Origin of the sequence: Stutzerimonas stutzeri (assembly GCF_018138085.1) — a bacterium.
Classification (GTDB): domain Bacteria; phylum Pseudomonadota; class Gammaproteobacteria; order Pseudomonadales; family Pseudomonadaceae; genus Stutzerimonas; species Stutzerimonas stutzeri_AI.
On sequence record NZ_CP073105.1, the window covers coordinates 113,704 to 169,776 of the forward strand.

The 56,073-nt window shown below is 64.5% G+C and carries 55 protein-coding genes (2 of these 55 cut by a window edge); 29 read left to right on the plus strand and 26 right to left on the minus strand.

Going from position 1 to position 56,073, the window contains the following annotated elements; translation table 11 throughout:
* Positions 1-653: the 5' portion of an acyltransferase family protein gene (locus tag KCX70_RS00540; RefSeq protein ID WP_212618962.1), read on the minus strand. 421 nt of this gene lie to the left of the window's left edge; the window shows 653 of its 1,074 coding nt (coding positions 1-653); it begins with the start codon at positions 651-653; its stop codon lies beyond the left edge, outside the window.
* 164 nt (positions 654-817) lie between these two features.
* Between KCX70_RS00540 and KCX70_RS00545 the strand changes: the two genes are divergently transcribed.
* The 6 genes from KCX70_RS00545 (at position 818) to KCX70_RS00570 (ending at position 7,490) form a co-directional block, all read left to right on the plus strand.
* Complete coding sequence (locus tag KCX70_RS00545) at positions 818-1,882, plus strand: PA0069 family radical SAM protein (RefSeq protein WP_212618963.1); 1,065 nt, start codon at positions 818-820, stop codon at positions 1,880-1,882.
* Between the two features lie 549 nt (positions 1,883-2,431).
* Positions 2,432-2,686, plus strand: a complete 255-nt coding sequence (locus tag KCX70_RS00550) for a hypothetical protein (protein WP_031311155.1) — start codon at positions 2,432-2,434, stop codon at positions 2,684-2,686.
* A 211-nt stretch (positions 2,687-2,897) separates the two neighbouring features.
* A complete protein-coding gene (coxB, locus tag KCX70_RS00555) occupies positions 2,898-4,031 on the plus strand; it encodes a cytochrome c oxidase subunit II (RefSeq protein WP_021209121.1) in 1,134 nt (377 codons plus the stop codon).
* A gap of 13 nt (positions 4,032-4,044) precedes the next feature.
* The gene (gene ctaD, locus KCX70_RS00560) at positions 4,045-5,673 is read left to right on the plus strand and encodes a cytochrome c oxidase subunit I (protein ID WP_021209120.1); all 1,629 of its coding nucleotides are present in this window, start codon (positions 4,045-4,047) and stop codon (positions 5,671-5,673) included.
* Positions 5,674-6,015: 342 nt separating this feature from the next.
* On the plus strand, positions 6,016-6,594 hold the full coding sequence (locus KCX70_RS00565; protein WP_212618964.1) for a cytochrome c oxidase assembly protein: 579 nt from the start codon (positions 6,016-6,018) through the stop codon (positions 6,592-6,594).
* Positions 6,591-7,490, plus strand: a complete 900-nt coding sequence (locus KCX70_RS00570) for a cytochrome c oxidase subunit 3 (protein WP_021209118.1) — start codon at positions 6,591-6,593, stop codon at positions 7,488-7,490. The genes KCX70_RS00565 and KCX70_RS00570 overlap by 4 nt, the downstream gene beginning before the upstream one ends.
* A gap of 52 nt (positions 7,491-7,542) precedes the next feature.
* On the opposite strand, the gene KCX70_RS00575 is transcribed toward KCX70_RS00570, so the two are convergent.
* Positions 7,543-7,743 carry a twin transmembrane helix small protein gene (locus KCX70_RS00575; protein WP_021209117.1) on the minus strand — a complete coding sequence of 67 codons (201 nt, stop codon included), beginning with the start codon at positions 7,741-7,743 and terminating at the stop codon, positions 7,543-7,545.
* A gap of 81 nt (positions 7,744-7,824) precedes the next feature.
* Between KCX70_RS00575 and KCX70_RS00580 the strand changes: the two genes are divergently transcribed.
* From KCX70_RS00580 to KCX70_RS00600, 5 genes are all read left to right on the plus strand, one after another.
* Entirely contained in the window at positions 7,825-8,532 is a 708-nt protein-coding gene (locus tag KCX70_RS00580) for an SURF1 family protein (RefSeq protein WP_212618965.1), read from the plus strand.
* Between the two features lie 5 nt (positions 8,533-8,537).
* Positions 8,538-9,119 carry a hypothetical protein gene (locus KCX70_RS00585; protein ID WP_212620260.1) on the plus strand — a complete coding sequence of 194 codons (582 nt, stop codon included), beginning with the start codon at positions 8,538-8,540 and terminating at the stop codon, positions 9,117-9,119.
* Between the two features lie 56 nt (positions 9,120-9,175).
* A complete protein-coding gene (locus KCX70_RS00590) occupies positions 9,176-10,237 on the plus strand; it encodes a COX15/CtaA family protein (protein ID WP_212618966.1) in 1,062 nt (353 codons plus the stop codon).
* Positions 10,238-10,253: 16 nt separating this feature from the next.
* On the plus strand, positions 10,254-11,153 hold the full coding sequence (gene cyoE, locus KCX70_RS00595) for a heme o synthase (protein WP_021209113.1): 900 nt from the start codon (positions 10,254-10,256) through the stop codon (positions 11,151-11,153).
* A gap of 68 nt (positions 11,154-11,221) precedes the next feature.
* Entirely contained in the window at positions 11,222-11,854 is a 633-nt protein-coding gene (locus KCX70_RS00600; protein WP_212618967.1) for an SCO family protein, read from the plus strand.
* Between the two features lie 108 nt (positions 11,855-11,962).
* On the opposite strand, the gene KCX70_RS00605 is transcribed toward KCX70_RS00600, so the two are convergent.
* The 7 genes from KCX70_RS00605 to zur all read right to left on the minus strand — a co-directional run bounded on the left by KCX70_RS00605 (position 11,963) and on the right by zur (position 17,466).
* A complete protein-coding gene (locus KCX70_RS00605) occupies positions 11,963-12,736 on the minus strand; it encodes a MetQ/NlpA family ABC transporter substrate-binding protein (RefSeq protein WP_212618968.1) in 774 nt (257 codons plus the stop codon).
* Positions 12,737-12,813: 77 nt separating this feature from the next.
* Entirely contained in the window at positions 12,814-13,479 is a 666-nt protein-coding gene (locus KCX70_RS00610) for a methionine ABC transporter permease (RefSeq protein WP_102851848.1), read from the minus strand.
* Positions 13,479-14,501, minus strand: coding sequence for a methionine ABC transporter ATP-binding protein (locus KCX70_RS00615; protein WP_212618969.1), 1,023 nt, complete (start codon positions 14,499-14,501; stop codon positions 13,479-13,481). Before KCX70_RS00615 ends, KCX70_RS00610 begins: the two co-directional genes overlap by 1 nt.
* A gap of 422 nt (positions 14,502-14,923) precedes the next feature.
* Positions 14,924-15,421, minus strand: coding sequence for a M48 family metallopeptidase (locus KCX70_RS00620; RefSeq protein ID WP_212618970.1), 498 nt, complete (start codon positions 15,419-15,421; stop codon positions 14,924-14,926).
* A gap of 3 nt (positions 15,422-15,424) precedes the next feature.
* Entirely contained in the window at positions 15,425-16,210 is a 786-nt protein-coding gene (gene znuB, locus KCX70_RS00625) for a zinc ABC transporter permease subunit ZnuB (protein ID WP_212618971.1), read from the minus strand.
* A 3-nt stretch (positions 16,211-16,213) separates the two neighbouring features.
* On the minus strand, positions 16,214-16,984 hold the full coding sequence (znuC, locus tag KCX70_RS00630; protein ID WP_102851845.1) for a zinc ABC transporter ATP-binding protein ZnuC: 771 nt from the start codon (positions 16,982-16,984) through the stop codon (positions 16,214-16,216).
* Positions 16,981-17,466: a zinc uptake transcriptional repressor Zur gene (zur, locus tag KCX70_RS00635; RefSeq protein WP_021209105.1), complete on the minus strand. Its 486-nt coding sequence runs from the start codon at positions 17,464-17,466 to the stop codon at positions 16,981-16,983. Before zur ends, znuC begins: the two co-directional genes overlap by 4 nt.
* Positions 17,467-17,531: 65 nt before the next feature.
* On the opposite strand from zur, the gene KCX70_RS00640 reads away from it, so the two are divergent.
* The 3 genes from KCX70_RS00640 (at position 17,532) to KCX70_RS00650 (ending at position 21,563) form a co-directional block, all read left to right on the plus strand.
* Positions 17,532-18,521: a zinc ABC transporter substrate-binding protein gene (locus tag KCX70_RS00640; RefSeq protein WP_212618972.1), complete on the plus strand. Its 990-nt coding sequence runs from the start codon at positions 17,532-17,534 to the stop codon at positions 18,519-18,521.
* A 145-nt stretch (positions 18,522-18,666) separates the two neighbouring features.
* Positions 18,667-20,817 carry an adenosylcobalamin-dependent ribonucleoside-diphosphate reductase gene (locus KCX70_RS00645; protein WP_212618973.1) on the plus strand — a complete coding sequence of 717 codons (2,151 nt, stop codon included), beginning with the start codon at positions 18,667-18,669 and terminating at the stop codon, positions 20,815-20,817.
* A gap of 50 nt (positions 20,818-20,867) precedes the next feature.
* Positions 20,868-21,563 carry an NrdJb gene (locus KCX70_RS00650; RefSeq protein ID WP_021209102.1) on the plus strand — a complete coding sequence of 232 codons (696 nt, stop codon included), beginning with the start codon at positions 20,868-20,870 and terminating at the stop codon, positions 21,561-21,563.
* 297 nt (positions 21,564-21,860) lie between these two features.
* On the opposite strand, the gene ppnN is transcribed toward KCX70_RS00650, so the two are convergent.
* From ppnN to KCX70_RS00665, 3 genes are all read right to left on the minus strand, one after another.
* On the minus strand, positions 21,861-23,234 hold the full coding sequence (gene ppnN, locus KCX70_RS00655) for a nucleotide 5'-monophosphate nucleosidase PpnN (RefSeq protein WP_102851842.1): 1,374 nt from the start codon (positions 23,232-23,234) through the stop codon (positions 21,861-21,863).
* Positions 23,235-23,645: 411 nt separating this feature from the next.
* Positions 23,646-24,596, minus strand: a complete 951-nt coding sequence (locus tag KCX70_RS00660) for a homoserine kinase (protein WP_212618974.1) — start codon at positions 24,594-24,596, stop codon at positions 23,646-23,648.
* Positions 24,597-24,625: 29 nt separating this feature from the next.
* On the minus strand, positions 24,626-24,907 hold the full coding sequence (locus tag KCX70_RS00665; RefSeq protein ID WP_021209099.1) for a DUF2782 domain-containing protein: 282 nt from the start codon (positions 24,905-24,907) through the stop codon (positions 24,626-24,628).
* A gap of 76 nt (positions 24,908-24,983) precedes the next feature.
* Between KCX70_RS00665 and polA the strand changes: the two genes are divergently transcribed.
* Complete coding sequence (gene polA, locus KCX70_RS00670; protein ID WP_212618975.1) at positions 24,984-27,728, plus strand: DNA polymerase I; 2,745 nt, start codon at positions 24,984-24,986, stop codon at positions 27,726-27,728.
* A 554-nt stretch (positions 27,729-28,282) separates the two neighbouring features.
* Here polA and KCX70_RS00675 read toward each other — a convergent pair.
* The 6 genes from KCX70_RS00675 to KCX70_RS00700 form a co-directional block, all read right to left on the minus strand.
* The gene (locus tag KCX70_RS00675) at positions 28,283-30,199 is read right to left on the minus strand and encodes a DUF4105 domain-containing protein (RefSeq protein ID WP_212620261.1); all 1,917 of its coding nucleotides are present in this window, start codon (positions 30,197-30,199) and stop codon (positions 28,283-28,285) included.
* A 38-nt stretch (positions 30,200-30,237) separates the two neighbouring features.
* Positions 30,238-30,558 (minus strand): DUF2388 domain-containing protein, encoded by a 321-nt coding sequence (locus KCX70_RS00680; RefSeq protein WP_102851838.1) that lies wholly within the window; start codon positions 30,556-30,558, stop codon positions 30,238-30,240.
* Positions 30,559-30,583: 25 nt separating this feature from the next.
* A complete protein-coding gene (locus KCX70_RS00685) occupies positions 30,584-30,877 on the minus strand; it encodes a DUF2388 domain-containing protein (protein WP_021209095.1) in 294 nt (97 codons plus the stop codon).
* An 86-nt stretch (positions 30,878-30,963) separates the two neighbouring features.
* On the minus strand, positions 30,964-31,281 hold the full coding sequence (locus KCX70_RS00690) for a DUF2388 domain-containing protein (RefSeq protein WP_102851836.1): 318 nt from the start codon (positions 31,279-31,281) through the stop codon (positions 30,964-30,966).
* Positions 31,282-31,385: 104 nt separating this feature from the next.
* Positions 31,386-31,586, minus strand: coding sequence for a DUF1127 domain-containing protein (locus KCX70_RS00695; RefSeq protein WP_212618976.1), 201 nt, complete (start codon positions 31,584-31,586; stop codon positions 31,386-31,388).
* 162 nt (positions 31,587-31,748) lie between these two features.
* Positions 31,749-32,063 (minus strand): putative quinol monooxygenase, encoded by a 315-nt coding sequence (locus KCX70_RS00700; RefSeq protein ID WP_212618977.1) that lies wholly within the window; start codon positions 32,061-32,063, stop codon positions 31,749-31,751.
* A 152-nt stretch (positions 32,064-32,215) separates the two neighbouring features.
* On the opposite strand from KCX70_RS00700, the gene KCX70_RS00705 reads away from it, so the two are divergent.
* The gene (locus KCX70_RS00705) at positions 32,216-32,800 is read left to right on the plus strand and encodes an NAD(P)H-dependent oxidoreductase (RefSeq protein ID WP_212618978.1); all 585 of its coding nucleotides are present in this window, start codon (positions 32,216-32,218) and stop codon (positions 32,798-32,800) included.
* 58 nt (positions 32,801-32,858) lie between these two features.
* Here the strand turns inward: KCX70_RS00705 and KCX70_RS00710 are convergent, their stop codons facing one another.
* Genes KCX70_RS00710 through KCX70_RS00720 form a run of 3 tightly spaced genes read right to left on the minus strand, consistent with a single transcriptional unit; the run spans position 32,859 to position 35,761 of the window.
* Positions 32,859-34,310 (minus strand): NAD(P)(+) transhydrogenase (Re/Si-specific) subunit beta, encoded by a 1,452-nt coding sequence (locus KCX70_RS00710; RefSeq protein ID WP_102851833.1) that lies wholly within the window; start codon positions 34,308-34,310, stop codon positions 32,859-32,861.
* Positions 34,307-34,627 (minus strand): NAD(P) transhydrogenase subunit alpha, encoded by a 321-nt coding sequence (locus KCX70_RS00715; RefSeq protein WP_021209089.1) that lies wholly within the window; start codon positions 34,625-34,627, stop codon positions 34,307-34,309. The genes KCX70_RS00710 and KCX70_RS00715 overlap by 4 nt, the downstream gene beginning before the upstream one ends.
* Before the next feature lie 12 nt (positions 34,628-34,639).
* Positions 34,640-35,761 (minus strand): Re/Si-specific NAD(P)(+) transhydrogenase subunit alpha, encoded by a 1,122-nt coding sequence (locus KCX70_RS00720; RefSeq protein WP_212618979.1) that lies wholly within the window; start codon positions 35,759-35,761, stop codon positions 34,640-34,642.
* Between the two features lie 699 nt (positions 35,762-36,460).
* Between KCX70_RS00720 and gspE the strand changes: the two genes are divergently transcribed.
* From gspE to KCX70_RS00765, 9 genes are all read left to right on the plus strand, one after another.
* Complete coding sequence (gspE, locus tag KCX70_RS00725; protein ID WP_021209087.1) at positions 36,461-37,975, plus strand: type II secretion system ATPase GspE; 1,515 nt, start codon at positions 36,461-36,463, stop codon at positions 37,973-37,975.
* A gap of 474 nt (positions 37,976-38,449) precedes the next feature.
* Positions 38,450-39,664, plus strand: coding sequence for a GspF family T2SS innner membrane protein variant XcpS (gene xcpS / locus KCX70_RS00730; protein ID WP_031311151.1), 1,215 nt, complete (start codon positions 38,450-38,452; stop codon positions 39,662-39,664).
* 5 nt (positions 39,665-39,669) lie between these two features.
* A complete protein-coding gene (gspG, locus tag KCX70_RS00735; protein WP_031311150.1) occupies positions 39,670-40,107 on the plus strand; it encodes a type II secretion system major pseudopilin GspG in 438 nt (145 codons plus the stop codon).
* A gap of 3 nt (positions 40,108-40,110) precedes the next feature.
* Complete coding sequence (gene gspH, locus KCX70_RS00740) at positions 40,111-40,686, plus strand: type II secretion system minor pseudopilin GspH (RefSeq protein ID WP_212618980.1); 576 nt, start codon at positions 40,111-40,113, stop codon at positions 40,684-40,686.
* Positions 40,683-41,087 carry a type II secretion system minor pseudopilin GspI gene (gene gspI, locus KCX70_RS00745; protein WP_102851830.1) on the plus strand — a complete coding sequence of 135 codons (405 nt, stop codon included), beginning with the start codon at positions 40,683-40,685 and terminating at the stop codon, positions 41,085-41,087. The genes gspH and gspI overlap by 4 nt, the downstream gene beginning before the upstream one ends.
* Positions 41,084-41,791 (plus strand): type II secretion system minor pseudopilin GspJ, encoded by a 708-nt coding sequence (gene gspJ, locus KCX70_RS00750; RefSeq protein WP_021209082.1) that lies wholly within the window; start codon positions 41,084-41,086, stop codon positions 41,789-41,791. Before gspI ends, gspJ begins: the two co-directional genes overlap by 4 nt.
* Complete coding sequence (gene gspK / locus KCX70_RS00755) at positions 41,788-42,771, plus strand: type II secretion system minor pseudopilin GspK (protein WP_212618981.1); 984 nt, start codon at positions 41,788-41,790, stop codon at positions 42,769-42,771. The genes gspJ and gspK overlap by 4 nt, the downstream gene beginning before the upstream one ends.
* A 3-nt stretch (positions 42,772-42,774) precedes the next feature.
* Positions 42,775-43,917, plus strand: coding sequence for a type II secretion system protein GspL (gspL, locus tag KCX70_RS00760; RefSeq protein ID WP_212618982.1), 1,143 nt, complete (start codon positions 42,775-42,777; stop codon positions 43,915-43,917).
* Positions 43,914-44,426, plus strand: a complete 513-nt coding sequence (locus KCX70_RS00765; RefSeq protein ID WP_212618983.1) for a type II secretion system protein M — start codon at positions 43,914-43,916, stop codon at positions 44,424-44,426. Before gspL ends, KCX70_RS00765 begins: the two co-directional genes overlap by 4 nt.
* Before the next feature lie 159 nt (positions 44,427-44,585).
* Here KCX70_RS00765 and KCX70_RS00770 read toward each other — a convergent pair whose 3' ends face one another.
* From KCX70_RS00770 to KCX70_RS00780, 3 genes are all read right to left on the minus strand, one after another.
* A complete protein-coding gene (locus tag KCX70_RS00770; RefSeq protein ID WP_102846298.1) occupies positions 44,586-45,989 on the minus strand; it encodes an aminoacyl-tRNA deacylase and HDOD domain-containing protein in 1,404 nt (467 codons plus the stop codon).
* A 75-nt stretch (positions 45,990-46,064) separates the two neighbouring features.
* The gene (gene recG, locus KCX70_RS00775; protein ID WP_021209077.1) at positions 46,065-48,140 is read right to left on the minus strand and encodes an ATP-dependent DNA helicase RecG; all 2,076 of its coding nucleotides are present in this window, start codon (positions 48,138-48,140) and stop codon (positions 46,065-46,067) included.
* Between the two features lie 4 nt (positions 48,141-48,144).
* On the minus strand, positions 48,145-49,065 hold the full coding sequence (locus KCX70_RS00780) for a hydrogen peroxide-inducible genes activator (RefSeq protein ID WP_021209076.1): 921 nt from the start codon (positions 49,063-49,065) through the stop codon (positions 48,145-48,147).
* A gap of 164 nt (positions 49,066-49,229) precedes the next feature.
* Here KCX70_RS00780 and KCX70_RS00785 point away from each other — a divergent pair, with 164 nt between their 5' ends.
* From KCX70_RS00785 to KCX70_RS00800, 4 genes are all read left to right on the plus strand, one after another.
* Entirely contained in the window at positions 49,230-50,090 is an 861-nt protein-coding gene (locus tag KCX70_RS00785; RefSeq protein ID WP_212618984.1) for an NAD(P)H-binding protein, read from the plus strand.
* A 554-nt stretch (positions 50,091-50,644) separates the two neighbouring features.
* Positions 50,645-51,817 (plus strand): zinc-dependent alcohol dehydrogenase, encoded by a 1,173-nt coding sequence (locus KCX70_RS00790; RefSeq protein WP_021209074.1) that lies wholly within the window; start codon positions 50,645-50,647, stop codon positions 51,815-51,817.
* A 123-nt stretch (positions 51,818-51,940) separates the two neighbouring features.
* Positions 51,941-52,465: a hypothetical protein gene (locus KCX70_RS00795; protein ID WP_021209073.1), complete on the plus strand. Its 525-nt coding sequence runs from the start codon at positions 51,941-51,943 to the stop codon at positions 52,463-52,465.
* A 798-nt stretch (positions 52,466-53,263) separates the two neighbouring features.
* Positions 53,264-54,196, plus strand: a complete 933-nt coding sequence (locus tag KCX70_RS00800; protein WP_212618985.1) for an AEC family transporter — start codon at positions 53,264-53,266, stop codon at positions 54,194-54,196.
* Between the two features lie 137 nt (positions 54,197-54,333).
* Here the strand turns inward: KCX70_RS00800 and KCX70_RS00805 are convergent, their stop codons facing one another.
* Positions 54,334-55,281 (minus strand): methyltransferase, encoded by a 948-nt coding sequence (locus tag KCX70_RS00805; RefSeq protein WP_212618986.1) that lies wholly within the window; start codon positions 55,279-55,281, stop codon positions 54,334-54,336.
* Between the two features lie 30 nt (positions 55,282-55,311).
* Positions 55,312-56,073, minus strand: partial view of an iron-containing redox enzyme family protein gene (locus tag KCX70_RS00810; protein WP_212618987.1) — the 3' portion only. Its footprint extends 669 nt past the window's final position; only the last 762 of its 1,431 coding nucleotides appear in the window; the start codon falls outside the window, past its right edge; the stop codon is at positions 55,312-55,314.

Sequence of the window (56,073 nt, forward strand, 5' to 3'; positions counted from 1 at the left end):
GTGTAGTACAGCAAGCCCAGCTTGACGATGTTGTTGATGAAGAACGACTCGATCCCGAGCATCCTCAGTATCCAGAAATGTCCCAGGGCGAGGCCGGCGATCGGCAGGAAGATCAGCCGGCGATTCAGCAGGCCGATCAGCCCCATCATCATCACGCCGAGGTACATCAGCACTTCCAGCGGCAGCGTCCACAATGAGCCGTTCACCACGTTCGGATAGATGTTCTGGGTGAACACGCCCGGCAGTTCGAAGCGCGTGACGAGCAGGATGTTCTGCAGATAGGTCCAGGTGACTGAGGACGAGAGATAGCTGATCATGCTCCGGTCGGTCACCAGCGGTCCGATGACGAAGGCAGAAAGCAGCACCGCCAAAATCAAGGCCGGGAACACGCGCAACGCACGCTTGATGAGAAAGCTCTTCGCGCTGCTGCTATTGATCCAGGAGGAGGTGATCAGGTAACCGCTGATCACGAAGAAGATCGCGACGGCCATCTCGCCGCCATTCTCGTAGCCGGTCAGCAGCTCGATGGGTTCATCGGGTCGGCGCCCGGTCAGCGGATAGCTGTGAACGAGGAGGACCATCGTTGCTGCGAAGAATCGCAGAAAATCGAAGTTGTTTTCGTGAGCGAGCGGTGCGCCTGGCTGGGCGGGCATCTTCACCTCCTTGTCGATACCGGGACGGATTACAGCCGTGAGCCAGCTTGGGCACAAACGGGTGGCGATAATTCCCTGGCCGTTGGTTTTTTTCCGACCATCGGCGTGGAGATGTTCGGCCGGTTACTTGATACTGTATGCATGAACAGTACTCGGAGGCTTCAATGCGCGCTCCCATCACCACGCCGCGGGGCCGCGGCACCGCGATCAATCCGGACAACCGCTTCGCCCCGACGCGCAGTGAAGCCTATGACGATGGCTGGGAGCAGGATGTGCCGCAGACCCGGGCAACCGAGGTGCGGATCGAGACGGCGAAAACCGTGCTTACGCGCAACCAGTCGCCGGATGTCGGCTTCGATCGTTCGGTCAATCCCTATCGTGGTTGCGAACACGGCTGCATCTACTGCTTTGCACGGCCCAGCCACGCCTACTGGGATCTGTCGCCAGGGATCGATTTCGAAACGCGGCTGATCGCCAAGACCAACCTCGCCGAGCGCCTCGAGCAGGAGGTGAGCAAACCCGGCTACGTGCCGCAGCCCATCGCCCTGGGCGTCAACACCGATGCGTATCAGCCACTGGAGCGCGAGCAACGGTTGACGCGCCAGGCGCTGGAGATCCTGCTGCGCTTCAAGCATCCGGTGCACATCATCACCAAGGGATCGCTGGTGTTGCGCGATCTCGACCTGCTGGTGCCGCTGGCCGAGCAGAAGCTGGTCAGCGTCTCGGTCAGCCTGACGACGCTGGACGACGAGCTCAAACGCATCATGGAGCCGCGGGCAGCATCGCCCTCGGCGCGGCTGCGGGTTTTGCGCAGCCTGCACGACGCGGGTGTACCAGTCAGCGTGATGTGCGCGCCGATGATCCCGATGATCAACGACATGGAGCTCGAGCGGATGCTGGAGGCCGCCCGTGAAGCCGGAGCGCGGTCTGCCGGCTACGTGCTGTTGCGGCTGCCACATGAGGTGGCCACGCTGTTCGACGAGTGGCTGCAGGAGCATTTTCCGCAGCGCGCCGCCCACGTCATGAGCCTGGTGCGCCAGTCGCGGGGCGGCAAGGACTACGACAGCCGCTTCGGCAGCCGCATGCGCGGTGAGGGCCAGTTTGCCCAACTGCTCGCGCAACGCTTCCAGCTGGCCTGCAAGCGCCTCGGTTACAACCGGCGAGACCAGAATTATGGCCTCGATTGCACCCGCTTCGCGCCACCCGGCCAGCAGATGACGCTGCTGTAGTAGCTGAGCGCGGCTTCGCTGGAAAAGCTCGCGGTCAAGACCGCTCCTACAAAAGCGGTGCCGCGCGTGGCCTAAGTACAAGCACCAGCCCCGTGGGAGCGGTGCCGCGCACGGCCTTAAGTGCCAGCACCGAGCCTCCGTGGGAGCGGTCTCGACCGCGAAGGCGTCTGTTGTGGTGACTGAATTTCTGAGCGGCTTCGCTGAAAAGCTCGCGGTCAAGACCGCTCCTACAAAAGCGGTGCCGCGCTAAGCCTAAGTACAAGCACCAAGCCCCGTGGGAGCGGTATTGACCGCGAATGGCTCGGCTGCGTCGTTGATCGCAGACCTGGCGGGTGCTCGGGGTCGGTTCGCTTCTAACACGATGGGGATCGTTTGCTAGGGCAGAGCCGCCGAAACCAGTCGGGCGTGTCCAGGCTTGGGGTGGTTCAAGAAAGGCACAAGGGCGACGCCACAGGGCGGCTCGCCGGAACTCTACGCCGCGCTTCGCGCACCAACCCAGGTATCGCTGAGGCGTCGGATGGCCGGCGCCCTGTGCAAGGTGGAGGCCTTTTGGACTGGATCGATCTGCTGCAGTGGCCGGCGATGGTGGTCACGGTACTGGCTGCCTGGTTGATCGGCTCGTTGAAGCCGCGTCGGCGTACGGTGGGATTCTGCTGTTTTCTGCTGAGCAATCTGCTCTGGGTGATCTGGGGTTGGCATGCCGAAGCATGGGCGTTGATCGCGCTGCAGGTGTGTCTGGCGCTGATGAACATCCGCGGTGTGAAGAAGAACGACCAGCCAGCACAGGCTCAAGCCAGCGCCTGAGCCGTGAAATTGCCAGGTTTGGATCGCTGTCTATACTCCGTTCGTAAGCGTACCGATTGAATCCGACTGCGCGTGCAAAGCGAGGCCTGGCAACCAGTAGTTGGGGGGAGCCGGACCGGAGCGTGGTCAGGCCGTGGGCGCGAGCGCTTGCTCGACGCTGCGACCAGACGAGCGGTCGGCGGGATAACAAGAACCATAAGGGGAACCCGCAATGTCGCGACATCCACGAGTCTGGATGGGGATTGGGCTGTGGTCGCTGTTTGCGCAGGCCCAGGCGGCCTGGGATGTGAACATGCGATCCGGTGTGACCGATGTCAGTCGCTCCGTATTCGATCTGCACATGACCATTTTCTGGATCTGCGTGATCATCGGCGTGCTGGTGTTCGCGGTCATGTTCTGGTCGATGTTCGCGCACCGCCGCTCCAAGCGGCTCGAGTCTGCGCATTTCCATGAGAACACCAAGGTCGAAGTGCTCTGGACCATCATCCCGTTGCTGATCCTGGTCGGCATGGCGATACCAGCCACCCGCACGCTGATCCACATCTACGATGCCTCCGAATCGGATGTGGATATCCAGGTCACCGGCTACCAATGGAAGTGGCACTACAAGTACCTGGGCGAGGATGTCGAGTTCTTCAGCAACCTGACCACGCCGCGCGACGAAATCAACAACCTTGCGCCCAAGGGCGAGCACTACCTCCTCGAAGTGGACCAGCCGCTGGTTATTCCGGCAGGCGCCAAGGTGCGCTTTCTGGTCACCGCGGCGGACGTCATCCATTCCTGGTGGGTGCCGGATCTGGCGGTGAAGAAGGATGCCATCCCCGGATTCATCAATGAATCCTGGACCCGCGTCGAGCGGCCCGGCATCTACCGCGGGCAGTGCACCGAGCTGTGCGGCAAGGATCATGGCTTCATGCCGATCGTGGTGGAGGTCAAGTCCGCCGAAGACTATGCCGCCTGGCTGGGCGAGAAAAAGGCCGAAGCCGCCAAGCTGGCAGAGCTGACCAGCAAGGAATGGACAGTGGACGAGCTCGTTGCCCGCGGCGAGAAGGTCTACCTGACCAACTGCGCCTCCTGTCACCAGCCCACCGGCATGGGGCTGCCGCCGATGTTCCCGGCGCTCAAGGGCTCGCCGATCGCCACCGGCGATGCCGAAAATCACCTCAGCGTGGTCGTCCATGGCCGGCCGGGCACAGCGATGCCGGCCTTCGGCCCGCAGTTGTCGGAAGTCGACCTGGCCGCTGTGGTGACCTACGAGCGCAACGCGTGGGGCAACGACAAGGGCGACATGGTTACGCCGAAAGACGTGCTCGATTTCAAACAGGCCGAAGAAGCCAGTCAATAAGGGGTAGGCAGCGATGAGTGCAGTGATCGACGATCATGGGCATGCCGGGCATGACCATCACCACGGCCCGGCCAAGGGACTCTCGCGCTGGCTGCTGACCACCAACCATAAGGACATCGGTTCGATGTACCTATGGTTCAGCTTCTGCGCCTTCCTGCTGGGCGGTTCGATGGCCATGGTCATCCGCGCCGAGCTGTTCCAGCCGGGCCTGCAGATCGTGCAGCCGGAATTCTTCAACCAGATGACCACCATGCATGGCCTGATCATGGTCTTCGGCGCGGTGATGCCAGCCTTCGTCGGCCTGGCCAACTGGATGATTCCGCTGATGATCGGCGCGCCGGACATGGCCCTGCCGCGGATGAACAACTTCAGCTTCTGGCTGTTGCCCGCCGCGTTCGGGCTGCTGGTCTCGACCCTGTTCATGGAGGGCGGTGGACCCAACTTCGGCTGGACCTTCTATGCGCCGCTGTCGACCACCTATGCGCCGGAGAGCGTGACCTACTTCATTTTCGCGATCCACCTGATGGGCATCAGCTCGATCATGGGCGCCATCAACGTCATCGCCACCGTACTCAACCTGCGAGCGCCGGGCATGACCCTGATGAAAATGCCGCTGTTCGTCTGGACCTGGCTGATCACCGCGTTCCTGCTCATCGCGGTGATGCCGGTGCTGGCGGGCGTGGTGACCATGATGCTGATGGACATCCACTTCGGCACGAGCTTCTTCAGCGCGGCGGGCGGCGGCGATCCGGTGCTGTTCCAGCACGTGTTCTGGTTCTTCGGCCACCCCGAGGTCTACATCATGATCCTGCCGGCGTTCGGCGCGGTCAGCTCGATCATCCCGGCCTTCAGCCGCAAGCCGCTGTTCGGCTACACCTCGATGGTCTACGCCACCGGGGCCATCGCCTTTCTCTCGTTCATCGTCTGGTCGCACCACATGTTTACCGTCGGCATACCGGTGACCGGCGAGCTGTTCTTCATGTACGCGACCATGCTCATCGCCGTGCCGACCGGGGTGAAGGTGTTCAACTGGGTCTCCACCATGTGGCGTGGCTCGCTGACCTTCGAGGCGCCGATGCTGTTCGCGGTCGCCTTTGTCATTCTGTTCTCCATCGGCGGCTTTTCAGGGTTGATGCTGGCCATTGCCCCGGCTGACTTCCAGTACCACGACACCTACTTCGTGGTGGCGCATTTCCACTACGTGCTGGTGCCCGGCGCGATCTTCGGCATCTTTGCCTCGGCCTACTTCTGGCTGCCCAAGTGGACCGGGCACATGTATGACGAGACGCTGGCCAAGCTGCATTTCTGGATGAGCTTCATCGGCATGAACATGGCGTTCTTCCCCATGCACTTCGTGGGGCTGGCCGGCATGCCGCGGCGTATCCCCGACTACAACCTGATGTTCGCCAACTTCAACATGGTCTCGAGCATCGGCGCCTTCATGTTCGGTGCGACTCAGCTGTTGTTCCTCTTCATCGTCATCAAATGCATCCGCGGCGGTCCGGCGGCTCCCGCCAAACCGTGGGACGGCGCCGAGGGCCTGGAATGGAGCGTGCCGTCACCAGCCCCCTATCACACCTTCAGCGTGCCGCCGACTATGGATGAGCTGCACGAACACCGCACCGGCCCGAAAGATGATTAGGCGAACGGCGGCTGGAAGCGGGAGGTTGGACGAAGTGTGGCTTCGATCGCCCACGCCTGGGTCACCAGCGGAGCAACCGGTTATTCGCGGTCAAGACCGCTCCCGCGAGAGCGGGGCACCGGTGGGAGCGGTCTCGACCGCGAGCTTTTCGACGGCAGGTCAGCCGACACACCGAGGGCTGCTGAATGAACACTGAGCTGCCTCTCATAAAGCAAGCCCGCCGCCCGCTGTTTGTGGCTATTCGCGGTCAAGACCGCTCCCACGAGAGCGGGGCACTGGTGGGAGCGGTCTCGACCGCGAGCTTTTCGACGGCAGGTCAGCCGACACACCGAGGGCTGCTGAATGAATACTGAGTTGCCTCTGGCCAAGCTGATTCGCCGACTGTTGCTGCTGGTGGTGGTGATGTTCGCCTTCGGCTTCGCCCTGGTGCCGCTCTACGATGTGATGTGCAAGGCCTTTGGCATCAACGGCAAGACCGCCGGCGCCTACGAGGGCACACAGGTGACGGATGACGCCCGTGAAGTGCGGGTGCAGTTTCTGGCCACCAACGCCTCGGGTATGACCTGGGAATTCCATCCGCTGGCCGATCAGCTCAGCGTGAACCCGGGCGCCATTCAGGAGATGCGCTTCGTCGCCTTCAACCCCACCGACCGTCCGATGACCGCGCAGGCGGTGCCGAGCATTTCGCCATCCAAGGCGGCCGCCTATTTCCACAAGACCGAGTGCTTCTGCTTTACCCAGCAGGTGCTGCAACCCGGCGAGCGCATCGAAATGCCGGTGCGCTTCATTGTCGATCGTGATTTGCCCGCAGATGTGCGTCACCTGACGCTCGCTTACACCCTGTTCGACATCACGTCTCGTCAGCCTCCGGTCGCCGTTGTCCAGGCGCCCGGGGCGGCGGGCAAGGAGAGTCTGCAATGAGCCAACCGACCCCCGCGTACGAGAAGTACTATGTTCCCGCTCAAAGCAAGTGGCCGATCGTCGCGACCGTGGCGCTGCTGACCACCGTCTACGGGCTGGGTACCTGGTTCAACGATCTCAAGGCCGACCGCGCCGAGTCCCACGGACCGCTGATCTTCTTCCTCGGCGCCTTGCTGATCGCCTACATGATGTTCGGCTGGTTCGGTGCGGTGGTGCGTGAAGGCCGTGCGGGACTCTACAGCCACCAGATGGATCGCTCGTTCCGCTGGGGTATGAGCTGGTTCATCTTTTCCGAAGTGATGTTCTTTATGGCCTTCTTCGGCGTGCTGTTCTATGTCCGCTACTGGGTCGGGCCCTGGCTAGACGGCGAAGGCGACAAGGGTGTCAGTGCGATGCTTTGGCCGAACTTCGAGTTCAGCTGGCCGCTGCTGAACAACCCGGACCCCAAGCTCTACCCTGCGCCGGAAGGCACCATCAGCCCATGGGGCCTGCCGCTGATCAACACCATCCTGCTGGTCAGTTCCAGTTTCGTCCTGACCTGGGCGCACCATGCGCTGCGCAAGGGCCACCGCAAGCAGCTCAAGCTGGGGCTGGGGATCACCGTGCTGCTGGGTGCCACGTTCCTCAGCTTGCAGATCGAAGAGTACATCCACGCCTACACCGAGCTGGGGTTGACGCTCGGTTCGGGAATCTACGGTGCGACCTTCTTCATGCTCACCGGGTTTCACGGGGCGCATGTGACCATCGGCGCAATTATTCTGACGGTCATGCTGGTGCGCAGCTTCCGCGGCCATTTCACGCCTGACCAGCACTTCGGTTTCGAGGCGGCGGCCTGGTACTGGCACTTTGTCGATGTGGTCTGGATCGGCCTGTTCATTTTCGTCTACGTGCTCTAGGGCGGGTGCAAGCCGGCGATGCGGCCGGCGTCTGGTTCGATGTGCCTGTGGTTCAACCGAACCCCGGTCGCAGTTGGCCGGAATAGAAACCCCAGGCGATCAGGGCGACCGTCAAGGCGGTGAGGGAGACGCGAATGAAAAGGGCGGTGAGCACGCGAGATCTGCGGCCCTCGTCCTTGACCAGGAAGAACAGACCACTGAACAGACTGACCAGCGTGGCCACTAACAATAGAACAATCGCCGCCTTGAGCATGAGCGGGTCCGCCTTAACAGGTGAACTGGGGGAAGTGGGGTGCAGTATAGCCAGCCGTATCGATACGCCGCGGGACGTGACATGAGCGGCTTCAAGCCAGGCCTGTTGCCCACCCTGGTGGTGCTGTGCCTGCTGCCGTTGCTGGTCTGGCTGGGGTGCTGGCAGCTGGAGCGCGCCGAGCAGAAGCGCGACATGCTGGCCCGGCAGGCAGCCCGTGAAGTCGCCGCGCCAGTGGCACCGGAGCAGGTCGAGCAGCTTGACGACCCGGCTTATGCGCGTGTCTATCTGCAAGGCAGCTTCGACGCCGCGCACAGTTTTCTGCTCGATAGCCGCACCCGTGATGGCCGGGTCGGCGTGGAGCTGTTGCAGCCATTCCGGGATGAACCCAGCGGCCGCTGGGTGCTGATCAATCGCGGTTGGTTGCCCTGGCCGGATCGACGAGTCCCGCCGAAATTCGATACGCCCGATAGACCGCTGAAACTGGCTGCATGGATTTACGCGCCTTCCGGCAAGCCGTTCTTGCTCAACGAGCGCATGGCAGAGGGCTGGCCAAGATTGCTCAATCACGTCGATGTCGAAGCGCTCTGGCAATTGCTCGGACGCGATGGCGTCGCATACGAGCTGCGACTGGAGCCCGGCCCGGCGGCGTACCGGGCGGACTGGCCGATCACCACCATGCAGCCGCAGCAGCATCTGGGCTACGCGGTGCAGTGGTTTGCGCTGGCAGCGGCGCTGCTGGCGTTGTTCATCTACTTCGGCGTGCATCAGGCACGAGGGAGCAAGCAGTGACCGCGATGAATCCGACCTTTACTCCCGCGCAACCCCAACGTCGCCGCGGCCGGCTGCAATTGCTGCTGATCCTGGCCGTGGTGATCGGCCCCATGTTACTGGCGACGGCGATGTATCGGTTCGGCTTCTGGATACCTGAAAGCCGAACCTACCACGGCGCTCTGGTGGCCACCGGCCAGGACCGCACGACGCTCGGCATAACCGTGCCGGCCGCCGCCGAACCGCGCTGGGAACTGCTGGTTACGGCACCGCAAGCGTGCGCCGAAGACTGCCAGCAGCTGGTCTACCTGGCGCGACAGATCAATATCGGCCTGGCGCGCGAAGCCGGCCGTGCCGGCCATGCGCTGGCGACCGGACAGGCGCTGAGCACCGACTACGATCAGCGCCTGCAGCGCGAATACCCGCAGCTACAGCGCTATGCGCTGGACCCGGCCGCTTATGGGAGCAACCCGGAGGCACCCGGCGGCGCGCAACTGTGGATCATCGATCCGCACGGCAATCTGGTGCTGCGTTACGACGCCAAGGCCAATGGCAAGGCGATCCTCGATGACCTCAAGCACCTGTTGAAAATCTCCCAGATCGGCTGACTAAGGCACTCGGCCGCCTCGCTGAAGTCTCAACGAGGTCGCCCAAGGAGAACCAGATGGCAAAACCCGGATATCGTCTTGCCCTCATTGCCACGCTGTTGGCCGTCGTGGTGGTACTGCTCGGTGCCTATACACGGCTGACCCACGCCGGCCTCGGCTGCCCGGACTGGCCCGGTTGCTATGGCTTTCTAGCGGTACCCATGAGCGAACAGGCACAGAGCCTGGCGGCGCTGCGCTTCCCGGATGCGCCGGTCGAGGTGAACAAAGGCTGGAACGAGATGGTGCATCGCTACTTCGCCGGCGCGCTGGGGCTGGTGATTCTCGCGCTCGCCGTGCAGGCGCTGCGGCGGCATGCGCAGCCGGGCCAGCCGGTCAAGCTGCCGTTGCTGCTGCTGGCCGTGGTCATTACCCAGGCGGCGTTCGGCATGTGGACGGTGACCCTGCAACTCTGGCCCCAGGTGGTGACCGCGCACCTGCTGGGCGGCTTCACGACCTTGAGCCTGCTGTTTCTGCTAACCCTGCGCCTGTCAGGGCGCCGCCCGGCCGTCCGGCCCCTACCGGCCCGGATCAGATCGCTGGCGATGCTCGGTCTGCTGGCGGTAATCGCCCAGGTCGCGCTGGGCGGTTGGGTCAGCAGCAACTATGCGGCGGTGGCCTGTACCGACTTCCCTACCTGCCACGGCGAGTGGTGGCCCGAGATGGATTTCGCCAATGCATTCAACCTGACTCACCACGACATCGGGCCCAACTACCTCGGCGGCCTGCTCTACGGCGAGGCACGTACCGCCATCCATCTCACCCATCGTCTCGGCGCGCTTACCGTGGCGCTGCTGTTATCGACCCTGAGCTGGCAGCTCTGGCGCAACGGCCTGCCTCGTCTTGCCGGGCTGTTGCTGGCGGCGCTGGCGCTGCAGGTCGGGCTGGGCATCAGCAATGTGCTGCTCAACCTGCCGTTGGCTGTCGCCGTTGCCCACAATGGCGGCGGCGCCTTGCTGCTGCTGGTCACGGTGCTGATCAACTACCACCTGCATCCGAGCCGCGAGACCGCCGTCGCGCCGGCGGCTCGGGCACAGCAGACTCCAGACACGCTAGGCGGGCTCGACCTGCCTCGCGCTTGACCACAAGGAGAACCCCATGGCGACTCTTCTCAGCGAACGCGGTACGCAGGCCAGCTGGCGCGACTATCTCGAGCTGACCAAGCCGAAGGTGGTGCTGCTGATGCTCATCACATCCCTGGTCGGCATGTTTCTCGCCACGCGTGCGGGTGTGCCCTGGACCGTGCTGGTGTTCGGCAACCTCGGCATCGCCCTATGTGCTGGCGGTGCTGCGGCGGTCAATCACGTCGTCGACCGGCGCATCGACTCGGTGATGGCACGCACCCACAAGCGGCCGCTGGCCGAAGGGCGGGTGTCGCCGGCCGCCGCCTTGTTCTTCGCGTTGCTTCTGGCGCTTGCCGGAATGGGCCTGCTGCTGACGTTCACCAACGCACTGGCCGCCTGGCTGACGCTGGCGTCATTGATCGGTTACGCAGTGATCTACACCGGCTTTCTCAAGCGCGCCACACCGCAGAACATCGTCATTGGCGGCCTCGCCGGTGCCGCGCCGCCACTGCTCGGCTGGGTGGCGGTGACCGGCCAGGTGACCGCCGAGCCGTTGTTGCTGGTGCTGATCATCTTCGCCTGGACGCCCCCGCACTTCTGGGCGCTGGCGATTCACCGCAAGGCGGAATACGCCAAGGTCAACGTGCCGATGCTGCCGGTGACCCACGGCGAGCACTACACCAAGGTGCATATTCTGCTCTACACGGCGATGCTGCTGGCGGTGAGTGTCATGCCATTCGCCATTCACATGAGTGGCCCGCTGTATCTCGCCGCTGCCGTCCTGCTGGGCGCACGCTTCCTGTTCTGGACGTTGGTGCTCTACCGCGACAGCCGACCGCATGCGGCCATCAAGACATTCAAATTCAGCATCTGGTACCTGTTCGCGCTGTTCATCGCGCTGCTGGTTGATCATTATCTGCCGCTCAATATCTAGGGCCGGTGGCGTAGGTGCGCTCACCGGTCTGACGCAGCCAACCCTGATGCAGCCAACTTAGGAATCCCATGACCCGCATCCAGAAGACCGTCTTCATCCTCGTCGCGCTGGTCGCGTTGGTCATCGGCCTGACGGTTTACAAGGTGCTCAATACCGAACGTCAACTCGACACGGCCGAGCTGCTCGATGCGGGGATCGTCATGCTTCCCCAGGGTCGCGACATGCCCGACGTCACCTTGACCAACCAGGACGGCGAGGCGGTGTCGATGGAACAGCTCGAAGGGCACTGGAACCTGCTGTTCTTCGGCTATACCTTCTGCCCCGATATCTGCCCGGCCACGCTCGCGGAACTGCGCCAGCTACGGGGCAGCCTGCCGGAAGAGGTGAACCAGCGGCTACAGCCGATCCTGGTCAGCGTCGACCCCGAGCGCGACACGCCCGAGCAACTGAAAAAGTATCTGGATTATTTCGGCGCCGGCTTCATCGGCCTGACCGGGCCGCTGGACGATATCCAGACGCTCGCCAACGCGGCGGGCGTGCCGTTCATTCCGGCCGATACCTCGAAAAAGGACTACACCGTCGATCATGGCGCGAACCTTGCGCTTATCGGCCCGGACGGCCGTTTGCGTGGCTTCATCCGCGCACCGATGCGCACCGAGAAACTCGCCGAGCAATTGCCGGCGGTGCTGGCGTTGGAATAACGCCCCCTGGCGGCTCGTCTGTGCAGACGGGCGCAACAAAAAGGCCCGCGCTGGAATATGCCAGGCGGGCCTCGGTGACACTTATGGCACTACCAAAAGTGCCTCAGCTTAGAACGCCGGAACCACCGCGCCCTGGTACTTCCCCTTGATGAACTGCTTTACGGCGTCGCTGTGCAGGGCATTGGCCAGCTTTTGCATGGCATCGCTGTCCTTGTTGTCCGGACGGGCCACCAGGATGTTCACGTAGGGCGAGTCGCTGCCTTCGATGAACAGGGCGTCTTCGGTGGGGTTGAGCTTGGCTTCCAGCGCGTAGTTGGTGTTGATCAGCGCCAGGTCGACCTGGGTCAGCACGCGCGGCAGGGTCGCGGCTTCCAGCTCACGAAGCTTGATGTGCTTCGGGTTCTCGGCGATGTCCTTCGGCGTCGCGGTAATGCCGGCGCCTTCCTTGAGGGTGATCACGCCGGCCTTTTGTAGCAGCAGCAGCGCGCGGCCGCCGTTGGTGGCGTCGTTGGGAATCACCACGGTCGCGCCATCGGGCAGCTCGTCCAGCGACTTGTACTTGCTCGAATAGGCACCGAAGGGCTCGATGTGGACGCCCGCTACGCTGACCAGTTCGGTGCCCTTGCCCTTGTTGAACTCGTCCAGGTACGGCTGGTGCTGGAAGAAGTTGGCGTCCAGGCGCTTTTCGGCCACCTGGATGTTCGGTTGCACGTAGTCGGTGAAGACCTTGACCTTCAGATCGACGCCCTGCTCGGCGAGCTGGGGTTTGACGAATTCGAGGATCTCGGCGTGCGGGACGGCCGTGGCGGCAACGTTCAGCTCGTCGGCGGCCTGGGCCGAGAAAGCCGCGACGGCGGCGAAGGCGGCTAGCAGTTTTTTCATGGACAGCTCCTTATCGATGCGGCGAGTCGATCGCCGATATCTGTTGTGCGGCCCCGCGTACGAAAAGGGCCAGACGATTACTTACGGGAAAAATGCGTTACCAGTTTGTCACCGACGCTCTGCAGGACCTGCACCAGCACCAGCAACAGGACCACGGTGACCACCATGACGTCGGTCTGGAAGCGCTGGTAACCGAAGCGGATCGCCAGATCGCCAAGCCCGCCGGCGCCCACAACGCCGGCCATGGCGGTATAGGACACCAGGGTAATGGCGGTGACGGTAATGGCGGCGATGATGCCTGGGCGGGCCTCGGGCAGCAATGCGCTGAAGATGATCTGCCGGGTGGTGGCGCCCATGGCCTGGGTTGCTTCGATGATGCCGCGATCGACTTCGCGCAGCGCTGTCTCTACCAATCGCGCAAAAAACGGCGCGGCGCCAACCACCAGCGGCGGGATCGCCCCGGCGACGCCTAACGAGGTGCCGGTGATCAGCACCGTGAAGGGAATCATCACGATCAGCAGGATGATGAACGGCAGCGAGCGCAGCACGTTGACCACGAACGAGAGGAAGGCATACAACGGACCGTTCTCGAATAGCTGGCGCGGGCCGGCGAGGAACAGCAGCACGCCCAGCGGCAGGCCCAGCAGGATGGTGAACAGCAGCGAGCCACCGAGCATCAGCAGGGTGTCCAGCGTAGCCAGCCAGATTTCGTACCAGTCGACGTTTGCCAGTAGGGCTTCCATCAGCGCAGTACCTCCACATGCACGTCAGCGGCGTCCAGCCGGGCCAGCGCGGCAGCCATATCGCCGCCGACCAGGGCCAGGGTCAGCTGGCCGTAAGGGGTGTCCTTGATGCGATCGATGCGCCCCGAGAGGATGCTGAAATCGACACCGGTGTCCCGTGCGACGGTGCCCAGCAACGGCTTGTAGGTGGCCTCGCCCTGGAACGTCAGACGCAGAATGCGGCCGGGTACGTGGGCGAAGTCATCATGCTGCTCGCCTTCATCGACCGCTTCGTCTTCAAGCACGAAGCGCTGGGTGGTGGGGTGCTTGGGATGCAGGAACACCTCGGTCACCGGCCCCTGCTCGACGATTTCGCCGCCATCCATCACCGCGACGCGATCACAGACGCGGCGGATCACGTCCATTTCATGGGTGATCAGCACGATGGTCAGCTTCAGCTCGCGGTTGATTTCCGCCAACAGCTGCAGCACCGAGGCGGTGGTTTGCGGGTCGAGCGCGCTGGTGGCCTCGTCGCAGAGCAGGATGTCCGGCTCGGTGGCCAACGCGCGGGCAATGCCGACGCGCTGCTTCTGCCCACCGGAGAGTTGCGCCGGATACTTGCGTGCGTGCTCTTTCAGGCCGACCCGCTCCAGCAGGGCGGCGACACGCGTATCGATCTGGCTACGCGAATAGGTGCCGGCCAGGCGCAACGGCATGGCGACGTTGTCGGCCACGGTCTTGGACATCAACAGGTTGAAATGCTGAAAGATCATCCCGACGCGTTGACGGAAGCACCGCAGGCCGTCGGCATCCAGGGCGGTGACGTCTTCGCCGCTGACCAGGATGCGCCCGCCTGATGGCTCTTCCAGGCGATTGATCAGGCGCAGCAGAGTGCTTTTGCCAGCACCGGAGTGGCCGATCAGGCCGAACACCTCGCCAGCACCGATCGTCAGCTCGGTCGGCTTGAGCGCAGGAATCTCGCGACCCGCGCCACGGCCGTCGGTGCTCCGATAGGTTTTGTGGACTTGATGAAATTCGATCACGGGCGAACCTTGTGGGTGCGTCGTCAACGGCCGGATGAGTGGCCAAAGGCGTGCATTCTACGCGTTGTAGCCCCTCGGCGCAGCCAGCCCGGATGTGGACTGGCTTGAAGCCTGATAGCTCTTATGGGACCGGCGCGCAGTGCTGTTTGTAGAGCCCCGACCTCGGGGCGAAGCTTTTGGCACCGAGCTGGCGCCATTCGCCGCGGGTCGCGCCTCCCACAGCAAAAGCGTGCGACCTGCACAACGCAGCGCCATGCACGGGCTGGATTTGTAGGAGCCCCGACCCCGGGGCGAAGCTTTTGGCGCCGAGCTGGCGCCATTCGCCGCGGGTCGCGCCTCCCACAGAAAACGCGTGCGACCAGCACAAAGCGGCGCCATGCACGGGCTCAATTTGTGGGAGGCCCGCCCTCGGGGCGAAGCGCTCAGCGATTGGGCAGCTCACGCCAGTGCAGGTAGCAGCGCAGGTCGAACTCGGTCTGCGCATAGCCCGGCATCATATGTTCGCAGAGCTTGTAGAAGGCGCGGTTGTGCTCGCTTTCGCGCAGATGCGCCAGCTCATGAACGACGATCATTTGCAGAAATTCCGGTGCCGCTTCTTTGAACAGCGCGGCGACACGGATCTCCTTCTTCGCCTTGAGTTTGCCACCCTGGACCCGTGACACCGCGGTGTGCAGGCCGAGGGCGCGGTGGGTCAGGTCGAGGCGGTTGTCGTAGAGCACCTTGTCGATCCCTGGTGCGCTCTTCAGGTGGGTCTGGCGCAGTTGCTGGACGTAGCCGTACAGCGCTTTGTCGCTCTGCACCTGATGGCGTTGCGGGTAGCGTCGATTGAGATACTCGCCCAGGCGTCCCTCGGCGATCAGATGACGGATCTGTTGTTGCAGCGACTCGGGATAGCCGCTCAGGTACTTCAGGGTGCTCATCGCCTAGGTCCTGCGCCGCCAGGCAAAGCTGAGCAGGAACAGTGCCGCCGCCGACACCACGATCGACGGGCCGGCCGGGGTATCCTCGTACCACGACAGCGACAACCCCATGCCGACGGCGAGCAGCCCGGTCAGGCTGGCACCCAGGGCCATCTGCTCCGGGGTGCGCGCATGGCGCTGGGCTGCCGCGGCGGGTATGATCAGCAGCGAGGTGATTAACAGCACGCCTACGATTTTCATCGCCACGGCGATGACCATGGCGATCAGCAGCATCAGCGATAAGCGGATGGCCGTAACCGGCAGTCCTTCCACCTTCGCCAGTTCTTCGTGCACGGTTACCGCCAGCAGAGGCCGCCACAGCGGGATCAGCGCCAGCAGGACGATCGCGCTGCCAGCGATGATCCACGCCAGGTCAGTCGTGCTCACCGCCAGCAGGTCGCCGAACAGATAGGCCATCAGGTCGATGCGTACGTCCTGCATGAAGCTCAGCGATACCAGGCCGAGCGAGAGGCTGCTGTGGGCAAGGATACCCAGCAAGGTGTCCGACGCCAGCGGTTGGCGCTGTTGCAGGGTGACCAGCAATACCGCCAGCAGCACGCAGCAAACGATGACCGCCAGGGTCAGGTTGACCTCCAGCATCAACCCCAGCGCCACGCCGAGCAGCGCGGAATGCGAGAGGGTGTCGCCGAAATAGGCCATGCGCCGCCAGACCACGAAGGAGCCAAGCGGGCCGGCAACCAGTGCCAGCGCCAGGCCGGCGAGGAGTGCATTGAGGAGAAAATCAGGCATCGGTCAGTGCTTGCAGTTCGGGCCGTGGATGTGGGGCTTGCCGGTGACCACGCTGCCGTGCAGGTCATGGCTATGGTCGTGTTGGTGGTGATAGACCGCGAGGCTGCGCGCATCCTGGCCGAACAGCTCGACGAAGGCCGGGTCGGTGCTGACCTGTTCCGGATGGCCCGAGCAACACACGTGACGGTTCAGGCAGACCACCTGGTCGGTGGCGCTCATCACCAGGTGCAGGTCATGCGACACCATCAGCACGCCGCAGCCGTAACGTTCGCGCAGCCGACCGATCAGCCGGTAGAGCTCGGCCTGTCCGGCGACATCGACGCCCTGCACCGGCTCGTCCAGCACCAGCAGCTCCGGCTCGCGCAGCAATGCGCGCGCCAGCAGCACCCGCTGCATCTCGCCGCCGGAAACGGCTTGCAGCGGACTGTCGATCACCTGCTCGGCACCGACTTCCTTCAGCGCGGCCAAGGCACCGGCGCGATCCACACCCGGCACCAGACGCAGAAAACGCAGCACCGAAAGCGGCAGGGTCGGGTCGACGTGCAGCTTCTGCGGCATATAGCCGACACGCAGCTTCGGCTTGCGCCAGACCGTGCCGCTGTCGGGCTTGAGCAAACCGAGCACAGCCCGTACCAGGGTGGTCTTGCCGGCGCCATTGGGGCCGATCAGCGTGACGATCTCGCCGCGATGCACCTGCAGCTCGGCGCCTTCGAGCACCGCCTGCTTGGCGAAGCGCACATGGATGTTCTCCAGGCGGATCAGCGCTTCGCTCATGCCGCGCTCCGGCACGGTGCGCAGAGGCCGACGACTTCCACCGTCTGGCCTTCGACCTGGAAACCCACGCTGCGCGCGGCCTGGTCGATGGCCTCGCTAATGCTCGGCTGCTCTAGCTCGATGGCGGTGTGGCAGTTGCGGCAGATCAGGAACTGGCCTTGGTGCGGGTGCTCGGGATGGTTGCAACCGATGAAGGCGTTGAGCGAGGCGATGCGGTGCACCAGGCCGTTCTCCAGCAGGAAATCCAGCGCGCGGTAGACCGTGGGCGGCGCGGCGCGGCGGCCATCCTGGGCCGTAAGTTCGGCGAGGATGTCATAGGCGCCGAGCGGCTTGTGGCTTTGCCAGACCAGCTCCAGCACGCGCTTGCGCAGGGCGGTCAGGCGCACACCGGAGCGCTCGCAGAGGAGGTCGGCTTCGGCCAGGGCGCTGCTTACGCAGTGGTCATGGTCATGGGGTGTGCAGGCCAGCGGGGACTTGGGCATGAGCGGAGACGAGGTGGCTGAGAGACGTTATTATGTTACCCATTCAGTTCAATCGAGTGTTGCCCGTGTTTCGTCTTTTTTCGATACCGCTGCTAGTGACCGCCAGCCTTTTCGGCAGTGCCCAAGCGCACGCCGAAATCGAGGTGCTGGCCAGCATCAAACCCCTGCAATTGATCGCCGCTGCCGTTCAGGACGGTGTCGGCAAACCCGCCGTGCTGCTGCCACCGGGCGCCTCGCCCCATCATTACGCCATGCGCCCATCCGATGTCAGGCAGATTCGCCGCGCCGATCTGCTCTATTGGATCGGCCCGGACATGGAGGCGTTTCTCGCGCCGGTACTGAAAGGCCGCAAGGGGCCGAGCGTGGCGATGCAGTCGTTGCCCGAGCTGACGCTGCGTCACTTCGGCGAAACTGCCAGCGAGCACGAGGCCGAGCATGATCATCACGCCGAGCCGGCACACGACGAACACGCGCATGAAGCAGCCGACGTCCATGCCGACGATCACGACGAACACGACCACGCCCACCGCCCCGGCAGCCTGGACGCGCACCTCTGGCTATTGCCCGCCAACGCCGTGGCGATCGCCGAAAGAATGGCGCAGGACATGGCCAGGGCCGACCCGGCCAACGCCGAGCGCTACCGGGCCAACCTCGCCGCGTTCAAGCAGCACCTGGGTGCCCTCGATGAACGGCTCGGCCAGCGTCTCGGCCAGGTCCGAACCAAGCCGTTCTTCGTCTTCCACGAAGCCTACGAGTATTTCGAAGCCGCTTATGGCATCAAGCACGCCGGCGTATTCAGCGGCGGTGGCGAAGCCCAGCCCGGGGCACGGCATGTCGCCGCCATGCGTGAACGCCTGGAGCAGGCCGGCCCGAGCTGCGTGTTTTACGAACCCCCGGTGCGTCCTCGCCTGGCCGACAGCCTGACCCGCGGATTGCCGGTGAAAGTTGCCGAGCTGGATGCGCTGGGTTACGACATCGACGCCTCGGCCGGTGGCTACGAGCAGTTGATCGACGACCTTGGCAATTCGCTGGCCGGCTGCCTGGAATCGCTCTGATCCTGCGTGTCGGCGTCGGGTTGCCGCCTGGCGCTTGAACGGGTCGCTCGTCGGCCGACTTGATGCGCGTCATTAGCGCTTCCAGCCTGCGTGACTATGCTTCGTGCTTTGGACTCCGTTCCATTGATACGAGGATACGCAGCACATGGCGAAGACGGACGGGCCCATTGCGGCGAACACCAGAACGCTCTCCGATATCGCCCTGCAGGCGGCATCCGAGGACATCTGGGCGCAGAAATACCGCCTGACCCGCAAGGACGGCACGCCGATCGACGAGAGCGTCGACGCAACCTGGCAGCGGGTCGCGCGGGCGCTGGCCGAGGTCGAGCCGGCCAAGCAGCGCGAGCACTGGTACGAGCGCTTCCTCTGGGCCTTGCGCCATGGCGCCATTCCGGCCGGGCGGATTATTTCCAACGCCGGTGCGCAGGACTACAAGCCGGCCACCTCGACCATCAACTGCACGGTCTCGGGCACCATCAGCGACTCGATGGACGACATCCTCGGCAAGGTCCACGAGGCCGGGCTGACGCTCAAGGCCGGCTGCGGCATCGGTTACGAATACAGCACCCTGCGCCCGCGCGGCTCCTTTGTTTCGGGCGCCGGCGCGCACACCAGCGGGCCGCTGTCGTTCATGGATATCTTCGACAAGATGTGCTTCACCGTCAGCTCCGCCGGCGGACGTCGTGGCGCGCAGATGGGCACCTTCGATGTCGGCCATCCGGACGTGCGCGAATTCATCCGCGCCAAGCGCGAGGACGGCCGGCTGCGTCAGTTCAACCTCAGTCTGCTGATCACCGACGAGTTCATGCAGGCGGTGGAGGCCGACGCCGAGTGGCCGCTGATCTTCCCGGTGCACACCAAGGAAGCCGCCGAGCTGAATCTGCAAGACGCCGAGCAGGCGCTCTGGCGCGAGTGGCCGGTGCACCACGACTACATCGTCCGCGACGACGGGCTGGTCGCCTGCAAGATCTACGGGCGCGTCAAGGCGCGGCATCTGTGGGACATGATCATGGTCTCCACTTATGACTACGCCGAGCCGGGTTTCATCCTCATCGACCGGGTCAACCAGCTGAACAACAACTGGTGGTGCGAAGCGATCCGCGCCACCAACCCCTGCGGCGAGCAACCGCTGCCGCCCTACGGTTCCTGCCTGCTGGGCTCGATAAACCTGACCCAGTTCGTCATCGACCCCTTCGGCGGCGAGGCGCGTTTCGACTGGGACACCTACCGCGAGGTGGTGCGCGTCTTCACCCGCATGCTCGACAACGTAGTGGAGATCAACGGCCTGCCCCTGGCGCAGCAACGTCACGAGATCGAGAGCAAGCGCCGCCACGGCATGGGCTTCCTCGGCCTCGGCTCGACCCTGACCCTGCTCAAGCTGCGCTATGGCAGCCCGGAAGCCTGCGTATTCACCGAGGAAGTGTCCCGCGAGATGGCGCTGGTCGGCTGGGAGCAGGCGCTCGAGTTGTCAAAGGAAAAAGGCCCGGCACCGCTGCTGACGGAGACGTTCGAGGTCACCGCCGAGATGCTGCGCAAGCGCCCGGAAATGAAAAAGGACGGCTACAAGGTCGGCGACCGGGTCGCCGGTCGCGTGCTGCACGCCAAGTATTCGCGCTATATGCAGAAGATCGCCGAGTACGCGCCGGAGCTGATCGAGGCGCTGGCCGAGCAGGGCGCGCGCTTCACCCACCACAGCTCCATCGCACCCACCGGCACCATCAGCCTGAGCCTGGCCAATAATGCGTCCAATGGCATCGAACCGAGCTTCGCCCACCAGTATTCGCGCAACCTGATCCGCCCCGGGCGCAAGGCCAAGGAAAAGATCGAGGTGTTCAGTTACGAACTGCTGGCCTATCGCACGCTGATCAACCCGCGCGCCAAGCCCGGTTCGACCGAGCCGGGCGAGAAGCTGCCGGACTACTTCATCACCGCCGACGACGTCAGCCCGACTCAGCACGTCGACATTCAGGCCGCTGCGCAGCGCTGGGTCGACTCGTCGATCTCCAAGACCGCCAACGTGCCCACCGACTACCCGTTCGAGGCGTTCAAGGACATCTACCGCTATGCCTGGCGCCAGGGCCTCAAGGGCTGTACCACCTTCCGCTTCAACCCGGCCGCCTTCCAGGGCGTGCTGGTCAAGGAAGCCGATCTGGAGAAGACGCTGTACCGCTTCACTCTCGAGGACGGCAGCGTGGTCGAGCTCAAGGGCAATCAGGAGGTCGAATACGACGGTGAGGTGAACACTGCCGCCAACCTGTTCGATGCTCTGAAAGAAGGCTATTACGGCAAGTATTGAGCCCCGACCGATAGCCGGGCGGCGCGGGCCGTCCGGATGGAGAAACCGCAATGACCGTAAAGATCACCCAGCGCATCAAGGGCTTCAAGGTTGTCGATGAGACCCTTGAACGCCCCGCCGTCACCACTGAAAGCGCTCCCGGCAAGGCGGCGGTGGTGGAGATGGACGAGAGCCTGCAGCGCCCGGAAACGCTGGTGGGCATGACCTACAAAATCAAGTCGCCGCTGTTCGAACATGCACTCTACGTCACCGTCAACGACGTGGTGCTCAATGCCGGCACGCCGCACGAGCAGCGCCGGCCGTTCGAGATCTTCATCAACTCGAAAAACATGGACCACTTCCAGTGGATCGTCGCGCTCACCCGAATCATGTCCGCAGTGTTCCGCAAGGGTGGCGACTGCACCTTCCTGGTCGAGGAGCTCAAGGCCGTGTTCGATCCGCGCGGCGGCTATCTAAAGAAAGGTGGTGTTTACATGCCATCCATCGTCGCCGAGATCGGCGGCGTGCTGGAGCGGCACCTGATCGCCATTGGCATGCTCGAAGGCCATGCGCTGGACGAAACCCAGCTCAAGTACCTGGCTGAAAAACGCGCCGCCTATGAAGCCAGCCAGGGCGCCGCCACGGTGGAGCCGGGCGAGGGCTTCCCGGCGGGGGCGCAGCTGTGCAGTAAGTGCAGCACCCAGGCGGTGGTGCAGATGGACGGCTGCGCGACCTGTCTGAACTGCGGTAACTCGAAGTGCGGTTAGGCGGAGCATTGCATTACGCCTTCGGACCGTCGGATTACGCCTTCGGCTAATCCAACCTACGTTGGCTTGGGTGAGTTGTAGGATGGAATCGCCGCAGGCGCTTCCGTCGTTCACCGCGTGGATCGGGCGGACGACGATGCCGCGGCCGGTTCGCTCTCTGGACCGTCGGATTACGCCTTCGGCGAATCCAACCTACCTTGGCTGGGCTGCGTTGCAGGATGGAATCCCGCAGGCGCTTCCGTGGCTCACCGCCTCGATCGGGCCGGGCGATGATCGTCGCCGCGGCCCTTTCGAATTTCAGGTCACCACGCGATAGCAGGGCTCGTACGGCCGGCCGCCGGGCAGCTTCATCCGGTGCTGCTCGACGAAGGCCTGCAGCAGGCGATCCAGCGGCTTCATGATCGTCTGTTCACCGTGGATCTCGTAGCGGCCGTACCGCTCGATGCGGCGGATGCCCTTGTCCTTGACGTTGCCCGCGACGATGCCGGAGAACGCGCGGCGCAGGTTGGCGGCGAGGATATGCGGCGGCACCTCGCGGGTCAGTTGCAGGCTGGCCATGTTCTCGTGAGTCGGATCGAAGGGATGCTGGAAACCTTCGTCGATCTTCAACAGCCAGTTGAAATGGAAGGCATCGTTGCGCTCGCGGCGGAACTGCTTGACCGCCTTCAGCCCGTCGACCATCTGCCGTGCCACTTCGGCCGGATCATCGATGATCACCTGATAGAGCTTCTGCGCTTCGTCGCCCAGCGTCGCGCCGACGAAATCCCGCAGCTGCTGGAGGTAGGGCGCCGCGCTCTCAGGCCCGGTGAGGATGACCGGGAACGGCAGCTCGCGGTTGTCCGGATGCAGCAGGATGCCGAGCAGGTAGAGGAATTCTTCCGCCGTGCCGACGCCGCCAGGAAAGATGATGATGCCGTGACCGACACGGACGAAGGCTTCCAGGCGTTTCTCGATGTCCGGCAGGATCACCAGCTCGTTGACGATCGGGTTCGGTGCTTCGGCCGCGATGATGCCGGGCTCGGTCAGGCCCAGGTAGCGCCCGCCGATGATGCGCTGCTTGGCGTGGGCGATGGTGGCGCCCTTCATCGGGCCTTTCATCACGCCCGGGCCGCAGCCTGTGCAGATGTTCAGGTTGCGCAGGCCCAGTTCGTGGCCGACGCGCTTGCTGTACTTGTATTCCTCGCTGCTGATCGAGTGGCCGCCCCAGCACACCACCATGTTCGGCTCGACTCCGGGGCGCAGGGTGCGGGCATTGCGCAGCAGGTGGAAGACGTAATCGGTGATGCCTTGCGAGCTTTCGAGGTCGATGCGCGGGCTGCCCAGTTCGCTCTCGGTATAGACGATGTCGCGCAACGCGCTGAACAGCATCTCGCGCGTGCTGGCGATCATCTCGCCGTCAACGAAGGCGTCGGCCGGTGCGTTGAGCAGCTCCAGGCGCACACCGCGGTCCTGCTGATGGATGCGCACCTCGAAATCGTCGTAGGCCTCGAGAATGGTCTTGGCGTTGTCGATGCGTGCGCCAGTGTTGAGGATCGCCAGGGCGCATTGGCGAAACAGCGTGTAGGTGCTGCCGCAACCGGCTTCGCTGAGTTGCTGAACTTCACGTTGAGACAGGGTTTCCAGACTGCCCTTGGGGCTTACCGAGGCGTTGATTACATAGCGTGAGGTCATTCGTGTTGTCCCTGAAAACAATGCGACCTGGCTGGGGCGGCCGGGCGCATCAGGATAAGCGTCGATGCCGGTGGCCGCGACGCGTAAGGAAGGTGATCGGGCCGGGAGTTGCGCCGGCGTGCAGGCCTGCGGACGGCGGCGAGAGGCTTCGCGGTGGCAAGCCGATGAACGGCAAGGGCCATGTTACCCCAGCCGCTTTGCGCCGGGCTCCTGGCCCGCGACGTTGGGCGCCGATGCGCTGGCATTGATGTTTTCAGCCCGTTCCGGGGCACTGTTTCATTCATGCGTACATCCCGTACGACTCCTTGTGTCACCGTCTTTGACAGCGGACGAGGTCGTTTGAGTGCACGGGGCACGAATGGTTTTGCGGCGGCAGTTGCCTGGGGCAGGGCGGCTGCGCCTCGCCGGCGTTCAAAACGCAAACGGCAAGGCGCTATCGCATTGCTGGCGAGCGGCGAGCAGGCGGCGAAACTCGCCCGGGTCCTTGATCAGTACGGCCTGCCCGGCGAAGGCCTGCGCGGCGATCAGACGCGACAGCCAGAAACGTACGCAGGCCACGCGCAGCATCGGCTTCCACAGTTCGGCTTCGGCCGGGGTGAAGCGGCGCAGGGCGGAATACGCGGCGAGCAATGCCTGGCAGCGGTCCTCGTCCAGCTCGCCGTTCGGGTGTGTGCACCAGTCGTTCACCGCGATGGCGATGTCGTAGAGCATCGGCCCGGAGCAGGCGTTGTAGAAGTCGATCACCCCGGTGAGGTGGTTGCCCTCGAACAGGACGTTGTCGCGAAACAGGTCGGCATGCAGGTTGGCCCGCGGCAGGGCGAGAATCTTCGGCTTGAGCTCGGCCATCTCGGCCAGGGCATCGCGCAGTAGCGGCAACTGATTCTCATCGAGCGACAAGGCCAGGCCGGGGCCCTCCTGCTGCATCCAGTCCAGACCGCGGTCGCTGCGGCGCTCGAGCAGGTTGTCGCGGGTGGCCAGGTGTAGGCGTGCCAGTAACCGTCCGACCTCGCTGCAGTGGTGCGGGTTGGGCGAAGTGACATGCTTGCCGGGCAGCCGTGGCTGCAGCAGCGCGGGCTTTTCCGCCAGCGAGCGCAGGGCTTCGCCGCGGTCGTCGCGCAGCGCATAAGGGACCGGCAGGCCGGCGCGGTGCAGCACGTCGAGCAGCTCAATGAAGAACGGCAGGTCCTGGCTGGGACCGCGCTCGATCAGGGTCAGGACGTATTCGCCCTGCTCGAGACTGACAAAGAAATTGCTGTTCTCGCTGCCTGCGGCGATCCCCTCGAAGGTGCGCAGGCGCCCGAGCCGATAGGGCGCCAGAAAGGCTTCGAGTTCTTCGCGTTGCAGCGGCGTGAATACCGACATGAGTTGCTTCCGTTAACGTCGTTGCTGCGTTACCAGCTGAATATTTCCCAGGCTGGGATCAGCATCTCCGGCTTGTCGGCTCGGATGAAGTTGCTGTCGCCGTCGGCGCGCACCAGAAAGTAGGGCTTACCGTGCTTGGGTGTGATTTTCACCGCGTAGAGGAAGCCATTGACCCGGTATTCCTCGACGGTCCGGTCACCCTCCTGGCGGATGGTCACGTCGGGTTCACCCTCGACCGGGTCTTGAGCGAAACCGCTCAGCGGCACGAGCGCCAGCAGGCTGGCCAGCATCAGAGGTTTGATCGCACGCATGATAACCTTGTCCCTTTGTCGCCAAGTGGTCCGATGCATTCTAGCTGCGGTCCCGCCGAAAAGGTTGATCCTGCTCATGAGCCAAACGCCCCTCGTTCTGGTGGACGGTTCGTCCTACCTCTACCGCGCCTTTCATGCGCTGCCGCCGCTGACCACCTCCACCGGCAAGCCCACCGGGGCGGTGAAAGGCGTGCTGAACATGCTCCTGGCGCTGCGCCGGCAATACCCGGACAGCCCCTTCGCGGTGGTCTTCGACGCCAAGGGCCCGACCTTCCGTGACACCCTGTTCGCCGAATACAAGTCCCACCGACCGCCGATGCCCGATGACTTGCGCAGCCAGGTCGAACCGCTGCACGCCAGCGTACGTGCGCTGGGCATGCCGCTGCTGTGTATCGATGGCGTCGAGGCCGATGACGTCATTGGTACACTGGCGCGCCAATGCGCGGCGCTCAAGCGCGACGTGATCATCTCTACCGGCGACAAGGACATGGCGCAGCTGGTCTGCCCGCACGTCACCCTGGTCAACACCATGAGTGGCAGCGTCTACGACATCGAAGGCGTGAAGAACAAGTTCGGCGTCGGTCCGGAGTTGATCATCGATTTTCTCGCGTTGATGGGCGACAAGGTCGACAACATTCCCGGCGTACCGGGCGTGGGCGAGAAGACTGCCTGCGGCCTGCTCAACGGGATCGAAGGCGGTCTCAAGGGGCTCTACGAGAACCTCGACAAGGTCGCCGAGCTGCCGATTCGCGGCGCCAAGTCGCTGGCCGCCAAGCTCGAGGAGCATCGCACGGCGGCGTTCATGTCCTATGAGCTGGCGACCATCAAGCTCGACGTGCCGCTGGACGTGCAGGTCGAGGATCTGATGCCCGGCGAGCCGCACCGCGAAGCGCTGATCGCGTTGTACCGCGAGCTGGAGTTCAAGCAGTGGCTCGACGAGCTGCTGCGAGAAGCCAAGGCGGCGGGCGAGAATTGCGAAGTGCAGCCCGAAGGCTGTTCGATCCAGGCCGAGGCCGAATACAGCACGATTTTCGAGCAGGCCGAATTCGACGCCTGGCTCGAACGCCTGAAGGCCGCCGAATGCTTCGCCTTCGATACCGAGACCACCAGCCTCGATGCGCAGAAGGCGCAGCTGGTCGGCGTCTCCTTCGCCATCGAGGCGGGCAAGGCGGCTTATGTGCCGCTTGGCCACAGCTACATGGGCGTACCGCAGCAGCTGAACATGGAGGCTGTACTGGCCGCGCTGAAACCGCTGCTGGAAGACCCTGGCAAGCGCAAGATCTGTCAGCACGGCAAGTACGACATGAACGTGCTGATGCACTACGGCATCGAAATGCGCGGCATGACCTTCGACACCATGCTCGAATCCTACGTCCTCGACGCCACCGCGACCCGCCATGACATGGACAGCCTGGCGCTGAAATACCTCGGCCGCGGCACCATCCGTTTTGAGGACATCGCCGGCAAGGGCGCCAAGCAGCTGACCTTCGACCAGATCGCCGTGGAGCAGGCCGGGCCCTATGCCGCCGAAGACGCCGACGTCACCCTGCGCCTGCACCAGACGCTGATGGGCAAGCTGGAGGCCACCCCGTCGTTGCTCAAGGTGCTCAACGAAATCGAGATGCCGCTGGTGCCGGTGCTGGCGCGTATCGAGCGCAACGGTGCACTGGTCGATGCCAACCTGCTCGGGCTGCAAAGCGTCGAGATCGGCAACAAGCTCGTCGAGCTTGAGCGCGAGGCTTACGACATTGCGGGCGAGGAATTCAACCTCGGCTCGCCCAAGCAGCTCTGCGCGATCCTCTATGACAAGCTCGGCTGCCCGGTGCTGTCGAAGACCGCCGGCGGTCAGCCGTCCACCGCCGAGAGCGTGCTCGCCGATCTGGCCGAGAAAGATTACCCGCTGCCCAAGGTGATCATGCAGCATCGTAGCTTGAGCAAGCTCAAGGGCACCTACACCGACAAGCTGCCGTTGCAGATCAATCCGCGCACCGGACGCATCCACACCAGCTACCACCAGGCCGTGACCGCTACCGGTCGCCTGTCATCGTCAGATCCGAACCTGCAGAACATCCCGATCCGCACCGCCGAAGGCCGACGGATTCGCCAGGCCTTCGTCGCCGCGCCCGGCTACAAGCTGCTCGCCGCCGACTACTCGCAGATCGAGCTGCGGATCATGGCGCACCTGGCGCAGGATGCCGGCTTGCTATACGCCTTCCAGAACGACCTGGACGTGCACCGCGCCACCGCGGCGGAGGTCTTCGGCGTCGCGCTGGATCAGGTGAGCAACGACCAGCGGCGCAGCGCCAAGGCGATCAACTTCGGTCTGATCTACGGCATGAGCGCCTTTGGCCTGGCCAAGCAGATCGACGTCAGCCGAGGCGACGCGCAGGCTTATATCGACCGCTATTTCGCCCGTTACCCGGGCGTGCTCGCCTACATGGAGCGCACCCGCGCCCAGGCGGCTGAGCAAGGCTATGTCGAGACGCTGTTCGGTCGCCGGCTGTACCTGCCGGAAATCAATTCGAAGAACGGGGCCATGCGCAAGGGCGCCGAGCGCACCGCGATCAACGCGCCCATGCAGGGCACCGCGGCGGACATCATCAAGCGCGCCATGATCGCCGTGGACGGCTGGCTGCAGCAGAGCGGGCTCGATGCACGGGTGATCCTGCAGGTGCACGATGAACTGGTGCTGGAGGTACGCGAGGATCTGGTGGAGCAAGTGCGCGAGCAGATCTGCCCGCTGATGAGTCAGGCCGCTCAGCTGGACGTGCCGCTGCTGGTCGAGGCCGGAGTCGGCAACAACTGGGACGAGGCGCACTGAGTTACGCAGGTAGGCGGACGATGGCCCGGCTCGCCACCGTTCCAACGGCTGCCGGCGATAGGGTCGGAGCTTGGAGAAAAATATTTCCATCCGCATTGAACTTGCGGAGCAACAGATCGGTCTGAGGCTACGAAGGGTGTAAAAGCCCTTCGATGCTCCTTGTTGTGTTAAGTGTTGGCAGATCTCTGGACCTCGCCCTAGCGGTCCGGATTTGGACCTCGAACTTCCCCCTCCCCCAACGAAGTTCGAGGTTTTTTTTTCGTCCCGAGAAAAGTGCCGGGACGGCAGGCCGGTTGTTCACGCGGCGTGCTTTCCGGCTCGCGCGCTGCTTTGGTGTAGGAGCGGCCTCTGGCCGCGGCCGTGGGACTGCGCGGCTGCGGTTCGCAAGCAGGGCTTGCTCCTACATAAGCGGGCGTGCCGGCGGGCGCGGCTTTTGTGTAGGAGTGGCCTCTGGCCGCGACCTGGGAATCTGCGCGGCTGCGGTCCTGCGTGGCCGCGGTTCGCAAGCAGAGCTTGCTCCTACAGGTGCGGGTTTAGTGCGTGCGCGGTGGGTGTCAGGGTAGCTGCAGCCCGCCGGCCGCCTTGTGCAAGCTGCGCAGGTGGTTGCCGATCTGAGTGAGGTTGGCCTCGACGGCCTCCAGTTCGTTCTGACGCGCCTGGCCCAGCAGCAGGCGGACTTGTTCGTTGAGCGCTTCGCTGAGCTGGCTCAGGCGCGCCTGGCGCTCGCTGCTGGCCTGCTCCAGCCGCTGCCACTCGCTGGCTTGCGGCAGGCCGTAACCCTGTTCGTCGAGCAGCTCTGCCGGGCGACTGAGGTAACCGCTGTTGGCGAGGATGCCCTGCAAGGCTTCGTCGGCTTTGGCTAGGCTGGCATCGCCGCGCTCACGTCCGCCCAGGTAGCGCTTCTTCAGTTCCTCCTGTGCCAGCAGCAGATGTCGGCGAAGTGCGGCTTGCTCCACCAGCAACAGGGCGGCGCTTGCGCGCAGGTCAGCCTTCTCGATCCAGGGCCGGCGTTGCTCGGCGCTGAGTTCCAGCCATGCTTCGACATCCGTTTGGGGCAGGCCCAGGCGTTCGCGCAGCACGGCAAACATGGCCTGGTAGCGGTCGCGGTAGGAATCGAAGCGATATCCCAGGCGCAGTGCCTCGCGCGGATCATCCAGCACGCTGGCGTCAGCCAGACCTCGGTTGATCAGGATATCCAGCAGGCCGCTGGGCAGGATGCTGTCCAGCGTCCTGAGTTCGGGGCGTGCAGTGCCGCTGCGCAGTAGTTTCAGGGTCTCAACGGCGCAGTTGTTGGACAGGAAATAGTAGTTGCCGTCGTAGCTCCAGTGCAGCTCGGCGCTGCGTGCAACTAACGCGTCGATTTCGTCGCGCTGCAATTTGAGCGGAATCGAGGCGAGGCTGCGCAGCTCGACCTTGGTGTACTCGTCGATTACCTGGCCCAGCGGCAGGACGAACAGGCGTGACGGATAGACGCCGGTGAGGCCGTCCCAGCTGGACAGCTGCACGTCGCCGACAAAGGCGCGGAAGGACAGCACCAGATGATGGTCGAGATCCAGCCGGCAATCCGGCCCGCGCGGGCGGCCGGGAGCGCAGATGACCAGGCGCAGCATGCTGTGGCCCCAGCGGCTGACCCAGGCGTCGTTGGCTTCGGCGAACAGGTAGTCGACGGCGTAGACCCGTTCCGGGTCGAGCTCGAGCAATGGCGTGCGGGCGAAGTCACTGCCGGCGTTGAGAATCGGCAGGCCGCTTTCGCAGGCTTGCACGTTCGCTGGCTGCCAGCCGAAATGTTCGCGGAAGTAGCGGTGCAGCGATGGTCGCCGGCATGCGTAGCTCGGGTCGAGAAGAAAGTATTCCAGGTTCACCGCGACGAATTCGAGCGGGTTGGTCAGCTCGTATGCGTCGGGGCTGCGTGCCACCTGGGCGTTGTCTCGCTCGCGTTCGCCGCGCTGGCCGACACGCTGCGGCCAGCCGGCCAGGTCGAGCAGGCGCGGATCGTCGCTGAGGGTGAAGCGGCGCTCGGTCTGGCCGCGGCACTTATCGGGCAGTCCGACCTTGCCAAGACTGCTGGCGCGCTGGTGACAGAACGCCAGTTGCCGATGGCTCGTCGCGGACCAGAGGCGGGAGCGATCGTAGAGATGGCCGAGTTCGTGGCTCAGCGTCGCCAGCAACTCCTGGCGCACCGTGCCGTGGGGGCGTGTTGTGCGTTGCGTGGCCGCCCGGCCGTCGGCCAAGGCTGGCAGCAGACGGCGGTTGAGCAACAACGTACGGCCGCCGGCACTGCCATAGACGTCGTGATCCAGCCCGTCGGACCAGCGCACCTGCACGTCCCGGTCGAGCCGTTCGATCATCCGCGGCGGCAGGACCGCCATGGCTTCGCTGAGCAGTTGCCGCGTGGCGGCCCTTTCGGCCGGAGCAAGGTCGCCATCGTCCGGCGTCAGGCGCAGGGCGGCCTGGCACAGGTTGGCCGTCATGACCAATGCCACGACGGCCCACCAGGCGCGCGGTGATCTCACTGGGCGAGGATGGTTTCGGCCAGGACCAGATCACTGGCCTGTCGTGCTTCCGGGAAGGCTTCACGCAGGCTGCCGAAGGCCGCCTCCAGGCGTGCTCCGCGGAGTTCACCGCCACTGGCAACGAAGCCTGCTGCCTCGTCACGCGCCTCGCTGACCACTTTCATGTCGCTGATGCGGCTGGTCACGTCGGAAGTGAAGTTGATGCTTCGATCGAGCGCGTTGATGACGATGTTGCTGGTGGCCACCAGCGTCTGCGCCTGGGCGCCGCCGGCGAGGAGGGTCAGCGTGAGCGGCACGGCGATCAGCTTGAAGTTCATAACGGTGCTCATGAAAAAGGGTGGGTCATTGGACGAGGATCGCCTCGGCCAGTTCAAGGTCACTCGCGGCGATTTGCGGATGCTGCTCGTGTAGCCAGCGCAGCGCGGTTTCCAGCCACGGGCCACGCTTTGCCCCGTGGCTGGCGACGAACACGGCCGCGTCGTCGCGCGAGGCGAGGATCAGTTTGTTGTCGAACGGAGCGCTGGTCACCTGGCTGGCGACGTAGGTGGAGGCGACGCTGCCGCCGATGAGGCTGTCGAATGCCTGGGCGCTGCCGCAGAAGCAGCAGCCGACGAGTGCGAGGTAGAGCGGACGCATGTGAATCCTGAAGCCGAACAATCAGCCGCCAAGGCTAGCGAAACGCCAGCCACAGGGCCAGCGCCGTGCTCGCCGGGAACTGCGTGTCAGAGCGCCAGGATTGCGTTGGCCAGCTGAAGGTCGCTGGCGTGCAGCTCCGGCGCCTGGCTGCGGATGTGCTTCAGTGCAGCCTCCAGCTGAACCCCGCGCGCCTGGCCGTTGCTGGCGACGAAGCGGGCGGCGTCGTCCTTGGCGTTGATCACCAGCTTGTCGTCACCCAGGTTCGAGGTGATATCGGACGTGCCTTCCACGGTATTGACCAGCGAGGCGCCGATGGCATCGATGGTGCCGGTGAAGCTGCCAGCCGAGACAGGACCGGCGACCAGGCAGGCAGCCGCAGCAACGGACAACAGGTACTTGTTCATAGACTTCTCCAGGCTGGGTGGCATTGCGCCGTCAGGTGCTTTGACCATCAGGCGGCTAGGGCCGTTCAGCTTAGGCTGCACGGCCTCGCCTGGGAAGAGCGGCCTCATTGCCAGAACGGCTTGTCCAGCTCGGCCATTCGTTCGCTATGGCTGATACCGATGTCCGACAGCTGGTGGTCGTCCAGCGCTGCCAGTTGGCGCCGGGTGCGAGCCCGTCGGCGCCACAGATGCAGCAATTCGACCAAGCGGCCCAGCGATAGCGAGCCAGTAGCGAGCCTGAGGGTGCGGGGCAGTACGCGTTCCATCTGCCTTCTCCTTCCCGCCTAGTCGCGGGGATGAGTCTTGGGTAGATAGGGTCGCGCGCCGCGCTGTTGCGTAACAGCCACAGGGGCTGTGGATTGTGCCGGTTCAGTTGCAGGTGGTGGACAACTGTACCGCTGCTTCGTCGGCGAAACTGTTCGCTCGACTCAGCCTCTTGCGGACGAGGCGCTGACCATTTCGACCGGACGGATCTCGAAATCGCGGGTGAGGAAGTCCATACGCTGCTCCCGGAAGTTGCGCATGTGCGGGAGGGCATTGTGCGCCGCCAGATGCTCCGGCGACTGCCAGACCTCGAAGAAGATGAACAGGGTCGGATCCTGGGCATCGCGCAGCATGTGGTATTCGAGGCAGCCCTCCTCGGCTCGGCTGGCGTCAACGTAGCCGGCGAACAGGGCCTCGAACTCCGCGGATTTTTCCGGCCGGGTGTAGGCATGAAGGATGAAGGCACAGCGGTCATTCATGAGTCTGCTCCAGGGTGAGGTGAGACCTAGCCTAAGGCAAGAACGAGGTGCCAATTCGTGACCTTCAGTCAAATCGCTTTTGCTTGAAGCGCTCTGTTTCGCCCCTGAGCGAATCGTTAGGCTGCTCGCCATTCTCACCTGGATACGACTCCATGAAAAACGTCCTGCTCCTCAACGGTGCCAAGCAGTTCGCCCATTCTGACGGCCGCTACAACACCACGTTGCACGAGACTGCGCTGAGCTTTCTCGACCGTGCTGGTTTCGATGTGCAACAAACCCATATCGAGGCCGGCTATGACCTGGCCGAAGAAGTCGCCAAGTTCGTCTGGGCGGACGTGATCATCTATCAGATGCCCGGATGGTGGATGGGCGCGCCCTGGACGGTGAAGAAATACCTCGACGAGGTGTTCACCGAGGGCTACGGCAGCCTCTACGCCAACGACGGACGCACGCGTTCCGATGCCTCGCAGAAATACGGCAGCGGCGGGCTGTTGCAGGGCAAGCAGTACATGATTTCGGCGACCTGGAACGCACCGCAGCAGGCCTTCGACGATCCGACTGACTTCTTCGAAGGCAAGGGCGTCGATGCGGTCTATTTTCCCTTCCACAAGGCCAACGAGTTCCTCGGCATGACGGGATTGCCGACCTTCCTCTGCGTGGACGTGATGAAGCGCCCGGCGATCGAGGCTGACATCCAGCGTTACGAAGCGCACCTGGCCAAGGTGTTCAGTAGCTGACGCAAGAAAAAACCCCTCGCGGCGATGCCGGGAGGGGTTCTGGTATTGCCGGTGTCGCTTACTCCACGGCCTTGACCATGTCCTCGACGACCTTCTTGGCATCGCCGAAGACCATCATGGTCTTGTCCATGTAGAACAGTTCGTTATCCAGACCGGCGTAACCGCTGGCCATGGAGCGCTTGTTCACGATCACGGTCTTGGCCTTGTAAGCCTCGAGGATCGGCATGCCGGCGATGGGCGACTTCGGATCGTTCTTCGCCGCCGGGTTGACCACGTCGTTGGCGCCGAGCACCAGCACCACGTCGGCCTGGCCGAACTCGGAGTTGATGTCTTCCATCTCGAAGACCTGCTCGTAGGGCACTTCGGCCTCGGCCAGCAGCACGTTCATGTGCCCAGGCATGCGGCCGGCGACCGGGTGGATCGCATACTTCACGGTCACGCCCATGTGCGTCAGCTTCTCGGCCAGCTCGTTTAGCGCATGCTGCGCACGAGCCACCGCCAGGCCGTAGCCGGGGACGATGATCACGGTATCGGCGTTCGACAGCAGGAAGGCGGCGTCGTCGCTGGAACCGGATTTGACTGGACGCTGCTCCTGGCTGCCTTTGGCCGGGCCGGCATCGGCGTCGCCACCGAAGCCGCCGAGGATCACGTTGAAGAACGAACGGTTCATCGCCTTGCACATGATGTACGAGAGGATCGCGCCGCTCGAACCCACCAGGGAGCCGGCGATGATCAGCATCGAGTTGTTCAGCGAGAAACCGATACCGGCCGCCGCCCAGCCCGAGTAGCTGTTGAGCATCGACACCACCACCGGCATGTCGGCGCCGCCGATGGGGATGATAATCAGCACGCCGATCACGAAGGCCAGTGCCACCAGGATCATGAACGCGGTGAAGTTGCCGCTGAAGGTGTAGATCAGGCCCAGCACCAGAATCGCCACGCCAACGGCGAGGTTGATCTTGTGCTGGTTGGCGAACACCACCGGCGCGCCCTGGAACAGACGGAACTTGTACTTGCCCGACAGCTTGCCAAAGGCGATCACCGAACCGGAGAAGGTGATGGCACCGATGGCCGCACCGAGGAACAGCTCCAGGCGGTTACCGGCCGGAATTGGATAGCCGATGGCCTGGACGATGCCCAGCGACTGCGGTTCGAGTACCGCGGCGATGGCGATGAATACCGCGGCCAGGCCGATCATGCTGTGCATGAAGGCGACCAGCTCGGGCATCTTGGTCATCTCGACGCGCTTGGCCATCAGCGTACCGGCGCTGCCACCGATCAGCAGCCCGAGGACAATGAAGCCCAGGCCGGCCCAGGGACTGGCGCTCTCGGCCAGCTGCGCGCCGAGCTTGAATACCAGGAACACCGTGGTGACCACGGCGATGCCCATGCCGATCATGCCGAACAGGTTGCCGCGGCGCGAGGTGGTCGGGTGCGACAGGCCTTTCAGAGCCTGGATGAAGCTCACCGAAGCGATGAGGTAGAGCAGGGTGATGAGGTTCATGCTCATGGCTTGGACTCCGCCTTGGCGCCTGCGCGCTCCTTCTTCTTGAACATTTCCAGCATGCGACGGGTGACCAGGAAGCCACCGAACACGTTGACCGCGGCCAGGGTCACGGCCAGGGTGCCCATCAGCTTGCCCATCGGGGTGACGGTCAGCGCGGCGGCCAGCATGGCGCCGACGATGACGATCGCCGAGATGGCGTTGGTGACCGCCATCAGCGGGGTGTGCAGCGCGGGTGTGACGTTCCAGACCACGTGATAGCCGACGTAGATCGCCAGCACGAAGATGATCAGGTTGTAGATGCCATCAGAAATCATGTCCATGTTCGGGCTCCCTTAACCGTTGGTGCGCACGACCTGGCCGTCGCGGCACATCAGGCACGCGGCGACGATGTCGTCTTCAAGATTGAGCTGGAACTTGGCTTCGCCATCGATCACCAGCTTGAGGAAGTCCAGCAGGTTGCGTGCGTATAGCGCGGATGCATCCGCCGGCACGAGGGTCGCCAGGTTGGTGTAGCCAACCAGTGTCACGCCGTGCTTGACCACCACCTGATCGGCTTCGGTCAATGGACAGTTGCCGCCCTGCGAGGCGGCGAGGTCGATCACCACCGAGCCGGGCTTCATCTGCTGCACGGTTTCTTCCTGCAGCAGCGTCGGCGCCTTGCGGCCCGGAATCAGCGCGGTGGTGATGATGATGTCGGCCTGCTTGGCACGTTCGTGCACGGCCTGCCCCTGGCGCGCCATCCAGCTGGCCGGCATTGGCCGCGCATAGCCGCCGACGCCTTCGGCGCATTCGCGCTCTTCGTCGGTCTCGAACGGCACGTCGACGAACTTGGCGCCGAGCGACTCGATCTGCTCCTTCACTGCCGGTCGCACATCCGAGGCCTCGATCACCGCGCCCAGGCGCTTAGCCGTGGCGATGGCCTGCAGACCGGCAACGCCCGCGCCGAGGATCAGCACCCGTGCGGCTTTCACCGTACCGGCGGCGGTCATCAGCATCGGCATGAAGCGCGGGTACTGGTTGGCAGCGACCATCACCGCCTTGTAACCGGCGATGTTGGCCTGCGAGGAGAGCACGTCGAGGCTCTGCGCGCGCGAGGTGCGCGGCGCCGCTTCGAGAGCGAAGGCGGTGATGCCGCGTTCGGCCATGCGTGCGATGTTTTCATTGTCGAAGGGATTGAGCATGCCGACCAGAACCGTACCGGGCTGCATCTGCGCCAGTTCGGTTTCGTTCGGTGCGTTCACCTTCAGCAGGATCTCTGCTGCGAACGCCGCAGCGGCATCGGCGATGGTGGCGCCAGCCGCTTCGAAGGCACTGTCCGGAATACTGGCCTGTACGCCAGCTCCGCTCTGCACCGTCACCCGATGCCCTTGCCCGATCAGCTTCTTGATGGTTTCCGGTGTCGCGGCAACGCGCGTTTCACCGGGCCTGGTTTCGAGAGGAACACCAATGTGCATTGTTCTTGTTCTCCTGCTTGATCGTAACCAGCGGCGGTACCGGTCGACCGGTTGTGAACCGCTGGTGTTGTATTCGCCCGGCCACTGCGGTGGTGATCGGGTGTGGATCGGCTAACGGCCCCTGCACTCGGTAGAGCCTGCAGGCAGGCTGTGGGAACGCGGCTACGCTCGTTCATGCTGCGTTGAAACACCCGAACATTTGCAGCGCGTAGGCTGCTGTCTCGCGTATTTCGGATCGCTGCGCTCGAGCCCGGAGTAGCCTGCGGCCTCTACTCCTGGTTTTTGCGCCAGCCTGAACTCGCCTCGTTACGTTTCCTACAGCCTGACCGGCGCGGCATTTTGCAATCGCCTGGATAATCAAACAACTGTTTTAATCAGAACGAGCGGGTGGCGCTTCGTTCACGTAATGACTATTCGGTTGCGCTGCATGGCTGCAAACAGCGCGGGTATTGGCTTAGACGTTCGTCTAAGGTTCCATACCAGGTTATGCGCGGCGCAATCATGAATGACGGACCATAGACGGTGTACTCGTCGTCGGGCTTGTCTGTATGCGACCTTGGTGCCGGTCGGCGCGTCGAATGCTGAAAAAAACGGGCGAAAGCCTGCAATGTCATGCCTTGCTCGTAGTCCAAAGCCCTTGGTTGTGCAGGCGTCGGGACTGCCGACGGACTTCGATTGCATTATTGGTGAGAAATTCACATGGCCGAACTGGACGTCAACGAAATGACCACCTTGCTGGAAGATCCGGTCCAGCGGCGTTTGCCGTTCGCCTTTGCGCGCCGCCATGGCGTGATCCTGCTGGATCGTCCCGAAGGCCTGCGTCTGTGTGCACGCGAAGGTGCATCGTTGACCGCGCTGCAGGAGGCGCAGCGCATCGCGGGCGGTCCGCTGGCGATGCAGTGGCTGGCGCAGGATGAATTCGAGCAGGCCCTGAGCGCGGCCTACCAGCATGATTCCTCGGCCGCGATGCTGATGGTCGAGGGGCTCGGTAACGACATGGACCTGCACAGCCTGGCCGACCAGATCCAGGAAACCGAGGACCTGCTGGAGCAGGAAGACGATGCGCCGATCATCCGCCTGATCAACGCCATCCTCGGCGAAGCGATCAAGGAAAACGCCTCGGACATCCATGTCGAAACCTTCGAGAAGCGCTTGGTGATCCGTTTCCGCATCGACGGCATCCTGCGCGAAGTGGTGCAGCCCAAGCGTGAGCTGGCCGCATTGCTGGTGTCGCGGATCAAGGTCATGGCGCGGCTGGATATCGCCGAGAAGCGCATCCCGCAGGACGGCCGTATTTCCCTGCGCGTCGGCGGTCGCGAGGTGGATATCCGTGTCTCGACGCTGCCTTCTGCCAACGGCGAGCGGGTGGTGCTGCGCCTGCTGGACAAGCAGGCTGGCCGTCTGACCCTGCGCCATCTGGGCATGAGCGAGCGCGACCGCAAGGTGATGGAGCAGGCGGTACAGAAGCCGCACGGCATCATCCTCGTCACCGGCCCGACCGGCTCGGGCAAGACCACCACGCTGTACGCCAGCCTGGTCACGCTCAACGACCGCACGCGCAACATCCTCACCGTCGAGGATCCGATCGAATACAACCTCGAAGGCATCGGCCAGACCCAGGTCAACACCAAGGTCGACATGACCTTCGCCCGCGGTCTGCGCGCCATCCTGCGGCAGGACCCGGACGTGGTGATGGTCGGCGAGATCCGCGACCAGGAGACCGCCGATATGGCGGTGCAGGCGTCGCTGACCGGCCACCTGGTGCTGTCGACGCTGCACACCAACAGCGCCATCGGTGCTGTCACACGCTTGGTGGACATGGGCGTCGAGCCTTTCCTGATCTCGTCTTCGCTGCTCGGCGTGCTGGCCCAGCGCCTCGTGCGCGTGCTGTGTAATGACTGCAAACGCGCCTACGTTGCCGACGAGGCCGAATGCGCGCTGTTCGGCCTCGACCCGAGCGAGGCGCCGACGCTGTATCACGCCGAGGGTTGCGACGTCTGCCGGCAACTGGGTTATCGGGGCCGCACCGGCATCTACGAGCTGGTGATGTTCGACGACACCCTGCGCAGCATGATCCATACCCGTGCACCCGAGCAGGACATGCTCCGTCACGCGCGCCGGCTGGGGCCGAGCATTCGCGAAGACGGTCTGCGCAAGGTGCGCGAAGGCGTGACCACCATCGAAGAAGTGCTGCGCGTGACGCGGGAGGAGTAGGGGTGAAGGATTCGTTTTGTTTCACCGAAAGGCTCGCGGTCAAGACCGCTCCCACGGGTACGGGGTATCTCCATGGGCTGCATGTTGGCCGTCAAGCCAGTGGCACGCCATGGCCCGATCTACGCATGATGTCGAGGACAACTCCCTGTGGAAGCGGTCTCGACCGCGAGCTTCTACGCGTAACGCGGGACGAGTAGGAATGATGGATTTGCTTGGTCTCACCGAAAAGCTCGTGGTCAAAACCGCTCCCACGGGTACGGGGTATCGCCATGGGCTGCGCGTTGGCCGTCCAGCCGGTAGCACCGCCATGGCCCGATCTACGCATGATGTCGAGGACAACTCCCTGTGGGAGCGGTCTCGACCGCGAGCGTTTGACTCGCTAAGAGCTGCGCCTCGCGATGAGCAGGCACCGGTTCTCCGTGGGAGCGGTCTCGACCGCGAATGGCTCGGTTGCCCCGGCGAAGCTTCGATCTGATGGCGGCGTTCGAGTACATTGCCCTTGACCCACGAGGGCGCGAACAGAAGGGCCTGATCGAAGCGGACAGCGCGCGGCAGGCGCGCCAACTGTTGCGCGAGAAGCAATGGTCACCGCTGGAGGTCAAGCAGGCCAAGGCCAAGGAAGACAGTGGTGGCGGCGGCTTTGCCTTCGGTCGTGGGCTCTCGGCGCGTGATCTGGCGCTGGTGACGCGTCAACTGGCGACGCTGGTGCAGGCGGCGCTGCCGATCGAGGAGGCCCTGCGCGCCGCGGCGGCACAGACCAGCTCGCAGAAGATCAAGTCGATGCTGCTGGCCGTTCGCGCGCGAGTGCTGGAGGGTCACAGCCTGGCCGGCGCGCTGCGCGAATATCCGTCGGCCTTTCCCGAGCTGTATCGCGCCACCGTGGCGGCGGGCGAGCATGCCGGCCACCTCGGCCTGGTGCTCGACCAGTTGGCCGATTACACCGACCAGCGCCAGCAGTCGCGGCAAAAGATCCAGCTCGCCTTGCTGTATCCGGTGATTCTGCTGGTGGCCTCGCTGGCCATCGTATCCTTGTTGCTGGGCTACGTGGTGCCGGACGTGGTCAAGGTATTCGTCAACACCGGCCAGCCCCTGCCCGCGCTGACCACCGGGCTGATCGCGGTCAGCGAGGTGGTGCAGCGCTGGGGCTGGCTGATGCTGTTGGGAGCCGTCGCGCTGGTGCTCGCCATGCGCCAGGCGCTGCGGGACGAGCAGATCAGGCGCCGTTGGCATGCGTTCATCCTGCGCATTCCACTGGTGGGCCGGCTGGCACGGGCGACCAATACCGCGCGCTTCGCCTCGACCCTGGCGATCCTCACCCGCAGCGGCGTACCGCTGGTGGATGCGCTGGGCATCGCTGCCGCCGTGATCGCCAACCTGCGCATTCGCGACCGTGTGATCGAGGCAGCGCAGCGCGTGCGTGAAGGCGGTAGCCTGACCCGCGCGCTGGACGCCACCGGCGAATTCCCGCCGATGATGCTGCACATGATCGCCAGCGGCGAGAAGTCCGGCGAGCTGGATCAGATGCTGGCGCGCACCGCGCGCAATCAGGAGAACGATCTGGCCGCGCAGATCTCGCTGATGGTGGGACTTTTCGAACCCTTCATGCTGGTGTTCATGGGGGCTGTGGTATTGGTGATCGTCCTGGCGATCCTGCTGCCGATTCTTTCTCTCAATCAACTGGTGGGCTAGTGAGCATGACGTTGAACGAACGCAAACAGGGGGGCTTCACCCTCATCGAAATCATGGTGGTGGTGGTCATCCTCGGCATTCTTGCCGCGCTGGTGGTGCCGCAGGTGATGAACCGGCCGGATCAGGCCAAGGTGACCGTGGCCAAGGGCGACATCAAGGCCATCGGTGCGGCCCTGGACATGTACAAGCTGGACAACTACTCCTACCCCAGCACCCAGCAGGGCCTGGATGCGCTGGTGGAAAAGCCCAGCGGCAATCCACAGCCGAAGAACTGGAACCGCGACGGCTATCTCAAGCGCGTACCCAAGGACCCCTGGGGCAACGAGTACCAGTACCTGTCGCCGGGCACCAAGGGCGGCCAGTACGACCTTTATTCCTACGGCGCCGATGGCAAGCAGGGCGGCTCCGATCTGAACGCGGACATCGGTAACTGGGATCTCTGATCCATGCCTCGAGCGCGCCGGGAGGGCGGCTTCACGCTGATCGAGCTGATGGTCGTCATCGTCATCCTCGGCAGCCTGGTGGGCCTGGCGGTGCTCTCGATGGGCAACACCAGCTCGTCGCGCGAGCTACGCGACGAAGCGCAGCGACTGGCGACCCTGATCAGCCTGATGGCCGACGAAGCGGTGCTCGACAACCGTGAGTACGGCCTGCTGATCAGCCGCGACGGTTATCGGCTGATGCGCTACGACGAAGCCGATGCGCGCTGGCGCGATGCGGGCAACGACAAGGCGCACCGTGCTCCGGACTGGATGCGCCTGGAACTGCAGCTCGATGGCGCCCCATTGAAACTGGTGGCGCCGGTCAAGCGCGAGGATGATCCCATCGGGCTGTCCGACAAGCGCGACCGTGAACGGCGGCGAGCCCCGCGGGTGCAGCCGCAGCTGTTGATCCTGTCCAGCGGCGAACTGTCGCCGTTCTCCCTGACCTTTATCGATCAACGCCCGGGCGGCAGCCGTTGGGTGGTGTCCAGTGATGGCTTCAGCATGCCGCGGGCCGAGCCGGAGGACGCACGCCGATGAGTCGTGGGCAGCCTCATTCGCGTGGCTTCACCCTGCTGGAAGTGCTGGTCGCGCTGGCGATTTTTGCCATCGTCGCGGCAGTGGTGCTCACTGCCGCCGGGCGCAGCCTGAACAATGCCGGGCGGCTGGAGGCGCTGACCCTGGCCAGCTGGATCGCCGACAATCGCCTCACCGAACTGCAATTGCAGCAGCCAGCCCCGAGCCTTGGCCGGGAGGACCAGGCGATCGAATTCGCTGGGCGCCGCTGGCAGACGCTCAGCGAGGTGGAAACCAGCGGAACGCCAGGCCTGTTGCGCATCCGGGTGTGGGTGGCGGCGGCCGAGCCGCGTCGCGGGCGCGGCGGTCCGATCGAGGAGCGCGCCGTAACCAGCCTGAGCGGCTTCGTCGGGGTACCGCCATGATGCGTCGCGCTCCGTCCGGTTTTACCTTACTTGAGCTTTTGATCGCCATCGCCCTGTTCGCGTTGCTGGGCCTGGCGACCTACCGCATGCTCGAATCGGTGCTGCGCAGCGATGAAGTGGTGCGCGCCCAGGAGATCCAGCTGCGTCAGTTGAGCCGCGCGGTGTGGCGGCTGGAGCAGGATCTGATCCAGGCCGTGCCGCGGCCGGTGCGTGACGGTTACGGCGATGAGCAGAACGCCTTCATCGGCCAACTGGCGGGCGCCGCGGGCGGGGCCTCGCTGGAGCTGACCCGCAGCGGCTGGCGCAACCCCACCGGCATGCGTCGCGCCAACCTGCAGCGTGTGCGCTGGCAGCTCGCCGGCGACACGCTGGAGCGGCTCTACTGGGTGGTTCTGGACCGAGACCTGGACAGCGAGCCGCGGGTGCAGAAGGTGCTGGACGATGTGTCGGCGCTTCGCATTCGCTATCTGGATGCGAATGGCAGCTGGCAGGAGGAATGGCCACCGTTCGAATTCGGCCGTGGTGATCCGGATGAGCAGGCGCGGCGCATGCCGGTAGCGGTCGAGGTGTCCTTCGATCATCAGCGCTACGGCACCATCACGCGTCTGCTGCGCCTTCCCGACGGCCCGGCTCCGGCGGCGCAGTTCGTTCAGCCCGATTCGCAAGGCGTGCCCGAGCCGGACGGTGAAGGAGAAATGCAGTGAAGCGCCAGCGCGGTGTCGCGCTGATCACGGTTTTGCTGGTGGTGGCCATCGTCACGGTGGTCTGTGCCGGCATGATCGCGCGCCAGCAGTTGTCGATTCGCGGCACCGCCAATCAAGTACAGGCACGCCAGGCCTGGCACTACGCGTTGGGCGGCGAGGCGCTGGCGCAATCGATCCTGCGGCGCGACCTGCGAGCATCCGGCAATGGCAGCGGGCAACCCGCCGTCGATCATCTGCTCGAGCCCTGGGCGTTGCCGCAGCCGGCCTATGATCTGGACGAAGGCCAAGGTCAGGTGCAGATCCGCATCGAGGATCTGGCCGGGCGCTTCAACCTCAACAGCCTGGTGCGGCAGCAACAGCCGAACGCGGCGGCACTGGCGCAGTTCCGCCGCTTGCTGTTGCGCCTGCAGATCAACGAGCCCTATGCCGAGCGACTGCTCGATTGGCTGGACAGCGACCAGCAGCCAAGCGGCGAGCTGGGCGCCGAAGACAACGCCTATCTGCTGCTGGATCCGCCTTATCGCACCGCCGGGCGCCGGCTGGACGATCTCTCCGAGCTGCGTCTGTTGCTGGACATGCGCGACGAGGATTTCCAGCGTCTGGCACCCTATGTCACTGCGCTGCCGGCCGACACGCCACTGAACGTCAACACCGCCAGCGCCATGGTCCTGTCGAGCCTGGCCGATAGCGTGACCCCGGGCATCGCCGAGGTCATGGTCAAGGCCCGGCAAGCCGCGCCGTTTCGCGATACGGCCAGTTTCATGGCGCAACCGGCGCTTGGTGGTGTCCAACTGCAAGGCGCCAACATCGCCGTGACCAGTCAATTCTTCCAGGCCACCAGCGAGGTGCGCCTGGGTGACCGCCGACTGGCTCTGGTGAGCCGGCTGCGGCGCGAGGAGAACGGCGATGTCCGGGTCCTTCAGCGCAACCTGGGGCAGCCGCCACGGCTGCCTCGTCAAACCACCGATGGAGAACGATAGCCGATGGACTGCCTGTTTCTGCCTGCCGATTGCGGCACCCGACTCGGTGCCGACTCCCAGGTCTACTGGTTACCGGGCGAGGGCGACGGCGGCTGGATGTCGCTGGCCAGCTGCGCCGAGCAGGCCCCGGCAGCGGTGACCCTGGTGCTGCCGGCCGAGGTTTGCAGCGCCGTGGCGGTCAATCTGCCGACTCGCAAGGCGCGCTGGATCAGCCAGGCGCTGGCCTATGCGGTAGAAGAGCTGTTGGCCGAGAACGTCGACAACCTGCACCTGACCCACGGCGATGCACTGGACGACGGCCGGAGGCGAGTCATTGCCGTGCGCCGACAGCTGCTGGCCGATTGGCTGGCCGACCTGCAGGCGCAGGGGCTGACCATCGTCGCCATCCACGTAGACGCCGACCTGTTGCCCCGCGACGGGACGCAGCTGATGGTCATCGGCGCGCGCGCCTTGCTGGGCGGCGCTCAGGAGGCGCGGCTGGCCTTCGACCTCCAGCAGTGGCCGCATCTGGCCGGCCAATGCCCGTCGCCCCGCCACGGACATGGCACCCCGGACGAAGCACCGCCGCTGCTTGACGATTATCAGCCGGTCGATGATCCCTATCGCTTTCTCGCCGCCGGGCGCGCTGCGGCGCTGAATCTGGCTCAGGGCGACTTCGCGGTGAAGGCTGCCGGCAGTGGGCTGGGCCGGTGGAAGCCGGCGCTGGTAGTGCTCGCGCTGGTGCTGGCGGTGCAACTGATCTTCAACCTGGTCCAGGCCTGGTCGCTGGAACGTCAGGCCGAACGGTACTCGCAGTCCAGCCGTGCGCTGTACAGCGAGCTGTTCCCCGAAGACCGGCGCATCGTCAACCTGCGTGCGCAGTTCGATGAGCACATCGGCCAGCGGGCCGGAGGGCCTTCGGGCTTCATGCGCCTGCTCGACGAGGTGGCGCTGGCCATGACCGAAGGGGTTGCGGTGACCATCAGTCAGCTCGATTACAACCAAGCGCGCGGCGACCTTGCCTTGCAGGTCCGTGCCAGCGACTTCGCAACGCTCGAACAGTTGCGTCAACGTCTGGGCGAAACCGCCGAGAACGTTCAGCTGGGCTCGGCCAGCCGTGACGGCGACGCGGTCAGCGCGCGCGTGGTAGTCGGAGGTCGGGGATGAATCTGAGACAGCAAATGCAGGTGCGTTTGACCGAATCCCCGCTGTGGTTGCGCTGGCAGCGCCTGCAACCGCGCGAGCGGCTGTCCTTGACCCTGCTCGGAGCGTTCCTGCTGGTGGTGCTGTTCTACCTGCTGCTCTGGCAACCGGCGCAGCAGCGCGTACGCCAGGCCCGCGCGGACTTCCAGCAGGAGCGGCAGTTGTACGGCTATCTGGAGCAGAACACCGAACTGGCGCGGCAGATGTCGCGCAGCCAGCCGGTTTCACTGGCGCCCGAGCAACTTCAGGGGCTGGTGACCCAGAGCGCGCAGCAGCGGGGACTGGTCATCGAAAGCTTCGACATCGGCAACGACGGCAGTCTCCAGGTGGCATTGCCCGGCGCGTCGTACGCTGCCCTGCTGCGCTGGTTCGAGGAGTTGCAGACGGCGGGCGCGAGCCTCGCCGAGGTCAGCATCAGCCGGGTCGGTGAAGGCGTGGTGGACGCCCGGGTGAGTTTCCGCGCCGGCAGCTGAGTGCGGCTGCAGGGAGGTTGGTCAGCCCGACCAGGCGTCAAGTCCGCAGCCGAGCCAGAGCAACCGTTGGAATCGCTGGACGAGCCGGAGCCGGCAGTTCAGGACCGAGGCGAGGTTGCCGACTCCGGGCCGAGCGCCGGCCCGGAGGTTGCAGCCGACTCAGGTCGCAGGGTGAATCTGCATCGCCAGGGCACGTAGCGCCGCTTCGGCGTCGAGCACCTTGTTGACCACATCGTTGGCCTTGTCCCGACTCAGTCCGAGGCGATCGAACAGCTCATCGGGAATCTCGCCGTAGGGGCCGTCACCGATGCCACGGTTGCGTAGCAGGCGTACCGCCAGGCAGACCAGGTTGGCATGTCCGGCATGCTCGCCCTGGTAGTACGGATCGTTCTGGAAACGCAGCGCGGTAGACAGTTCGTCGGGCATGCCCCAGTAGCGCATCAGCCAGGCGCCGATCTGCTCGCGGGTGATGCCCAGCAGGTGCTGTTCGATGACGCTGTGGCTCAGGTGCGGGTTGATTTCCAGGTGCCGGCAGATCAGCGAGAAGTGCGGCGGAAAGACGTGGGCGAGGACCAGATAGCCGAAGTTGTGCAGCAGTCCGGCCAGATAGCTCAGGCCGGCCTCGGGCCGCTGGGTGCGCGGGATGGCCCGGTTCAGCCCCTCGATCACCGCTGCGGTGTAGATCGCCTGCTGCCAGTAGGGGGTGGCCTGTTGCGGCTGGTCCTTGGGCAGGCTCAGGGTCTTGCCCAGGGCCAGGCCCAGCGCCAGGTTGATCACCAGATCGAAGCCGAGCACCCGCACGATGGCGTCCTCGACCGAGCGGATCTTGCCGGGCGCGGCGTAGTAGGGGGAGGCCGCCCAACTGACGACCTGCGCGGCCAGGGCGGGGTCGGTCTCCACCACGCCGGTGATGTCGTCCACCGTGGCGTCGGGATCGACGCGCAGCTTGATGATCTTCTGCGCCGTCTGCGCCAGCGGCGGGATCTCGATGGTTTCTTCCAGGCGCTTCTGGATACGCCTGGCGGTGAAGCTCTGCACCGCCAGGGTGATCTGTTCGCTGTCCTGTTCGGGACGGTCGAGGTTGGGCTTGATCTGGCTCAGCGGCACGGCGAAGCGTCCGGCGCTGGCCTTGCTCAACAACAGCTTGAAGTCGTTGCTCGCCATGGCCAGCAGCACGCCCGGCTGCCCGGACTCGATGAGCAGCTCCGGTTGTTGCAGCAGGCGCTCTTCATACAGGCACGGTGAACTGGTCAAGGGCGGCAGGCCGGGCAGCTCCTTCAGGTCGTGCTTGGTCAGCATGCGCATCAGTCGCTCGGGCTTGACGGCGATCAGCTGGCGTCCGGTGAGCTCCACCAGGCTCGGCAGGTCGAGCAGGTGGTCGCGGGGATAGAGCACCAGCAGCGCGCCGATGGCATCGTCGACCAGCACCGCTTGCACGCGCCGGGAAGGATCATAGTCCGGGCGGTCCTCGCAGATGCGGTAGGGCAGCGCCAGCTTGTCCAGCAATTGGACGATCATTGGCGGGAGCGTGATGTTGTGGTTGCTGCTGGCGGCCGTATTCATGAGCGTTGTCCGTCTTATTCCCAATCGGCGCAGTATAGCCTTATGGTTATTGTGGTTTGCGTTTGTCGACGAGCGTCAGACCTGACCGTATTGCTGTCCATGGCGCAACCAGCGCTCCAACAATGGGCTGACATGCTGCGGCCAATGTGCCAGAAGCGCCTGGGCGGCGTCACGCACCGCCGGCAGCAGGTCCGCGTCGCGCATCAGGTCGGCGACCTTGAATTGCAGCAGCCCGGTCTGTCGGGTACCGAGCATTTCGCCGGGACCGCGCAGTTCCAGATCCTTCTCGGCGATGATGAAGCCATCGCAGGTTTCGCGCATGATAGCCAGCCGTTCGCGACCGATCTGCGACAACGGCGGATGGTAGAGCAGCACGCAATGGCTGGCGGCACTGCCCCGGCCGACCCGCCCGCGCAGTTGATGCAGCTGGGCGAGCCCCAGGCGCTCGGGGTTTTCGATGATCATCAGGCTGGCGTTGGGCACGTCGACGCCGACCTCGATCACCGTGGTGGCGACCAGCAGCTGCAACCGTCCTTCCTTGAATTCAGCCATCACCGCAGCCTTCTCGGCCGGTTTCATGCGGCCATGGATCAGCCCGACATGGAGCCCGCCGAGCGCCGCCGACAGATCCTCGAAGGTGGTCTCGGCAGCCTGGCAGGTGAGCTCCTCGGACTCCTCGATCAGGGTGCAGACCCAGTAGGCCTGACGGCCTTCGTTGCAGGCCGAACGCACTCGCTCGATGACCTCCAGGCGGCGGCTGTCGGCCACCAGCACGGTGTTTACCGGGGTGCGACCAGGCGGCAGCTCGTCGAGGATCGAGGTGTCCAGGTCGGCGTAGGCGCTCATCGCCAGGGTCCGTGGGATCGGCGTGGCGGTCATGATCAGCTGGTGCGGGCAGAGCCGGCCGTCGACACCCTTGCGTCGCAGTGCCAGGCGTTGCTGCACGCCGAAGCGGTGCTGCTCGTCGATGATCACCAGCGCCAGCCGGCGGAACTGCACCTCGTCCTGGAACAGCGCATGCGTGCCCACCACCATCGGGCAGCCCGCCGCGATACGCTCCAGCGCCGCGGTGCGCGCCTTGCCCTTGAGCTTGCCGGCCAGCCAGGCAACTTCGATGCCCAGCGGCTCCAGCCATTTGCAGAAGGTGATGAAGTGCTGCTCGGCGAGAATCTCGGTGGGTGCCATCAGCGCCACCTGATAGCCGGCTTCCAGCGCCTGCAAGGCGGCGAGGGCGGCGACCACCGTCTTGCCGGCGCCGACGTCGCCCTGCACCAGCCGCAGCATGGGCTCGTCCTGGGCCAGGTCATAGGCGATTTCGGCGCCAACCCGCTGCTGCGCGCCGGTGGGCTGGAAACCGAGGTTCTGCAGATAGCGCTGCGGCAGCTCGCGCGCCGCTGGCAGCGGCGGCGCGTGCTGCGCGCGGCTGCTCTCGCGCAGGCGTTGCATCGACAGTTGGTGAGTCAGCAACTCCTCGAACGCCAGCCGGTGCTGCGCCCAGTGGCGGCCTTCGGCGAGCTCTTCCAGATCGGCATCCGGCGGTGGCCGATGCAGGTAGCGGATCGCTTCGTCCAGCTTGGCCAGCCGATAGTCGCGGGTCAGCTCGTCGGGGAGCCAGTCGGGCAGGCTGTGCGGGCCGAGCCGCGCCAGCGCCTGAGCGGTCAGCTGGCGCAGACGCTGCTGGGTCAGGCCTTCGGTGGTCGGGTAGATCGGTGTCAGCGTCTGCTCGACGGCAACCGGCTCGCTGTCGGTCAGGGCGCGGTATTCGGGGTGGTAGATCTCAAGACCTGAGGCGCCCGGCCTGGCCTCGCCATAGCAGCGCACCTGGGTACCGCGCTTGAGGGCTTCCTTCTGCGCCTGGCTGAAGTGATAGAAGCGCAGGCTGAGGCTGCCGCTACCGTCATGCAGGCGCACCAGCAGGCTGCGCCGCCGGCCCATGACGATATCGGCACCGGTCACCGTGCCTTCGACCACCGCGTCCTGGCCCGGACGCAGCGCACCGATCGGCACGATGCGGGTGCGGTCCTGATAGCGCAACGGCAGGTGGAACAGCAGGTCCTGGAGGGTTTCCAGGCCGACCTTGGCCAGCTTTTCGGCCAGCGCGGCGCCGACGCCCTTGATTGCGGTAACCGGCACCGCCGCCAGTTCGCTCATCGGCTCAGGCGTTCGCCGCCGCGGGTTTGGCGACCGAGCACAGGCGGATGGAGTCGGCCAGCACCTCGATGGCCTTCGGCCGCGGGAAGCTGGCGCGCCAGGCGATCGCCACGGTGCGGAACGGCACCGGCGCGGTCATCGGGCGAATGTCCAGCACGCCCGGGGAGTAGTGATGGCTATCGACCGCCGACAGCGGCAGGATCGACACGCCGAGGCCGGAGGCGACCATGTGGCGGATGGTCTCCAGCGACGACGACTCCACCGTGGTGTGGCTGGGCGCCTCGCCCTTGCGGGTGGTCGGGCAGGCTTCGAGCACCTGATCACGGAAGCAGTGGCCTTCGCCGAGCAGCAGCAGGCTCTTGTCGTTGAGCATTTCCGCGTCGATGGTTTGCTTTTTCGACCAGGGATGGTTGGCTGGCATCAGCACGTAGAACGGCTCGTCATACAGCGGCAAGGTCAGCACGTCGGCTTCCTGGAACGGCAGCGCGATGATGATCGCGTCCAGCTCGCCGGTGCGCAGCTTGTCACGCAGGATGTGGGTGAAATTCTCTTCGATATACAGCGGCATGTCCGGCGCCACGCGATGCAGCTGCGGGATCAGGTGCGGGAACATGTAGGGGCCGACGGTATAGATGGCACCGACCTTCAGCGGCGAGGCCAGCTGGTTCTTGCCGGCCTGGGCCAGTTCACGAATGCTCTGCGCCTGCTCCAGCACCTTCTGCGCCTGGGTGACGATGCCCTCGCCCACCGGGGTCAGCCGTACTGCGCTCTTGGTCCGCTCGAAGATCAGCACGCCAAGCTCGTCCTCGAGCTTCTTCACCCCGACCGACAAGGTGGGCTGGCTGACGTGGCAACGTTCGGCGGCGCGGCCGAAGTGAGATTCCTGGGCGAGCGTAACGATGTAGCGCAGTTCGGTCAGTGTCATAGCGTTATTCCATCAGAGTGCCGGCTAGCATAGCCTTTGCTCGTGTTCGAACCAACTGGCTGCCAGCCGTTCCTTCAAAGCTGATCGGCGGCCGATTCGCGGCAGCGTTACACTTCATCCACGCGGGCCGAATCGGTGGCCCGCACGGTTATGGAGCAACCGCCATGGCAACTCGACCTTCGGTAATGATCGCCGGCTGCGGCGACGTGGGTATTCGTCTCGGATTGCAACTCAGCCGGGCGGGCTGGACGGTCTATGGCCTGCGCCGCCAGGCGGCGGACTTGCCGGTACCCATCTTGCCGGTCAAGGGCGACCTGTCGGCCCCGGAGGTGCCGCGCAGCTGGCCCAACGGCACGCTGGATTACCTGGTCTATGCCGCTTCGGCCAGCCAACATGACGAGCCGGGATACCGGTCGGCCTATGTCGACGGCCTGCGCAACGTGCTCGGCTGGCTGCAACAGCGCGGCCAGCGGCCCAAACGGCTTCTGTTCGTGTCCAGCACGGGTGTCTATGCGCAGAACGACGGAGGCTGGATCGACGAAACATCGCCCACCGAGCCCGCCGGCTACACCGGCCGGGTGATGCTCGAGGCCGAGCAGCTGGCGCTGGACAGCGGGATTCCGGCCACCCGGGTGCGCATGGCGGGTTTGTACGATCCGGCCCGGCCGTGGATGCAGAATCAGGTGCGCGCCGGCCTGCGGGTCGACCGTGAGCCCCCGCAGTACAGCAACCGAATCCATCGTGACGACGCCGCGGCGCTGTTGGCCTGCCTGCTACAGACCGATCACGCCGGTGGTGACCTGGAAGATTGCTACCTGGGTGTCGACGATGACCCGGCGCCGCTGCATGAGGTCGTCGACTGGCTGCGCGAGCGCCTCGGTGTGACCCAGTGGGCCGAGCAGAGCATGACCCGTCGCGCCGGCAGCAAGCGCTGCCGCAACACCCGGGCGCGGGCGCTGGGTTGGGTGCCGAAATACGCCAGCTATCGTAACGGCTACGCCGGTATCCGCCCGGGCAAGGGCTAATAGTTTTGCATCGCGTCGGAGTCGGCTTGGGCGCGCTGTACGACATCCAAACCGCGCCCGCCCCTTTCCGCGAGCACGCTCGCTCGCGTCAGCTTTTTGCAGGACCGGGCTGCTTCGCCACGGTGCTTTCGTGGGAGCGGTCTCGACCGCGAATGAAGTGAGACACGGATGACGGGTTCGTTTTTATTCAAGCGATATCGGGCCGCGAGGCCTACTTAGTCAGGCGTTGACGCTCGCGGGGTGGCCACCCAATTCGCGGTCGAGACCGCTCCCACAGGTCCGGTGTGGTTCGACCTCGAAGCAGCACTGCGAAGCCCCTTCGCGATCTCATGATGCCAACCCGCAGACGACAGCCCGTCGGCAATCCGCCGGATTCGCGGTCATTTCCCGCAACTCTGCCGCCATCGTGCTTACTAATACTCTGATAGCACGCACGCCACACACCCTGCCGCGTGGCAGCAGTGGGTCAGGAGCAACTGCCGCAGCGCGGCGAAGACATCAGGAAGAACCACCACGGCGGCGTTTTCGAACACCGAAGCAGGAGATTTTTCCCCATGAGAGCCCTTCGCTGGCACGGTAAGCACGACATCCGCTGTGACAACCACGTCCCTGATCCAACGATCGAAGATCCCCGTGACGCCATCATCAAAGTGTCGTCCTGCGCCATCTGCGGCTCCGACCTGCACCTCTACGACGGTTTCATGCCCGGCATGCAGCACGGCGACATCATGGGCCACGAGTTCATGGGCGAGGTCATGGAAGTCGGCTCGGCGAACAAGAAGCTCAAGGTCGGCGACCGCGTGGTGGTGCCCTTCACCATCGTCTGCGGCGAGTGCGATCAGTGCCGCCGGGGCAACTTCTCCGTGTGCGAGCGCACCAACCGCAACAAGGACGTGGCCGACAAGGTCTTCGGCCACACCACCGCCGGCCTGTATGGCTACACCCACCTGACCGGCGGTTACGCCGGCGGCCAGGCCGAGTTCGTTCGTGTGCCCTATGCCGATGTCGGCCCGGTCGTGATCCCCGACGGGATGACCGACGAGCAGGTGCTGTTTCTCGGTGACATCCTGCCCACCGGCTGGCAGGCCGCAGCGCAATGCGACATCCAGCCCACCGACACCGTGGCCGTGTGGGGCGCGGGGCCGGTCGGCCAGTTCGCCATTCGCAGCGCGCTGATGATGGGTGCCGAGCAGGTCATCTGCATCGATCATGTGCCCGAGCGGCTGTCCATGGCCCGCGCCGGCGGCGCCATCACCATCAACTTCGATGAGGAGAGCGTGCTCGAGCGTCTGAAGGAACTGACCCGCGGCAAGGGGCCGGACAAGTGCATCGACTCGGTGGGCATGGAGGCGCATGCGGCGCGCTCGGTGGATTCCATGTACGACCGCGCCAAGCAGGCGCTGATGATGGAAACCGACCGGCCCCACGTGCTGCGCGAGATGATCTACGTCTGCCGGCCGGGCGGCATCATTTCGATTCCTGGCGTCTATGGCGGCCTGATCGACAAGATCCCGTTCGGCGCGGCGATGAACAAGGCGCTGACCTTCCGCATGGGCCAGACCCACGTCAACCGCTGGACCGATGATCTGCTCAAGCGGATTCAGGAAGGCCAGATCGATCCCTCCTTCGTCATCACCCACAGCGTCAGCCTCGAGCAGGGTCCGGAGATGTACAAGACCTTCCGAGACAAGCATGACGGCTGCATCAAGGTCGTTCTCAAACCCTGAGCCAGACCCTGTGCAAACGGCTGCGCTCGGCTGATCGCCTTGCCTGAGTTTCGCTTGCGATGTTTTCACAGGGCCCGATAGCGCCGTCTCGCGACGTGAGGCGGCTCCTGAGGAGGTATTCCCATGAGCGTTCCACATCGTGTTACCCGTACCAACCATTCAGCCCGCACGCTGGCCCGTGGCCTCGGCTGGTTCAGCATCGGGCTGGGGCTGGCCGAAGTGCTGATGCCGGGCAAGCTGGCGCGGTTTCTCGGCGTGCCCGGCAACGAAGGGCTGATCCGCGCCTGCGGGGCGCGGGAGATTGCCACCGGCGTTGGCCTGCTGCTTACCGACGATCCCAAGCCCTGGATTTACGGGCGTATCGGTGGCGACGCGCTGGACCTCGTCGGCCTGGGCCTGAGCATCGAGAATGGCACCGAACAGGTCAACGCGGCCATCGCCGCGGGCGCTGTGGCTGGCATCACCGCGCTGGATATTTCCTGTGCCAAGGGCCTGGCGAGCGAAAGCCAACTGGTGACCGAGTGGGATTACAGCGATCGTAGCGGCTTTCCGCAGGGCACCGATGCCATGCGAGGACGGGTCGAAGCGGAGTTCGCGGCAGGGCGCGCCGAGCCGAATGGGTATAGTTCGTCGATGCTGTTGCATTGAGGCTGAGGGTTGACGGTTGAGGGAACCATCGCCGCTTGGGATGGGCGCTCGATACCGGTGGCCCATTGCGTAATAGCGCGGCTTCGCTGAAAAACTCGCGGTCAAGACCGCTCCCACAAAAGCGATGCCGCGCGCACAGCCTCACCCGCAAGCACCAGCCCTCAGTAGGAGCGGTCTCGACCGTAAGAGTGCCAGCACTAACCCCTGTGGGAGCGGTCTTGACCGCGAATGGCTCGATTGCTTCGGGGGAGTACTCAGGTGCGGGCCCGTCAATGGATACAGTCCGTCGACGCTGTTGCATTGAGCAGAGGCCTATGGGTTGGAGGATCGCCGCGTGCCTGAATGGACCTCTGATGTGGATGACTGAATTACCTGATAGCGCCGTTTCGCTGAAAAACTCGCGGTCAAGACCGCTCCCACAAGAGCGATGCCGCGCGCACGGCCTCACCTGCAAGCACCAGCCCTTTGTAGGAGCGGTCTCGACCGCGAAGAGTGCCGGCACTAACCCCTGTGGGAGCGGTCTTGACCGTGAAAGAGAGCAGCATCAACCCCCGTAGGAGCGGTCTCGATTGCGATTGAGGGCAAGCACAGTCAGTAGGATGGGCGAAGCCCATCGCCCTCCAAGGCGAAACCGCGCTATCAATCAGCTCGATTCCGCTTGAGCAAATCCAAGAGCACCCTGACGAGCCCACAACCCGCGAAGATCCATTTCTTGCTAAGGTCTGCAACCGGTCCGTTCCGGCCACTGCCTTCCCCGCACCGCCAGCCTACTGGCGGCCAACCTGCCGCTGAGAGTCCATGTCCGCCGTCGTCAATGTCGTTCTGCCGGTCTTTGCGCTGATCTTCCTGGGCTACCTGTGTCGCCGCACCGGGCGCATGGGCCCGACCGGGGCCTCCGAGCTGAACCGGTTCGTGGTCTGGCTGGGGTTGCCGGCGCTGCTGTTCAGCGTCGTCGCCAATTCTACCTGGCAGCAGCTTTGGCAGCCGGGCTTTATCACCGCGTTCTCGGTGGGCTGCCTCGGCGTCTTCGGCTTCACGCTCGGTTATCGACTGTGGCAGAGGCAGCTTTTGGCCGACGCCAGCCTCGATGCGCTCGGCGCGTCCTACGCCAATACCGGTTATATCGGCATTCCGTTGTGCATGCTGGTGCTCGGTGACGAAGCGCTGCAGCCGGCAATGGTGGCCTCGATCATCGTGGTGTGTGTGCTGTTCGCCATCGCGCTGGCCTGCGTGGAAACCGGATTGCACGCCGGGCAGGGCTTCAGCCGGACGCTGCGCAAGGTCAGCGTCGCGCTGCTGCGTAACCCGCTGGTGGTAGCGCCGATGCTGGGTGGGTTGTGGGCGGCGGGCGGACTGGAACTGCCGGTGCCGTTGGCGACGTTGCTGAAGTTGCTCGGCGCGGCGGCTGCGCCCTGTGCGTTGGTGTCGCTGGGGTTGTTCCTTGCGCAGCCGCAGCCGGGCGGCAAGATCGGCGGCGTATGGCCGTTGGTCACGCTGAAGCTGGTGGTCCAGCCGCTGATCACCTGGTTCCTGGCGTTCCAGGTCTTCGAGCTGCCGGCGCTGTGGGCTTATTCCGCGCTGTTGCTGAGCGCGCTGCCCACCGGCACCGGGCCTTACATGCTCGCCGAATTCTATGGCCGCGAGGCGTCCCGCGTGTCGCGCGTGGTGCTGCTATCGACGCTCGGCTCTCTGCTCACCCTGTCGGCGTGTCTGGTGCTGTTGCCGGTCTAGATGGGCAGCTCGGGTCGATGGGTTGCACCCATCCTACGGATCTGCTGCCCATATGGAGGTCCTGGTACGCCTGGGCCGGTGGTAGGGTGGATGGCCACCCCGTGGAAAACCGCGAAGCGTTTTCCACTCGGTAATGTTCAGCCCGCCGGACGCGTCACTTCCAACACGACCGCGGCGATCCGGTCGCATTCGGTATAGGCGCCATCGAGCAGTTCCTCACCGAAGACGTCTGGGTCGACTTCACGGTATCGCCATTCCAGCCCGCGGCCTTCGAGGCGTTGTTCGATTTCGCGGTGGAACGGGTCTTGATTGCCGTGCATCGCCACGCCGGTATAGAGCAGCAAAGTGCCGCACGGGGCGAGCCGCTGCAGCGCACTGTCGAAAATCGCCAGGGACAGCCCGGCCCCGAGGGGACCGCCACCATGGCGATATGCACGCTCGTCCGGATCGACCAGGTAGGGTGGGTTGGCCAGGATCAGGTCGAATTCGCCGTCGACGTCATTGAGCAGGTCGCTGTGGCGCGCTTTGAGGTTGTCGGCTCCGGCCAGTGCCGCGTTGATACGGGTCATGCGCAGCGCCGACGGGTTGATGTCCACCGCCAGCACCTCCGCCTGAGGCCGCGCCAATGCCGTCAGGATGGCGCCCGCGCCCGAGCCGCAACCGATGTCCACGGCGCGACCGATATGTCCTTTGTGGTTGTTCAGATGGGCCTGGATGGCGTTGGCGAAGCGATAAGTATCCGGGCCGAAGAACACCGCGTCCGCCGCGTCGGTGGGATAGGCCGAATGCACGAACAACTGACCGTCGAGGCTCGATAGCCGCACCCGGCTGCGCCAGCGCGAATCGCAAGGCGCAAGCACGCCCGCCTGATCCATCAGGCTGAAGATCGAAGAGGGCAGCAGCTCGTGCTGGAAGGACCGGCTCCAACCAAAGACGCCGGCCAGGTCCTTCGCCAGCTGGTTTTCGACCCGGGCGTTGACCCGCTCGTGAGTCAGCGGCGTGGGAGTGATGAAGTGATAGCCGCGCTCGCGTAGCGCCTGCGCCAGCTGCAGCAGTGCGCGGTCCTGGGCTGTTTCAGTGGTCATGTGTTTCGCTTCCCTGGCGAGGTTTCGCCTTCAATTGAAAAGTCCGGTAAAGCGCCGGGTAGCCAACAGGCCGGCGGCGCTGTGGTGGCGACTCGGGGCCAGCAGCGGCAGCAGGTGACGCATGCGTGCCTCGCGGGTCGGCAGTTGCGCCAGTTGCGCTTCCAGCAGTTGGGTTTCCTGGTCGAAGTCGCTCACGACATGATTCTGTTCAGGCGCAGGAGTGGCCTGCGAGGGGGGCTCGTTCACTGCGTGCGGACGCGGGACCGGTGTGGGGCGTGGTCGGCCGCGGGCTGGCGCCTGCTCTGCCAGCCAGTCACCGGCGATCCAGTCATGGATCAGCTGCTGCTCATGGGCGCTGAAGACACCGAACATGGGCCCCTGCTCACCGGTGATCAACTGCCAGAAGCGGCTGAGCTGCGGGTCGGCGTGGCGCTTGATCCAGCCGCGACGCTGCAGGGTCTCGAGGAACTGGCTAATCCGCTCCGGCTCCGCCAGCCACTGGTTGACCGTGTAGCCGTCGAAGCGGCAGTAATCCGAATGCACGAACTGACCGACCCCGGCCTTCTTTTCCAGCACGCGTAGCACTTCCTGCTCCGGATCGAACCCGGCGATCACCGAAACCGTGCTGGCGCCCAGGTCGTTGAGGCGGTAACCGTTCATTACCCGGCGATAGAATTCTTCGCTGTCGCCCACCTGCGGCCAGGCGGCGAGAAGGCCCTGGATGGCCTTTTTCGCGTGGCCGTTGTCGGCGTTGTCGACCGTCACATGCAGGGTGAAGTAATAAGGGTCGAT

Coding starts and splice junctions, on each gene's coding strand:
- KCX70_RS00545 (WP_212618963.1), top strand. CDS start 818: ATGCGCGCTCCCATCACCACGCCGCGGGGCCGCGGCACCGCGATCAAT.
- coxB (WP_021209121.1), top strand. CDS start 2,898: ATGTCGCGACATCCACGAGTCTGGATGGGGATTGGGCTGTGGTCGCTG.
- ctaD (WP_021209120.1), top strand. CDS start 4,045: ATGAGTGCAGTGATCGACGATCATGGGCATGCCGGGCATGACCATCAC.
- KCX70_RS00565 (WP_212618964.1), top strand. CDS start 6,016: ATGAATACTGAGTTGCCTCTGGCCAAGCTGATTCGCCGACTGTTGCTG.
- KCX70_RS00570 (WP_021209118.1), top strand. CDS start 6,591: ATGAGCCAACCGACCCCCGCGTACGAGAAGTACTATGTTCCCGCTCAA.
- KCX70_RS00575 (WP_021209117.1), bottom strand. CDS start 7,743: ATGCTCAAGGCGGCGATTGTTCTATTGTTAGTGGCCACGCTGGTCAGT.
- KCX70_RS00580 (WP_212618965.1), top strand. CDS start 7,825: ATGAGCGGCTTCAAGCCAGGCCTGTTGCCCACCCTGGTGGTGCTGTGC.
- KCX70_RS00585 (WP_212620260.1), top strand. CDS start 8,538: ATGAATCCGACCTTTACTCCCGCGCAACCCCAACGTCGCCGCGGCCGG.
- KCX70_RS00590 (WP_212618966.1), top strand. CDS start 9,176: ATGGCAAAACCCGGATATCGTCTTGCCCTCATTGCCACGCTGTTGGCC.
- cyoE (WP_021209113.1), top strand. CDS start 10,254: ATGGCGACTCTTCTCAGCGAACGCGGTACGCAGGCCAGCTGGCGCGAC.
- KCX70_RS00600 (WP_212618967.1), top strand. CDS start 11,222: ATGACCCGCATCCAGAAGACCGTCTTCATCCTCGTCGCGCTGGTCGCG.
- KCX70_RS00605 (WP_212618968.1), bottom strand. CDS start 12,736: ATGAAAAAACTGCTAGCCGCCTTCGCCGCCGTCGCGGCTTTCTCGGCC.
- KCX70_RS00610 (WP_102851848.1), bottom strand. CDS start 13,479: ATGGAAGCCCTACTGGCAAACGTCGACTGGTACGAAATCTGGCTGGCT.
- KCX70_RS00620 (WP_212618970.1), bottom strand. CDS start 15,421: ATGAGCACCCTGAAGTACCTGAGCGGCTATCCCGAGTCGCTGCAACAA.
- znuB (WP_212618971.1), bottom strand. CDS start 16,210: ATGCCTGATTTTCTCCTCAATGCACTCCTCGCCGGCCTGGCGCTGGCA.
- znuC (WP_102851845.1), bottom strand. CDS start 16,984: ATGAGCGAAGCGCTGATCCGCCTGGAGAACATCCATGTGCGCTTCGCC.
- zur (WP_021209105.1), bottom strand. CDS start 17,466: ATGCCCAAGTCCCCGCTGGCCTGCACACCCCATGACCATGACCACTGC.
- KCX70_RS00645 (WP_212618973.1), top strand. CDS start 18,667: ATGGCGAAGACGGACGGGCCCATTGCGGCGAACACCAGAACGCTCTCC.
- KCX70_RS00650 (WP_021209102.1), top strand. CDS start 20,868: ATGACCGTAAAGATCACCCAGCGCATCAAGGGCTTCAAGGTTGTCGAT.
- ppnN (WP_102851842.1), bottom strand. CDS start 23,234: ATGACCTCACGCTATGTAATCAACGCCTCGGTAAGCCCCAAGGGCAGT.
- KCX70_RS00660 (WP_212618974.1), bottom strand. CDS start 24,596: ATGTCGGTATTCACGCCGCTGCAACGCGAAGAACTCGAAGCCTTTCTG.
- KCX70_RS00665 (WP_021209099.1), bottom strand. CDS start 24,907: ATGCGTGCGATCAAACCTCTGATGCTGGCCAGCCTGCTGGCGCTCGTG.
- polA (WP_212618975.1), top strand. CDS start 24,984: ATGAGCCAAACGCCCCTCGTTCTGGTGGACGGTTCGTCCTACCTCTAC.
- KCX70_RS00675 (WP_212620261.1), bottom strand. CDS start 30,199: ATGACGGCCAACCTGTGCCAGGCCGCCCTGCGCCTGACGCCGGACGAT.
- KCX70_RS00680 (WP_102851838.1), bottom strand. CDS start 30,558: ATGAACTTCAAGCTGATCGCCGTGCCGCTCACGCTGACCCTCCTCGCC.
- KCX70_RS00685 (WP_021209095.1), bottom strand. CDS start 30,877: ATGCGTCCGCTCTACCTCGCACTCGTCGGCTGCTGCTTCTGCGGCAGC.
- KCX70_RS00690 (WP_102851836.1), bottom strand. CDS start 31,281: ATGAACAAGTACCTGTTGTCCGTTGCTGCGGCTGCCTGCCTGGTCGCC.
- KCX70_RS00695 (WP_212618976.1), bottom strand. CDS start 31,586: ATGGAACGCGTACTGCCCCGCACCCTCAGGCTCGCTACTGGCTCGCTA.
- KCX70_RS00700 (WP_212618977.1), bottom strand. CDS start 32,063: ATGAATGACCGCTGTGCCTTCATCCTTCATGCCTACACCCGGCCGGAA.
- KCX70_RS00705 (WP_212618978.1), top strand. CDS start 32,216: ATGAAAAACGTCCTGCTCCTCAACGGTGCCAAGCAGTTCGCCCATTCT.
- KCX70_RS00710 (WP_102851833.1), bottom strand. CDS start 34,310: ATGAGCATGAACCTCATCACCCTGCTCTACCTCATCGCTTCGGTGAGC.
- KCX70_RS00715 (WP_021209089.1), bottom strand. CDS start 34,627: ATGGACATGATTTCTGATGGCATCTACAACCTGATCATCTTCGTGCTG.
- KCX70_RS00720 (WP_212618979.1), bottom strand. CDS start 35,761: ATGCACATTGGTGTTCCTCTCGAAACCAGGCCCGGTGAAACGCGCGTT.
- gspE (WP_021209087.1), top strand. CDS start 36,461: ATGGCCGAACTGGACGTCAACGAAATGACCACCTTGCTGGAAGATCCG.
- xcpS (WP_031311151.1), top strand. CDS start 38,450: ATGGCGGCGTTCGAGTACATTGCCCTTGACCCACGAGGGCGCGAACAG.
- gspG (WP_031311150.1), top strand. CDS start 39,670: ATGACGTTGAACGAACGCAAACAGGGGGGCTTCACCCTCATCGAAATC.
- gspH (WP_212618980.1), top strand. CDS start 40,111: ATGCCTCGAGCGCGCCGGGAGGGCGGCTTCACGCTGATCGAGCTGATG.
- gspI (WP_102851830.1), top strand. CDS start 40,683: ATGAGTCGTGGGCAGCCTCATTCGCGTGGCTTCACCCTGCTGGAAGTG.
- gspJ (WP_021209082.1), top strand. CDS start 41,084: ATGATGCGTCGCGCTCCGTCCGGTTTTACCTTACTTGAGCTTTTGATC.
- gspL (WP_212618982.1), top strand. CDS start 42,775: ATGGACTGCCTGTTTCTGCCTGCCGATTGCGGCACCCGACTCGGTGCC.
- KCX70_RS00765 (WP_212618983.1), top strand. CDS start 43,914: ATGAATCTGAGACAGCAAATGCAGGTGCGTTTGACCGAATCCCCGCTG.
- KCX70_RS00770 (WP_102846298.1), bottom strand. CDS start 45,989: ATGAATACGGCCGCCAGCAGCAACCACAACATCACGCTCCCGCCAATG.
- recG (WP_021209077.1), bottom strand. CDS start 48,140: ATGAGCGAACTGGCGGCGGTGCCGGTTACCGCAATCAAGGGCGTCGGC.
- KCX70_RS00780 (WP_021209076.1), bottom strand. CDS start 49,065: ATGACACTGACCGAACTGCGCTACATCGTTACGCTCGCCCAGGAATCT.
- KCX70_RS00785 (WP_212618984.1), top strand. CDS start 49,230: ATGGCAACTCGACCTTCGGTAATGATCGCCGGCTGCGGCGACGTGGGT.
- KCX70_RS00790 (WP_021209074.1), top strand. CDS start 50,645: ATGAGAGCCCTTCGCTGGCACGGTAAGCACGACATCCGCTGTGACAAC.
- KCX70_RS00795 (WP_021209073.1), top strand. CDS start 51,941: ATGAGCGTTCCACATCGTGTTACCCGTACCAACCATTCAGCCCGCACG.
- KCX70_RS00800 (WP_212618985.1), top strand. CDS start 53,264: ATGTCCGCCGTCGTCAATGTCGTTCTGCCGGTCTTTGCGCTGATCTTC.
- KCX70_RS00805 (WP_212618986.1), bottom strand. CDS start 55,281: ATGACCACTGAAACAGCCCAGGACCGCGCACTGCTGCAGCTGGCGCAG.